This is a genomic window from Bacillus sp. FSL H8-0534, assembly GCF_038005885.1.
GTDB classification, from domain to species: domain Bacteria; phylum Bacillota; class Bacilli; order Bacillales; family Bacillaceae_G; genus Bacillus_A; species Bacillus_A pseudomycoides.
Map to the genome: position 1 here is coordinate 3845540 of NZ_JBBOUC010000001.1, position 57671 is coordinate 3903210.

The following is a 57671-nucleotide window of genomic DNA, read 5'->3' on the forward strand; positions in this document are numbered from 1 at the left end:
CTCAAGTACCTTCTTCTCAAATGCAATATAAAGAAGGAGAGAAAGTAGCGATGTTAAATATCCCAAAAATAAAGAAGAAGTTCTCTATATATTGGGGGGCAAGTGATACCACATTGAAAAAAGGGGTAGGTATGTTTGTTAGTGATATGACAACAGCTCCATCTGAAGGAGGACACACTGTACTGAGTGGACATCGCGATACTGTATTTACAGAGCTAGGAGAGCTTAAAGAAAAAGATAACCTCATTGTGGAATACGATAATAAGATTTATACTTATGAAATTCAAAAAATGTGGATTACACATGCGGATGATCGCACAGTCATAGTAAAGAAAGAAGAACCAACATTAACGCTGACGACGTGCTATCCATTTGATTATATAGGTGATGCACCAGATCGATATATTATTGAAGCGAAATTGATTTCTACTGATTCAAAATGAGAGTATAGTACTCTGTCTTTAGCTATTTAGAATGAGAGAAGGGGGAAGGGAATATGACAAAAACAATTTTAATTGTTGAGGATGAAGATATTTTACGCGAAATATTGAAAGATTATTTTCTAAATGAACAATATAAAGTACTTGAGGCAAGAGATGGGAAAGAAGCTTTATCCTTGTTTGAAGAAGAAGAGGTTCATTTAGTTATTCTTGATATCATGTTACCGGAATTGGATGGTTGGTCTGTTTGCCGAAGAATCCGTAAAACGTCTCAAGTGCCGATTATTATGCTCACGGCACGTGTGGATGAAGACGATACGTTACTTGGATTTGAGTTAGGAGCGGATGATTATGTAACGAAGCCATATAGTCCGCCTATTTTACTAGCGAGGGCAAAGCGATTACTTGAAAGTCGAATACTTACAAGTAAATCTCCAAGTAATGAAGATGATACGCTATCTATTCATGGAATTTGTGTTCATTTCCCATCACGTATCGTTACGATAGAGGGAGTGGACATTAATTTAACACATACAGAGTTTGAGATATTGACCTATTTTATGCAGAATCAATGGATTGTTTTGACAAGAGAGCAATTGATTTCAAGAATTTGGGGATATGAATTTGCTGGTGATGACCGGACAGTGAATAGTCATATCCGTAATTTACGAAATAAATTAGGAGATAAAGCAAAGTACATTACGACTGTTGTTCGGATGGGGTATAAATTTGAGGGGAATGTATGAGAAAAGGGATTGTACTCAAATTATTTATTCTTACAACAGCACTATGCATGTTGATTTTAGCGACGATTTTTATTGGACAAACGATATTTTTCAAACAATATTATGCCAACAGAAAAGTAAATGATATTCAAACAAATATAAGCTCCTTTGAGAGAGAGTATTTGAATAGTGATGGTAACACAGAAGCAATTCAGAAACTGGAACAAGATTTTTATAGAGAAAATAATACATGGATTACAGCATTAGATAGTGATGGAAATTTAAAACATGCGACTGATTTTTATTTAGAAGTAAAGCTGGATCGGCTATCGCAGAAGGAACTTGGAAAAACAAACCTTACAATCCCTCTCTATTATCTTATGGGGATAGAAGAGATTGAAAATGAAAAAATGCCGTATTTTTCAGGGTTGCAAATTTCAGTTTATGGGATGGTTAGAGATTCTACAGTTGTTCCTGCTGTATTAAATTTAAGTAAGGGTATAAATTGGTCCAACAAGCCATTAGATAAGAAAATAAATGAAATAGCTCCTAAGGTGAAAGAGGAAAAGAAAAGTGCTGCTCAAGTTCCTAGTACTGGTTTTGGGGGAACTGTTACAAAAGTGCAACTACCTGATAGTAAAGGGATAGTGAATCCACTTTATAAAAACACTTTGTTCTTGGAGAGTATAAAAGAATTTCAAGCGGACTTACTGTTAAATGAAAATAAAGATAACAATGATGCCTTAAGAATAAATGACTATGAAAAAAATGATATAAAATATAAATTATTAATCAAACCGATAAAGGAAAAGGATGGCTCTTTAACATATATATTCGCGATGGCGTCCTTGCAGCCCGTAGATGAAGCAGTGCAAATGGTAAAGGATTATTATGTATATATTATTGCATTTGTGCTAGTACTTACCTTGTTGGCATCTTTTTATTACTCAAAACAAATTGCAAAACCGCTATTACGAATTAATGATACAACGAAAAAAATTGCACATTTAGATTTTTCGGAAAGAATCCCAATTACTTCAAAAGATGAGATTGGCGATTTATCTAACAACATTAATATATTATCAAATACATTGCACACACATATTGAACAATTAGAACAAGATATTGAAAAAGAAAGAAAGCTAGAAAATACGAGAAAAGAATTTATTTCAGGTGTCTCACATGAATTGAAAACACCACTAAGTATTATGAAAAGCTGTATTTCGATTCTAAAAGATGGGGTAGCCGAACATAAGAAAGAATATTATTTTCAGGCAATGGAAAAAGAAGTGGATAAGATGGATATGTTAATTTTGGACATGCTGGAGTTAGCTAAATTTGAATCTGGCACGTATAAAATGCAGATGGATACTTTTCATATTGATGAGGTCATTGAGCATATATGTGGACAACTATCATTAGAAATAGAGAAGAAACAACTTCATATTCACAAACACATATCTCCAGCTCAAGTTGTTGCAAATCAACATCGCATTGAGCAAGTAATTGTCAATTTCATTACGAATGCAATCCGTTATACACCTGAAAAAGAGGATATTATTATTTCTACAATAGATGAGCTAAATCAAATAAAGATTTGTATAGAAAATAAAGGCACTCATATTGAAGAAGAACAATTAGATAAAATATGGGACCGTTTTTACCGTATAGATACAGCTCGTCAACGTTCAAACGGTGGAACGGGACTCGGACTTGCTATTTCCAAAAATATTTTGGAACTTCATGGCGTAGAGTATGGTGTAAATAATACAGCAGATGGTGTGTTGTTTTACTTCTATTTAAATAAAAAAGTGTAGTAGGATTTGTCTAAATACACAGAATGAAAAAGGTCTTTCTCAGTAGAGAAAGGCCTTTTGGTTTTTATCCCGTATTAACGGGCAGTAAGACCCCCACCTTCACTTCGTTTAGAGGAGGGGATCTTCTCGGTTAAAATGATAAAAAATAAGACTGCCATTTAGGCACTCTTATTTTTAAAATTTATATTATGCGCACCAATACTTTTAAATAAGCGTGGTGAAGTTGAAAACAGGAGTAGTAGTAATACTGTGCATAATGCAAATGAACCGAGCATTGTACTACCATTCACGATCAATGAATAAAGAACAGCTGACTGTCCTGGTGGTGCGTACTTCCCAAAGAAGATAACACCAGCAATAAAGTGACAGAAATAACGGGCAAAGCTACCAACAAATGTAGCAAGGATAATATAAAAAAGCGCCTTTTTCCCTTGCCCGCTTTTTGATGAAGGTTTATCTTTGCGGCTACCAATGTCGGATTGTACGTTAGATGTATGTTGGTTGTTCGCAAGTGCCTTTTGAATTGGACGATAGAATAAACCAGCAAAACCGATAAAAGCAAATGCAACGAAGTACTCAATAAACGCTTGAACTGGCGTTAAAATGTAAACATCGCCGACTACAATTTGTAGTAGACCCCAAATGAGTCCTCCTAAGAAAGCAGTTTTAAAGCCCCAGCGGTAAGCGATAATAAAAATAGGAATCATTGCAAATGAAACAGAACCGCCTGTTGGAAGTTTAATTGATAGTGGTAAAATGTCGATGATCAAGGCGAAGGCTGCAAGGATTGCAGATTCAATCATCGCTTGTAAATTGGTGTTACGCATGTTGTTAATCCCCCTAAATCCAAGTTGCACAAAAAAGAATACTTATCATAGGGAGATATGAAATACGTAAGTAGAAAAAGAATGAGGTATTTCAAGTTCAACGTTTGCACAATTCCTACGTTAGCATTAACTAACAGGTTCTAAGGGTCGGAACGAAGTGTTCCCTCTCAGCAGCAAAGCTCCCCCTGTGATAACGAGATTCTTTATTTGTTAGGTTTATTGTAATTGAAATGGATGAGAATGGCAAATGAATATATAAATACAAATTGAAACGGCATAAAAACCTTCTTTCTAGGTGGAAGAGAGGATTCGGCCATGGATAGAAGCGGTCAGACCCTCTTCCTGCTCCACGCCAAGTGAAAGCAAAAGGAGAAAACGAGTGGAGATCTCCTTTTGTTTTCATAGCAGCGACTTATATGCCAGCAAATCAACATGGATATATATAATTCTCCCGAAATGTTAATAAATAGGAAGAAAAAATATATAGTACTTGATTCATAGAATGTGATATAATTTTCTTGAAAATAATTATCATTCTCTTTCGAGGGGGAAGATTATGAGCTTAGTTGATATTAAAATAGGTGAAAAAGTATTAGTTAAAAATTTACAAACGTTAGATAAATTATTAAAGCGGAGATTAGCTGCTTTTGGTCTTTCAGAAGGAAGTGAACTTCGTATGAAACAAAAAGCGATGTTTAAAGGGCCGTGTACATTAGAGTGCCGTGGACAATTAATTAGTATTCGTCATTGTGACGCGAAAATGATAAAGGTGGAATTAGCGTGAATAAGGTTGCATTGCTAGGGAACCCGAATACAGGGAAAACATCATTATTTAATGCGCTGACGGGTTCGTATGAATATGTAGGAAACTGGAGCGGAGTAACAGTAGAAAAGAAGGTTGGTAAGTTAAAGGGGAAGCAAGGGACATTAATTGATTTACCAGGTATATATGATTTAAATCCTGTTTCTCGTGATGAAGGTGTCGTTACAAAGTTTCTACTAACAGAAGAATTTCATCATATGCTAAATATTGTTGACTCTTCTCAATTTGAGCGCAATATGCATTTAACATTGCAACTACTAGAGTTTGGTAAACCAGTTTCTATCGGTTTAAATATGATTGATGTTGCGAAGCAACGCGGAATTGTTATTAATGCGAACAGATTGTCAGAAGTATTAGGAGTAACGGTCGTTCCTGTTGTTGCGAGAAGTGGTAAAGGTTGTGAAGAATTACTGGCTACTCTTCATGAGAACGAGAAGAAAGAGAAAAAGTCTTTCATTCTTTCTTATGGTAAAGAAGTAGATGCAGGTATTGAAGAAATCATGGATCTTTTAACTCAAGCAAATTATGAGCATCCTAGATGGCTTACACTTCAATTTTTAAGTAATAACGAAGTAGTAGAACAAGAAGTTAAAAGATTGCCTGTTTATGAAAAGCTTGTAGCAATTCGTTCTAAATTAGAAGCGAAACTTGATAGTACGCTAGAACAGCATATTTACCGGACACGTGCAGCGTATATTGAAAAGTTAAAAACAAATGTCATTCAGCATGAAAAGGAAGGAAAGATTCCCTTTTCAGAAAAAATTGATAAGTTAATTACACATAAAATTTTAGGACTTCCAATCTTTTTAGCAGTTATGTTTTTTATTTTTCAGGTTACGTTTACGTGGATCGGTACGCCTTTATCAGATATGCTTGATGAATTTCTTGGTGGGCAGTTTACGGATTGGGTAACGGCAGGTTTAACAAACATTGGTGCCTCTGAGTTTATTCAAGCGCTCGTTACAGAGGGGATTATTGCCGGCGTTGGTGCGGTATTAGTATTCGTTCCACAAATTTTTGCATTGTTCTTCTTTATTTCGTTATTAGAAGACTCAGGGTATATGGCCCGCATTGCAGTTGTAATGGACCGTATTATGGAATTCTTTGGTTTAAACGGAAAAGCATTTATTCCTATGATTATCGGTTTTGGTTGTAACGTTCCTGGGATTATGGCAGCGAGAACGATTGAGCAGGAAAAAGAAAGATTACTTACCGTTTTAGTAACACCATTTATGTCTTGTTCAGCGCGTTTACCTGTATATGCATTATTTGCGGGAGTCTTTTTCCCGAATAGTCAAGCGACTGTTGTGTTCTCTTTATACATTGCAGGTATTGTACTTGCTTTACTCGTTACAAAAGTAATGTCTCTTACTGTTTTAAAAGAAGAAAAATCTATTTTCGTTATTGAGCTTCCGCCTTATCGTGTACCACAAGCAAAAACATTGTGGCTTAGTACGTGGGAAAAAGGAAAAGGTTTCGTACGTAAAGCTGGTACATTTATCTTTGGGGGATCTGTTGTTATCTGGTTACTTAACTATGCTGGTCCATCTGGATTTGGCGTAGATATGGGGGATAGTTTCTTAGCAATGATTGGTGGGTTCGTGGCACCAATTTTAGCACCGCTCGGTTTTGGAACGTGGCAAGCAGCGGCATCATTATTAACAGGATTTTTAGCAAAAGAAGTTGTTGTTTCTACAATGGCCATTATTTATGCGGTGAAAGAAGATGTATTAGGAAATGTAATGGGAGCGCACTATACTGCATTATCAGCATATGCGTTTATGTTCTTCATTTTATTATATGTTCCATGTTTGGCGACAGTAGCTGTTATTCGTCGTGAAACAGGATCTGTCAAGTGGACAATTTTCTCTGTTGTTTATCCACTTATAGTGGCTTATGTATTAACATTCGTTATATACCAAGTCGGATCCTTACTCGGATTCTAGAAGGAGATGTATCATAATGATGGTCAATATTGTAATTGGAGCTATCATTTTTGGTTATGCAGGATATACATTATTCAATTTCGTGAAGAGAAGTAAAAAAGGGAAATGCGCAGCATGTTCCTTAAATAAATCATGTCAGTCAAATAGTTGTAGTCCTGATATGGAGCAAGTCGTTAATAAGTAGAAAAAAGCTTTGCGGATTTCGCAAAGCTTTTTTTATCCCGCATTAACGGACAGTAACACTCCCACCTCAAAATTCAGCGAAAGCAAAGAAGTTAGGTGGGAGATGAACTGTCCGTAAAAGCCCGATTGGTGAGGGCTAATAATCAGTGGGGGATGGAGAAAACCCCCACTGACTAAAGTTTCACTTTATGATTTGCTATTTAATTTTCACAAGTTGTGATGCGTCTAACCCGATTCCTACTAATTTTTTCATTTTTCCTGTCTCCTTTTTATATAATAGTAAATACAAATGTATTGTTTTTAAAATTTAGAGAAGCAAAAGTGTTTTTGGTTTTAACCTCGACTTCTGATTTCATTTTATAAGAATAACGCCCTTCTACCTATCGAATTAGCTTACAGTAACATTACAATGATGTAATTTAGTGAAAAGAGTTAAAAATGTGAGAAATGGCAACTAAAAACATAACCTTTTTTGATTAGATGTTATTTGTATTACGAACGTTTTATTTAATAAACTCCGAAATTCCTTTTAACAGGAAAAGAATACTTACTACCCAAGTGATTCCTGATAAGGCTAATTGAAGTGAATTTTCTTCTGATGCCATATTGTAGTTAGAAAAGTTAGGTCCAATTAGGAGGGTTATCAGGAGGAATAAGCTTAAAGAAAGGGTTAAGAAGTGTGCAATAAACCAGATGATATTTTTTTCTTTGTACTTAATGAACCAATATATTAGAAGTATTAAAGAAACAATAACTACAAGATAGGAACCTGTAACTAAATACTCTCTAACCTCTTGTTCCATCGGCATATACATATCACCCATTTCATCTAAGCATCTATATCTATTTTTAGTATGAGTCATTATTATTTTGGATAGTCCTTAGGGTGCTGGGAATTGCTTCGAATTGATTGTATATCAATCAGATGTGCCTTTTTGTTTTGACTTCTTTATTTATAGTGGTTTGAATAATTGATTTTGAGGATATCAAAGGATTTGATATGAGGTCAATGTTGAGAAGGGAATGTCATATTATAGTTTGCATATTCAAGAAATAACATGTAAGGACATTTTAGTTTTGATATAATGTACACATAGGCTTTAAAAATGAATATTCTTACTGTAGAGGAAGAATTTTTAGTTTTCCAGGTATTGAATTTGAAATATGAAGCAGTTTATAGGAGGAGTTTAAATGTCTGTTTTTAAACGATTAAGAGATTTAACGATGTCAAATGTGTATGCATTAATTGAAAAGGCAGAAGATCCAGTTAAGATGACGGATCAATATTTACGCGATATGCAAGAGGATGTACAAGAAGCTGAGAAGAGTGTAGCAGCTCAAATTGCGCTTGAGAAAAAGTTTAAATTATTGTTTGAAGAACAAGAAGCACTTGTAAAGAAACGTGAAGAACAAGCACATATGGCTGTTCAAGCAAATAATATTGATCTTGCGCGCCGTGCTTTAGAAGAAAAACAAAATGCAGAGCAAAAGATGAATGAATACAAAGCGAGCTATGAGCAAAATAAAGCAGCAGCTGATAATCTTCGTGCGAAATTGGAAGAAATGCGCAAACAATTAACTGAACTGAGAAATAAACGTGAAACACTTGTGGCGCGTGTGAACGCAGCGAAAGCACAAAAGAATATTAATCAAGCAATGTCTGGATTTGATGCAAATACAGCAAAAGCTGGTTTAAGCCGTATGGAAGAAAAAGCTCTTCAATTAGAGGCTGAAGCAGAAGCAAGCGGTGAAATTTATAAAAAAGAAAAGTCGTTAGATGATGAATTTGCGGCTTTAAATAAAAACTCAGCTGTGGATGATGAACTAGCACGTATTATGAAACAGTATGAGAAATAATATAAAAATGAAAAACTTTTCTTTTTAGGTTGGAGAGAGGATCCGTCTGTGCATAGGAGCGGTCAGTGCCCTTTTTCGCCCCATGCCGCGTGAAAACAAAAAGAGGAGACCTGTTTTTGTTTTCATAGCCGCGGTTTATGTGTTGGAAAATCAAAATGGATATATAGAAGATAAAGGAACCGACATGTCATGAAAATCAATCATGTCGGTTTTCTATTATTCTCTAGAGGAGGTTTCACCATGACATGGATGAATGTGTTAGCCATGCTTGTATGGACAGGAGCAAGCGCTGTTCTTTTATTTGTACTTATGTGGGTTGATTCTATCTTTACAAAATATAACGATTTGGCAGAAATTAAAAAAGGGAATATTGCTGTGACAACGCGCTTTATTATGAAGTTATTTGCGCAAGGATATATTCTGTCACAGTCGATTACGAAAGCAAATGATTTATGGCAAGCACTGCTTGCATCGGCAGTTTCATTCGTTATTTTGTTAGTTGTAGAAATGTTTATCGAACTCATTTTGAAAAAAGTGGCTGGTTTAGATTTAGAAGGGGGAACGAAACAAGGGAATGTTGCACACGCTTTATTAGCTGGTTCGTTACATGTTGTCGGGGCCCTCATTTTAGCAGCTTGTCTATAACGAGAAAAGGAGGGGATAGATTATGAGTTTATTCAAACGAATTAAAAATATAATGAAAAGTCCGGAGCCCGTTAAGCCAGAAAAAAGCCTATTAACGTTAACGCCTGGTGATATGATCGAAGTTTCATTAGTGATGTACGAAATGATTGGAAAAACAAGTATGCATTCTCGGAATGAAATTATTTTAACATTGCAGGACGGGAAGACCATTCGCTATTTGAAAATTGAAAATCGTGAAAGCACCTATTATAAACTATATGCACCAATTGATGGTCGTTTAGATTCTATAAATGAGATTCCAACAACGATTGAAATGGATGATATCGAGTATCATATGGAAGAGCAATATAACGGACGTGTTGTTGTGATGGGGAAAACGCCATTTGCAATATCTGATGAACAACACGTATGGGAGTTCCAATCTGACAACCGGAAGCTACTTCGCATTGAGTGGCAAGATGGCCGTACAATGATGTATGAGGGAGAATCGATTCTTTCTGCTGATGTACAAATTATAAGGGCAACGTAAGGGGGAGGTAATCATGTCAAACCGATTGTTTACCATGATTAAATCATTCATAATCCCTATCTTTGCCATTGTTACGTTACTTGTAATTGCTGGTTTTGCTTTATCGGGGTGTCAAAATGAAAAATCGATTCAAGATCGTTACCCATTAGAATCAGTTGCAAAAGACGGCAAGCAAGAATCATATGTGTATAGGGCCGCCAATCGATCAGTTCCAGAGGTGGCAAAGGAGCTGATTGATGAAAAGGAACCAAAACAAGCGTCTAAAGAAGATGAAAATCAGATGTTCCTTGTGTATTCTGATAAAATATACAACATTCAGAAAGACAAAGAGAAACCATCGGATACATTAGTTGAGATAAGTAACAAAGAGTTTGTCCGTCAAAATTATCAGCCATCTTTCTTACAAGGTTATATTTTAGCAAGTATATTAGACGATATATTTGATTCGCGTAAATCGTATCATGGCGATTACCGTGGATATACAGATCGGAAAAATCATAAACCGGTTATTCCAGAAAGACCGCCTACAAAAGGAGAGAAGAAGACACCACCGCCTATTACAAAGCAAGGTAAGGGTTCTATTATTAAGAGAAGTGATAAAGTAGATCAAAAGACATCCGTAGGCGATAAAGGAAGCATTACAGATAAAGAGACGAAAACTGTACCACCGTCTACTGAGAATAAAGGAAAGATTATTAAATCACCGGGCGGTTCTAGTGGTTCAGATGTGAAGCCGAAATCTTCGATTAAAAGCCCGCCGAAGAATACGTCTCCCCCTAAAACACGGGTTGGCGGATCTGGGAAGATTACGAAGAGAAGATAAACATAAAAAAGCTCAAGAAGTGAATGAAATGCTTCTTGGGCTTTTTTTCGAGCACTATGATACAAATATAATTATTTATCCCGCTATTCGCAGGCAGTAATACTCCCACCTAGCGTCGGGCTATCGCCCTACACACGCTTGAGGAAGGAGAATTCTTTCGGATAGCGTGTTAAAAGAAGAAGATAGAGGCTTATTGTTTTAAATAATGATTTAGTGAGATTTACGTACTTTTACAATTTTTTTTACCGATAAAAAGGATTTGTCCTCCTATGGCTAAAAGTAATATACCAGCTATTATATAAGGCAAAGTGATAGGTTCTATTCCTTTTTCTAAAAATATTCCGTTTGTCATTGTCCCGATGGAACCGGAAAAATAATTGATAGAGCTAAGTAAGGCAATTGAAATGGTAGCGTGATCTGGACTAATTTCTAAGAGTGTTTTTTGCAGGGTGGCCAGTGCCGCCCACCCTGTACTTCCCCAAAGAATTAAACAGATGGCTAACAATAACGCAGTTTCGTGGAAAACTCCCATACATATAAATGAGAAAAACATGATTCCCATTAAGTACAGTAATATGATTTTTGGTTTCTTATAGAAATCCATAATAAATCCGATAATAAAACTTCCCGCAATTCCACCAATTCCCCACATCCAAATAAATAGGATAGATTTTTGGAATCCATATGCAGTAATGATGGTATCTAAGTATGTATACAAACCTAAACTGCAAAAACTTAATACCATTGTGATAACCATAACGAGTGAAATCTTTTTGTTTTTGAACATACTTAGCCGTTCTTTTAATGTTGGCAAAGGACTAGATTCTATCATAGGGAATTTAGTAAAGAGAGCAAATATCCCGATTGCCCCAATTGTGACGATAAACCACATCGCCATGCGCCATTCATAAATGGAAGCGATATATATACCAAATGGAACGCCAATTACGGTTCCAGCACTCATTCCGAGTAAAACAGTGCTTAAAGCTCTCCCCCTTCTTTTTTCAGAAACTAATGTAACAGCAGCAGATGACGCCAATGGTGAATAAAGACCAGCACCTATGCCAGCTAGGCCTCTAGAAATTAATAGAATAATAAAATGATGAGTCACAGCAGTCAGGAAGTTAGAGACTGTGAAAAGGAATAATGCTGCTAATAATGTATGTTTTGTATTCGTCTTTCTCATACATGTAGCAAATAAAGGTGCCGCAATGGCATAACAAATTGTGAAGATACTTACGGTTTGCCCAGCAGTCCCGATTGAAACATGAAAATCATCGGCGATTTGAGGCAAGATTCCTGCCATTATATAAGCATCTACTCCTAGTGCGAACATCCCAAATGTTAATAAAAAAATCTTATTCAATGTGAGTCCTCCTTTTGATGAAGTGTTCTATTTTTATCGTAACGAGTATAATGAAATTAGTGAAATTCATATTTTACATAGGAGGTATGAACAAAACTCATGACGATAGCTAGATATGAAATTTTTCAAAAGGTAGTAGAGTTAGGGAATTTTACTAGAGCGGCAGAGCAATTAAACATGACACAATCAGCTGTGAGTCATGCTATTGCTAGTTTAGAAAAAGAGTTTGGTCATCCTTTATTACACAGAAATAAGCAGGCTGAAATAAGAAGAACTGAGTTTGCAAATCGTATTTTTCCGCATATTCAAAATGTGCTAAAGAGCGAAGCGGCGATTAAACAAGAAGTGTCTATACAAAATAAGAGATTGGAAGGTACGCTCAAAATCGGGGCATTTACGAGTGCGGCGGCACAAATACTACCGTCTATGTTATTGCAGCTTAAAAAGAGTTACTCAGGTGTTAAAGTTTTATTATTTGAAGGTACATATGGAGAAGTAGCAGAATGGATTGAGAATGGTACAGTGGATATTGGATTTGTATTAGAATCAAATACAAAGAATCAAATAAAATCAATCCCAGTTAGCAAAGATGAAATTGTATTAGGGCTACCGAAAAATCATTCGTTGATGAATCAAAAAGTAGTGGATGTTCAGCAAATTGATGGAATGGATTTTATTATGCCAAAAGGTCCGTATCAGCCATTAGTGATAAAAAATTTAGCTGATTATCAAGTAAGTCCAAACATTATATTAGAAGTACTAAATTGCGAAACGATTGTGAATATGGTCTCGCAAAATATTGGAATTACAATGGGGCCTGAGCTGTTTTTTAAATCACATAAAAACATTGAAATGAAAAAATTAAAACAGAAACAATATCGTCATATTCATTTAGCATGTAAAGAAAGTTCACCGATAATTGATGCTTTTTTAGCATGTAATCAATTATCGATCAGTTCCTAGGACTGTATGGAAATTAAAAAGGCTAGAAGAGGAAACGAAATGAAAGTATAACATGTCCACATATCGGCGATTTTTAAGATATATCGATGGAAACGATTCATATATCGGCGATTTTTACAATATATTGACCATTCGACACAGTGTAATAAAAATATCAGTTTCAAAAAAAGCCATCCTTTCATAAGGATGGCTTTTCCAACATAAATTAACTAAATAAAAAGCTAAGGGCTGATAAGAAAACAGAGAATCCTAAAATAACTCCTACGACCTTAGTATGACGCTTACGACTCATTACAACGATCGCAATGTACTCCCGAATCATCGCATTTGGCCAGTAATAGAAAGCAGTTTTTGAGCCGATTCCTTGGCTGTTTAATCCAGCTTGCTTTGCATATAGTCCAGCACGGAAAAGATGAAAATTGTTCGTTGTAAAGATGCTCTTATACCTATCTTTTAAAGAATCCATAATTTGTTTTGAGAAAAGCATGTTTTGATACGTATTGACGGAACGATTTTCTTGCACTGTATGTTCGATAGGAATGCCTTTTTCAATAGCGTATTTTTGCATAGCCTCAGCTTCAGGAAGATTTTCATCTGGACCTTGTCCACCAGAAAAAATGATTGTAGGCGGAGAAGCGACCGCAGCTTGCTTATGGTAAAAATCAATCGCCTTATTAATTCGGCTTGCTAAAAGTGGTGGCACTTTATCATTGATTAACCCACTGCCAAGAACAATAATGAAATCTTGATTACGTCTTGGTCTATTAAATTGATACAGGAAATAAGCGGTTAAGAAAGTTGATATATGGAAAAAGAAATAGACCATAATGAAAAATATTCCTGTAAAAATGGGCTGGAAGTGAGGAGAGAAAAATCGAGTTGGATCAACTATTAAGGACAGCATAATAAGCAACATGCCCATTCCAGCAATTAAAGTTAAGCAGTTAGATAAACGACGTCCTTCTTTTCTCATTAAAATTCTCGCATTGAGAAATAGTCCAATCATTAAAGCAAATACGCCAAAGGTTAGCATTAAGAAAATGATTATAAATGGTATAATTGCAATAAATCTAAATATCGCATAATTCGAGCTGAAACCTAAATAGAGGAAAAGGATAAGGGATGAACAAAAGAATAAATTAAATAGAAATCCGATTAATAAACTTCGAGGATCTCTTAAATAAAAGAATAGAAAAATAACGAGTAAAATAAGCGTAATACTTCCAAAAAACATCAATTTTGTAAACACCTCATTTTTTTATATGAATAATTTTCTCATTTATTATATATTACATTTCGTAAATAACGTAGTTGAAAAATAATTCATTATAAACATTGTTGTAGAATATCTTTTTCTTTTTTACTGTAAACATGCTATTTTTTTAGGCTCTTTTCATAAACTGAAAATAACATAATGAAGGTGAGTGATACGATGCCTGCTGTTATTGATGGTGTAGTTATTGAAAACTGTAATGGCTCAATTAATTTAGGTGATAAATATAATGTACATCCAATTGAAAACACGAAAGCATATAACGGTTCTGGATCATCTAATGTAGGATTTAGTGTGAGAGCTTTTAATGGGATTAGTGCTACAGATGTGTATGACAATGATGTGAATGATCAAATAATACAATCTACACTATAAGCTTGAAATGAAAAAGACACTCTGTAGCGAGTGCCTTTTTCATTCTAATGATATCCTTTTGCAGAGTCTTTATGAATTTTTTCTTTGAAAATCGTGTAGCTCCATAATTGATATCCGATAACGATTGGTACCATTACCATTGCGACGAAGAACATAATTTTTAAGTTTAGTTCACTGCCTGCTGCTTGGTATAACGTTGTACTATATGCATCGTTAATGCGTGATGGCAACATTCTTGGGAACATGCCTGCAAAGCCAGTTGTCATAAACATAGCAATTGTTAAGCATACAAATGTAAATGCAAAACCAATTTTATGTTTGTAAACCATAATGATTGCTAAGACACTCATTAACATTGCTAGTAACGGAAGAATGAACAGTACAGGATATTCCGTAAAGTTTTGGAATAAGTTTGTACGGTTTGCAGTAGCTACATAGAAAATCGCAAGAATAATCGCAGCTGCCATTGAAAATGGTTTTGCAATTTTATAAGCACGATCTGATACTTCACCAGTTGTTTTAATCATAACCCAAAGTGCACCGGATACGACAAAGATTGCGGTGAAGAAGAGCCCGCCTAAAATACCGTAATGGTTTAATAAGCTGAATAATGTTCCTTCGTAGCCGTCTTTTCCGATTTGCAGACCGTAGTAAAGGTTAGCAAATGTAACACCGAATAAGAAGGCGATAAGAAAGCTACCAATTGCAAACGCCCATTTACAAATGCTTTGCCAAATTGGTGAGTCATCTTTATGCATAAATTCAAGCCCTGCTGCACGAGCAAAAAGGGCAAGTAATACTAAAAATAGTGGTGTATATAAGTAGCTAAACATATTCGCATATGTGATCGGGAAGGCGGCGAAGGTTGCACCGCCTGCTGTAATTAACCATACTTCGTTACCACCCCAGAACGGGCCAATTGCTTCTTGCATTTGATTTCGTTCCTTCCGGTCCTTGGTAACGAACGGGAAAATCATCCCGTTACCAAGTGCATAACCATCAAGAATAAAGTAAACTGTCCAAATTACGCCCCATAAACCGAACCAAATGACTGCAAGCATATCATGAGACATGAGCTGCACCTCCCTGAGTAGGCTCTTCTAATGCTGCAGGTCCTTTTTTTGCGAACTTCAGCATGAGATATACATCGGCAATTAAAAGCAATGTGTAGAACAATACTAAACTAATTAACGAGAACCAAATTTGTGGAACGGAAATTGGTGAGACAGATTCAGCTGTGCGCATCAATTTATATACTGTCCATGGCTGACGACCTGCTTCAGCAACAATCCATCCAGCATTAATCGCAACATATGGAAGTAATACAGACCACATTGTAATTTTTAAGAAACGTTTTGAGTTTTCTAGTTTTCCTTTTCGGTTTAAATAGAAACCAAACCAAGTTAATGCCATGAAGAATACGCCAAGTGCAACCATTAAACGGAAGCTATAGTAAACAAGGTTTACGTTCGGACGATCTTCTTTCGGGATATCTTTCAAACCGACAATTTCTCCATCAAATGAGTTTGTATAGAAGAAGCTGCCGAGTTTTGGAATTGTTAATAATTCAAAGTTCTTCTCATTCTTCACATCGGGAATTTGGATGATTGAGAAGCCTTGACCTTTACCAGTTTCCCAAACTGCTTCCATTGCAGCCCCTTTTGCAGGTTGCATTTTTGCAGCGAAAGCGCCGGATTGGTGACCGATGAAAGGTGTTGCAGTTGCCGCAAATAATCCTAAAACTAAACCAAATTTAAATGATTTTTTAAAGAACTCCACATCGTTTTTACGTAATAAATGATAGGCACTGATTGCCATAACGAAGAAAGAACCAACAATATAACAGCCAACAACTGTATGGAAGAACATATGCCATGCATATGGATTTGTAACAAGTGCCCAGAAATCATTTAACTCAGCGCGGCCATTACGCACCACGTAGCCAACAGGGTTTTGCATAAAGCCGTTTGCTGTAATAATCCAAAGCGCGGAAATATTTGTTCCAAGTGCAACCATCCACATACAAAAAGCACGGAACTTTGGTGAGATTTTATCTTTACCGAATAACCAAATTCCCATGAAAGTAGATTCTAAGAAGAAAGCAACAAGTGCTTCGATTGCGAGTGGTGATCCGAAAATATCCCCCATATATTTTGAGTACTCAGACCAGTTTGTCCCAAATTGGAACTCCATCGTAATACCGGTTATAATCCCCATTACGAAGTTAATCGTAAATAGCTTACCCCAGAAATTCGCCATTTTTCGATAAGTGGGATTTAATGTACGTGCATATTGTGTTTCCATACACGCTACTAAAATAACAAGTCCGATTGTCAAAGGTACAAACAAAAAGTGATAAAAAATAGTAATTGCAAATTGAAAACGACTCAGTAACAGAACGTCGGACATAATAAAGATTCACTCCTTTTTAACATTATCTACATTTAGTTTATAGTGGAAACGTGAGTAAAGTATGGGAGAGTTGTTACAGAGCTGTGTGTATATTATGAAGAAATTATGTCGGTTGTCTGAAAAATTATATATTTGCAATAAAGTAATATCCTTTTGGTATTTTTTTGATTTTGGTACACTTAGTATGTAGTTTAAATGAAAGAAAAGAGGGGCTATTTACTATGAAGTCATTAGAAGAGATTTTGCAGTATAATGAAAAATTCGTTGAAGAGAAAAAATATGAAGAGTATGAGGCAGGAAAATTCCCGAATAAAAAAATGGTAATCATTTCTTGTATGGATACACGTCTCGTTGAATTATTACCAAAAGCAATGAATATGCGTAATGGTGATGTGAAAATTATTAAAGTAGCGGGTGCTGTTATTTCCCATCCATTTGGAAGTATTATGCGTAGTATTTTAGTTGCTGTATATGAGCTTGGCGCAGATGAAGTATGTGTTGTTGGTCACCATGATTGTGGTATGGCAAAAATACAGGCGAGCAGCACAATTGAAAAAATGAGAGAGCGCGGCGTGACAGAAGAGAAATTAGATACACTTCGTTATTCTGGAATCGATTTAGAGAGATTCTTACAAGGATTCTCTAGCGTAGAAGAAAGTGTAGAACATAGCGTTTCTGTACTTCGTAACCATCCATTACTTCCAGCAGAAGTGCCTGTCCACGGTCTTGTTATTCATCCTGATACAGGAAAATTAGATCTTGTTGTGAATGGCTACGAAGCTTAATTTCTTTTTTCTTTTTTGTCCGGGACGGGGTCAAATCCTCCTGGATGAAAAGGGTGACATTTTAAAATACGTTTTAGTGTGAGCCAAAAACCTTTGAAAGCACCGTGTTTTTGAAACGCCTCTAATCCATAATGGGAGCATGTTGGATAAAAGCGACATGTAGGTGGTGTCATCGGAGAAATAAATTTTTGATAAAAGCGTATGATTCCGATAAAAATCTGTTTCATAACGGTCTCCTTTCCAGCATATTCTTCTAGTATTATAGCACGGGCTATACATAATACTTTACTAATTTGAATTTCCGTTATATCATATTGGATATAACGGAATTAAAATTAAAGCGGGAGAGATGTTTTATGCCATCAGTAGAAAGCTTTGAATTAGATCATACGATTGTAAAGGCACCTTATGTAAGACATTGTGGTGTTCATAAAGTAGGTAGTGACGGTATTGTTAATAAATTCGATATTCGTTTTTGCCAACCGAATAAACAAGCGATGAAGCCAGATGTTATTCATACGTTAGAACATTTATTAGCGTTTAATTTACGTAAATATATTGATCGTTATCCGCATTTTGACATTATCGATATTTCACCAATGGGTTGCCAAACAGGATATTATCTTGTTGTAAGCGGGACACCAACTGTTCGTGAAGTCATTGATTTATTAGAACTTACATTAAAAGATGCGGTTCAAATTACAGAAATTCCAGCTGCAAACGAAACGCAGTGTGGTCAAGCGAAGCTTCATGATTTAGAAGGAGCAAAACGCTTAATGAATTTCTGGTTAAGCCAAGATAAAGATGATCTTGAGAAAGTATTTGGTTAATAGATGAAAAAGCTGCCTGTGAAAAGGCAGCTTTTTATAGTTTAAAGAACATCTTAGAGGAGTTAATAAATAAAAATTTAGAGGGTTTTCTGCGCGATTAAACCAATTATGAGGGCTTGAATCATCATATTTAACTTTTACTGTCAAATCAAATTAAGAAAATATACTTTGTTTTCACTTTAATCGAATAAAAATAAGCCTCTTTAATCACTCCAGCATCATTAATAAAATTAGATAATGGATTAGCAGTTAAATGATCGTTTTTCTGAAAAACAGAGAGCGTGGTTTTTAGTTAGATTTTCTTTCGTGGTCTCCTATGTATATTTTTCAGTCCAGTTTAAAATATGAAGTAAAAAGGTGTAGTATTTTTTACTAAAATATATAGTGATATGACAATGTTTTTCACTAAAAATATTTTGACTTTTTTGAATTTTTTTAGTAAAAAGATAATATGACTTTATTTTTTAGTGGAATGAACTCGAAGTTAGGAAGGAAAACAACTCGTGCGAAGATGGGGGATAGTGGGCATTATAGATTTCATAGTTTAATGGACAGTAAACCAGATTTAGAAGCCGAGTTGTGTATGGGATAAAGGAAATTCAGTATAAAGTGAAACTTTAATCATTGGGGAGGTTCTTCATCCCCCACTGATTATTAGCCCTCACCAATCGGGCTTTTACGGGTAGTTGATTCCCGACTTAACTTCTTTGCTCTTGCTGAAATTTGAGGTGGGGGTCTTACTGCCCGTTAATGCGGGATAAATAGCATGAGGAGGATCTTAGATGATACATAACCAGTTAATGGAGAGTTTTAAGAAAATATTTCACCAAGAGGAGTATCGTACTTTCTTTGCTCCTGGTCGGATTAATTTGATTGGAGAACATACTGATTATAACGGAGGAAATGTGTTTCCATGTGCCATTACTTTCGGCACTTATGCGTTAGCAAGTAAACGAGATGATGCGTTAATATGTGCCTATTCATTGAACTTCCCCGAAAAGGGTGTTATTTCATTTTCTTTACAAGAATTAGATTATAAGCAAGAACATGATTGGGCGAATTATCCAAAAGGTATGATTCGTTATCTCATAGAAGCTGGATATAGCATTGATTCAGGAATTAACATTATGTTTTATGGAAATATTCCAAATGGTGCGGGATTGTCATCATCTGCCTCTATTGAGCTTGTAACAGGAGTAACGATGGAAGGATTATTCCAATTTGAATTAGATCGTATAGAATTAGTTAAAATTGGTAAAAAGGTGGAGAATTATTTTATCGGTGTAAATAGTGGTATTATGGATCAATTTGCTATTGGGATGGGAAAAGCAAGATATGGGATGTTGTTGAATTGTCAAACACTGAATTTTACGTATGCGCCATTGCAGTTGGATAACTACAATATCATTATTATGAATACGAACAAGCGTCGAGAGCTTACTGCTTCTAAGTATAATGAGAGAAGAATGGAATGTGAACAGGCACTTGCAAAATTGCAAGAGGTAATTGATATAAGCTCCTTAGGAGAACTAACTGAAAAAATGTTTGAACAATATAAGCATGTAATTAAGGAAGATAGCTTAAGAAAACGGGCTAAACATGTTGTGTATGAAAACTGTCGAACATTGCAATCTGTAAAAGAGTTAAAAGAAAATAATATAAAAGAATTTGGAAGATTGATGAATGAATCTCATTGTTCTTTACGTGATGATTATGAAGTGACAGGACGAGAACTAGATACATTGGTTGAATCAGCTTGGAAACAAGAAGGGGTTATAGGAGCACGTATGACAGGTGCAGGGTTTGGTGGCTGTGCGATTGTGATCGTTGAGAAAGAATATACGGATCAATTTATTTGTAACGTTGGACAAAAATATAGAGACACCATCGGTTACGAAGCGACATTTTATGTTGCCGAGATTGGGGATGGGGCAAGAGAATTACAAAAAGAGGCCATGCAATAAATGGCATATTACATTAGTTCCTGTGCTTGTATAGCAATTAATAGAGCAAACTTCAATGTAGTAGTTACAGCTAATGTATAACGATTTTATTTCTCTTTATAGATGTTTAGGATGGGTATGAAAATAATCCGAATGGATATAACGATTCAGCGGAGGGAAAGTATCATGAATGTTTATCAAGTCATTGAGCAACTTATAAAACGGGCATGTTCACTTCGGTTTATCGAAAGAGAAGATGGAATTTATATAAGAAATCAAATTCTTCACCTTCTTCATTTAGAGCGTTTTGAAATGCAAGAAAGTAAAGCGGAAGAAAAAGAAATAACAGATTTACTAGAAGATTTAGTTCAGTATGCCAGTGAACAAGGAATTATTGATGGTCATTCTCACAATAGAGAAATATTAGCGAATCAAATTATGAACTGCTTCATGTCAAAACCATCGACTATTAATCAATGTTTCTATCAACATTATGAGTGCCATCCAGAATATGCAACTAATTATTTTTATGAATTAAGTCAAATAAGCAACTATATTCAAACGAAGCGTGTTCAAAAAAATATTACTTATAAAGCTAATACAGAGTATGGAGAATTGGACATTACCATCAATTTATCTAAACCGGAAAAAGATCCAAAGGAAATTGAAAACGAAAACGTAATACAAAATACGGATTATCCGAAATGTTTGCTTTGTATTGAAAATGAAGGATATGTGGGCAGAATTGGCCATCCAGCACGCTCTAACCATAGAATGATTCGAACGGAATTATTAGGAGAGCGATGGTACTTACAATATTCTCCTTATGTGTACTATAACGAACATTGCATTGTGCTAGCAGAAACGCATCGGAATATGGAAATAAATTGCCAAGCTTTCGGAAGATTACTTTCTTTTGTGAAACGGTTCCCTCATTATTTTATTGGCTCCAATGCTGATTTACCTATTGTAGGCGGGTCTATTTTATCACATGATCATTATCAAGGTGGTAAATATGAATTTGCGATGGCAAAAGCAGCAGATGATTATGCATTTAAATTGGATAGATTCCCAGGGGTTCAATGTTCAGTAGTGAAATGGCCCATGTCTGTTATTCGCTTAAAAGGTAAGGATTCGAATTTATTAGTAAATGTGGCAGATTACATTTTGGGGAAATGGAAGCAATATAGCGATTCATCTGTTCATATTTATGCACATACAGACGGTGTGCCACATAATACGATTACGCCTATTGCTCGCAAGCGAAATGAACAGTATGAGTTGGACCTCGTATTACGAAATAATCGTACAAGTGAGAAGTATCCCTTTGGTATCTTTCATCCGCATCAGGATGTACAACATATTAAGAAGGAAAACGTCGGTTTAATTGAAGTGATGGGATTAGCTGTACTTCCAGCAAGGCTGAAATTAGAACTACAAGAGGTAGAACGATATATATTGTATAAAGACAATTGTGTAGCGGAATATCACAAACGATGGGCAGAACAACTGAGAGAGCGGTATAAAAAGGAAGCGAATGAAGAGGATATTCACCATATTGTTCAAAAAGAGTTAGCGGCTAAATTTTTAAGGGCATTAGAAGATGCTGGGGTTTTCAAACGAAACGATGAAGGAATAGCTGCATTTAAACGTTTTATACAAAGTTTAGAGGAGCGGAAGATAGGGATATGAAAGCCTTTCAAAATGTATTTGGTAAAGTAAATGGAGAAGATGTGTACGCTTATACATTAAAAAATGACAATGATATAGAAGTTACGTGTTTAAATTACGGTTGTGTGATTACAAAAATCATTACTCCTGATAGGAAAGGAAATTATGAAAATATCGTTTTAGGTTTTGAAGAATTAGAAAACTATGAGAGATATTCTCCATACTTTGGAGCAGTTGTAGGAAGAGTGGCTGGTAGAATCAAAGGTGCTCAATTTGAGTTGGATGGCAACACATATACGCTAGTAAAAAACGATCAAGACAATCACCTTCATGGTGGTTTAAAAGGATTTAGTTATATCGTTTGGGATGCTAAAATAATAGGAAATGAGAAGGAAAATGGAATTGAATTTACTTATACTAGCCCTAACGGAGAAGAAGGATATCCAGGAACTGTACATGTAAAAGTGATCTATACATTAAATAACGCGAATGAATTTTTGATTCGTTATGAAGCGCAGTCAGATAAAACGACCATATTAAACGTAACAAATCATACGTATTTTAACTTAAGTGGTAATTTAAAACGGGATGTCTTACAGCATACTTTAAAAATGAGTAGTGATCAATTTCTAGAATTAAACGAGCAATTATTACCAACGGGTGAAATATTGGATGTAATAGATACGCCCTTCGATTTCCGAGCAGGAAGGCAAATAAAAGAGGGAGTATATTCTCGCTATTATCAAAATGAATTAGTAGGAAAAGGATATGATCATCCTTTTCTTTTGAATAGCAACTGCGACCAGGAAATCATATTATGGGATGAAGAAAGTGGTCGCAAATTAGTTGTGGAAACAGATGAAGTTGGGGTAGTTTTGTACACAGGAAACCAATTACCAGGTGATTTTGAAATATGTGGGGTACAATCCAAAAAGTATTTAGGGCTTTGTCTAGAAACGCAAGGATTGCCTGATGCCATTCATCATCCGAATTTCCCTTCTTATATTTTAAATAAAAATCAATTATTCTCCTCCTCAACGAAATATACGTTTCGGATTGAATAATTGAGAAGAGCAGGTGAATCAGGTATGGCAACGATTAAAGATATAGCAGAGAAGGCAGGCGTATCCATTGCTACTGTTTCTCGGGTGTTAAATAATGATCCATTGCTTTCTGTCAGTGATGGAACGAAGAAGAGGATATTTGAGGCAGCAGAGGAGTTTTCTTATAAGAAGCGTACAAAGCGTAAAAAAGAATTGCCGAAAATTACTTTGGTTCATTGGTATACAGAAGAAGAAGAGCTTAACGATTTATATTATATGTCCATTCGTTTAGGAATAGAAAAAAGATGTGAACAGCAAGGTTTGAAAATTGTAAAACTTTTTCATAGCCAAATGGAAGAGTTGATGCAAGAAAACATTCAAGGCATGATTGCAATAGGGAAATTTAGTGAACGAGAAATAGGTTTATTTGAAACGATAACAAAAAACATTGTATTTGTAGATTATTCTCCAAATGAAGATATTTTTGATGCGGTTGTGGTAGATTTTGAAAAGGTAACCATGAAGGTGATTGATCATTTAATAGAAAAGGAACATCAAAAGATTGGATACATAGGAGGACGGGAAACATTTAAAGATCAGACTTCTGAAATTGAAGATCCAAGGGAACGTGCCTTTATAAAATATATAAAGGAAAAAGAATTATTTTGTGAAAAGTATATATACACGGGTCAGTTTTCAGTAAACGATGGTTATTTATTAATGAAGCAGGCGATAGAAGAGCAGCAGGATCAGTTACCGACGGCTTTTTTTGTTGGAAATGATGCTATGGCAATCGGATGTTTGCGGGCATTACATGAATGTGAGATTCCTGTTCCAGAAAGAGTAAATATAATTGGTGTAAATGATCTCAGTATTTCTCAGTATCTTTCTCCTGCGCTCAGTACAGTGAAAGTATATACGGGGCTTATGGGAGAAACAGCAGTAGATTTATTAATGGAAAGATTTTCAGGACGGAATGTAGCTAAAAAGGTAATTTTGTCAACGAAATTAAACATTAGGAAAAGTAGTTTTTAGTAAATGAATAAATGAAAAAAGAAACTCCTGCTTATTGAAACAGGAGTTTCTTTTTATGGGGGTATATTAATGGGTTAGTGTGTGGTGTAATATGGGTTTAAAAGGATTATATTCAAGATTATAGGGGATGATTGAGTGAACGATGCAAAAATTCAAATCAAAAAAACCAAGAGAAAAGTAGCATTGGTATTATTTATTGCGCTAGTAATGATCATTGGCTTCGGATATTGGAAGTTTTTTAGTTTGCAAGGCGTTCCGAAAGGAGAATTGATTCGAACTGTGAAATCTCCAGATGGAAAACATGCTATAAAAACTTATTTTCATAACGCCGGATCATTAAGTGCAGATGCTGTTAGAGGAGAATTAGTTAACCTTAGTTCCAATTCTGCCAAAAATGTATATTGGAACTATCCAGATACAGATCCACACATTGAATGGATAGATAAAGATAGAGTTAGAATTGGAGATCGAGCGTTAGATATTTCAAAGAAAGAAACTTATGATTGGCGTGAGGATGATAAGCATATAAAAGAATATCCAAAACAGTTTGTTCAATAAATGGGATAGAACTACTTTGATCAAATAAAGCACAAGAGTAACGAAAAGGGCTATCTTTTCTACATTAAGTGGGAAGATGGCTTTTAGCTTTTCATCGTAAAAGTATAGAAATTACAATGAAGAAGATAAAACCAGAAACCAAAAAAGAAGCAATCCCTAATGTTTTTCTCCGCGCTTTCATTTCAGAAATGCCCATGATAATGAACATACATGCGAGTGAGAGCTGCATGTAAGGGAGTACATCAGTTTTGGTAAAATGGTAATAGCCTAAAAGAACAAGTGTCAGTAGTAGGAAGAAAATACGTAATCCAGTCAGCATTTCATTCTCTCCTTTGAAAATTTATATTAGCGGAGCAATTCTGATATAGCGATGAATAAAACGATAGCTCCAACTAGAAAACACATTGTTCCGCTTACTTTCTTTTGTTCACGTAATTCCTCGATGCTCATAGTGAAAGACATTAAACCTAAAGCAATGAACATATACAGTATAATGCCTCTGTTATCTGTGATAAAACTATAGATAGACAAAGCGAGTGCAATGAGTGCAAATGTAATTCGAGCGATTTTTAGCATATTAATCCCTCCGTAAGAAAATAGTCGTTACATAATATACTTTACTGCGAGAACAGCCCACACAAAAATTCCTGCTACCATACAGGTCAAACCTGTGCTTGGGTCTTTCTTTTGTATTTGTTCAATCGCGATTATGAACATTAAGGCTCCTACGAAAAATTGTGAGAGTGTAAGAAATGAATCATTCTGTGTAAATAGACTGTATAAGGATACGATAATGACAATGAAAGCAGTTAAGAGGCGGAGTATACGAAGCATATTATTGATTCTCCTTTTTATTTGTTAGATAAGGATTATCCTCTGGTTTATCAACCGAATGTTTATATGAATAACCTTTATTAATTGTCAGCACAGAGAGAACCAACACGAGAATGACAATAATGACGCCGATGATTAGTATTTTTAACATCCAGTTCCCCTCCTTTTCTTAATTTTACCATTAAATGAAACTTCGTTTTACATAATTTTGTAATTGTTGAAAACAATAGAAAGTAAAAGGGTGAAAGAAGGGTGTTATATGGATAATAAGAAAACTTACTATATATCAGTAGGAAATGGTCAGATTTCGCAGGTGAAAACGGCAGATACATATAGCTTTGAAATCCAGGCGAATGATGAGGAAATTACCCAGCTTCGGGAATACTTCGATCAAGCGTATCGTGAAGATCTTGGCTCTTTTGTACGTTCGCACGTTCCGTATGTTGAGTATCATCATGATTCGAATAATGACCGGTATGATGAACAACTGCAGAAAGCCTATAAGATGATTTATGATTTAGGGAATCATGAAACGAAAGAATTAGTCGCGCAAATGGGAATAATCAATGGATTGTAGTTGGATAACATTATGCATATGAATGAGAATTGTGCTACAATTTGTGGTAGGAAAAACTTGTAACCATCTATAGGGGAGTAATGGCATGTACAAATTTAAAGATTATTACCACAACACTGTACAATTATCGTTTGAACGTTACCCATTTTCTCCTGAGCCAAAGCATGTTTGGGTTGTATGCCGGTACGGGGATCAATGGTTATTAACGCATCATTTGCGCCGCGGTCTTGAATTTCCAGGTGGCAAGGTGGAGCTGGGGGAAACACCGGAAGAAGCGGCAGTTCGAGAGGTTCATGAAGAAACCGGTGGTATTGTTTCTGATTTAACTTACTTAGGACAATACAAAGTATCTGGAAAAGACAAAATAATCATTAAAAACATTTATTTCGCAACAATTAGTGCAGTAGAAGAACATACGCACTATGAAGAGACAAAAGGGTCTGTTCTATTAAAAGAAATCCCGGATAACATTAAAACTGACAGGAAATTTAGCTTTATTATGCGTGACGATGTATTAGCGCGTACGATGAAACATATAGAAGAACTCGGCTGTTTTACGAAGTAAAGGGGCCGGGTTCTTTTTGTTATTAAAATTATATTTGTTCCTTCGGTATATATTCCGGCAGAGTGCTTGTAATGTAGTGCTACCGATATATATTCATGGAAAAACTTATATGGAGTGTTAAAAAAGATAGAAACAAACTCACGATATGTATCATAGAGTAAATTTATATAAGAGGAAGACAAAATAGCTATTTCATAAAAATAAATTAATTTTTTTCTGGCTCCCCTGTAAAATGCTTCACTCGTTCGAATCCTATAATAAAAAAATGATTTAAGGAACATTAACATAAAAAGAAGGTTTGTGCGTATGAGTATACACCGTACATATATGCAATAAAAACACACAGAGTTATAACTAATACTATTACATGCAATCAAAAACTCACTGGATTAACTGAATAATATATTGTCTTAATATTATTCAGTTAACAAAAACTTAAAAAGGAAAATTTATCTTTTTAATTGCATTTAGAATGTTGATATTATAACATTAGAGTTAAATTGAATTATGAAAATTAGTGTATAGTAACACCTAATCCTAGTGGATTTTGAGAACTTGACTTATGGCAATCTCCAAACTAAAAGGCCCTATGTAGTCATATCGCGCTACATAGGGCCTTTTAGTTTGGGGGCTGCTTTTTTTTGATTTAATATGTTTATAGAAATCAAATGTTGAGTTTTTAATTATCTTGCTAGAATTAGATCTTTATATTTTTAAATCAAGTGGATAAGGAAAGGTGAACTACACATGTTGAAGAAAACTGCAGTAGCTGTTTTAACATTAGGCTATGTGCTTAGCCCAATGCAAGCTTTGGCTGAAACAGAGAATGAACAGCTACCTTTGGAACAAAAAATTAGTACTGAGCAACAAAAACAATCTAAACAGGGCAATCAATTACTACCCGAGCAAAAGAAGCAAGAACAAGAAATTAGTACTGAGCAACAAGAACAATCTAAACAGGGCAATCAATTACTACCTGAGCAAAAGAAGCAAGAACAAGAAATTAGTACTGAGCAACAAGAACAATCTAAACAGCAAGATCAGCTATTACCTGAGCAAAAACAGCAAGAACAAAAGACAATACAGCAAGATATAACAAAGCAGCCTGGAACAGCAGGTGTAAAAAGTGAGCAACCACTAGGTACTAGTGAAATAGAAACGAATCAACCTACTGTTAAAACAGTACAGGCAGCACCTAAAACACAAGTAGGTTGGGTGAATAGAGATAATAAGTGGTATTATATTCAGCCAGATGGAAAACAGAAAACGGGTTGGCTGCAAGAAGGAACTACTTGGTACTATTTGCAACAAGATGGGGCAATGAAAACAGGCTGGTTGAAAGAAGGGACAACCTGGTATTACTTGCAAAGCAATGGAGCAATGAAAACGGGCTGGTTACAGGAAGGGACAACCTGGTATTACCTGCAAAGTAGTGGAGCAATGAAAACGGGCTGGTTGCAGGAAGGAACTACTTGGTATTATTTAGAAAGCAATGGAGCAATGAAAATAGGCTGGCTACAGCTTGGAGATAAAAAATATTATTTAGAAAGCAATGGAGCAATGAAAATAGGCTGGTTGCAGCTTGGTGATAAAAAATATTACTTCGAAAGCGATGGAGTAATGAAAACAGGTTGGCTGCAGCTTGGGGATAAAAAATATTATTTAGAAAGCAGCGGAGCAGCGAAAACAGGTTGGCAGTCAATTAATGGAGCATGGTACTACTTCAACGGAAGTGGAGCAATGCAAACAGGCTGGCAGTCAATTAATGGAGCATGGTACTACTTCAACGGAAGTGGAGCAATGCAAACAAATTGGCAGTCAATTAATGGAGCATGGTACTACTTCAACGGAAGTGGAGCAATGCAAACAAATTGGCAGTCAATTAATGGAGCATGGTACTACTTCAACGGAAGCGGAGCAATGCAAACAGATTGGCAGTCAATTAATGGAGCATGGTACTACTTCAACGGAAGCGGAGCAATGCAAACGGGCTGGTTGCAGGAAGGAACAACCTGGTATTACCTGCAAAATAGTGGAGCAATGCAAACGGGCTGGTTGCAGGAAGGAACAACTTGGTACTATCTGCAAAGCAACGGAGCGATGAAAACAGGTTGGCTACAGGAAGGAACAACTTGGTACTACCTGCAAGGCAATGGGGCAATGAAAATCGGATGGTTAGATGAGAATGGTAAAGTATACTATTTTGATACAAATGGTGTTTGGATTGACAATCCAATCATATTTGGTAAAACAATTATAGTTGATCCAGGACATGGTGGATATGATTCAGGGACATTATATGAAAATATATATGAAAAAACGATTGCCCTGCAAGTAGGTTTGAAGTTAAAGAGTTTATTAGCTCAGAGTGGTTCAAATGTTGTGATGACACGAGCAACAGATATCTTTATTCCATTAGGAGATCGTGTTCGTATTTCAAATGAAAACAAAGCAGATATTTTTGTTAGTGTGCATGTAAATTCAGCTGATGCGACTGCAGCAGAAGGAATTGAAACGTTATATAATTCTGAACACCCAAAAAGTAAACAAGCACTTACTTTAGCAAATGCTGTACAGAATGCTTTAATTAAAAATACAGGTGCTAAAAATAGATTTGTAAAAGATCGACCAGAACTTCGTGTGTTAAAGGCAGATAATAGTGCACCACCTATATTAGTAGAAACAGGATTTTTATCAAATCCTAATGAAAGAGTAAAATTGACTTCTGACAAATATCAAAATGTACTGGCACAATCTGTGTTTGAAGGAGTTCTAAAATATTTTTCTAATTAGAGGTAGCGTAACATTGCTAGTAAGCTAGGAAAAAGAAATACACTCTTAAAATGAAAAAACGCTATTCTTTCTCTAGAATTATAGGTGGTCTGACCCCATTTGGTGAGACAAAGAAAAAACACCTAGACAACATGTTTCCTATAAGCTATAGGTGACATGTTATCTAATTTTCTCTGAATCCGTTCATTATTATAGTAGTGGATGTATTCATCCACAGTTTGTATTATACTAGCATTATTCGATTGTTTTATATTTTGCGCATAGAATCCTTCGGATTTCAAGTGAGAATGAAAGGATTCTATGAGGGCATTATCATGGCAGTTTCCTGTACGAGACATGCTTGTGATAATGCCTTTTTCTTTGGCATATGTTTGAAATTGTTTTGATGTATACACTTTTCCTTGATCCGAATGTAAAATCGTATCAATCACATTTCGCTTTCTTAAAGCTTCTTTTAGAGTATCTAATACAAGAGAAACATCCTGTGTCTCACCTATTTTATAACTTATAATTTCATTGTTAAACCCATCTATAATAGATGAAAAATAAAGAGTCTTATTGCCGAACATCAAATACGTGATATCCGTGAACCATTTTTCATTAGGCTTGGTAGCTTTAAATCTTCGTTGTATTCTATTTTTAGCTACCACTGGTTCATGACCGAGTACAAATGTCTTTTTCTTTTTTCTAACCCGAGATAATACGTTGTATTTTCTCATGATACGTAATACTTTTTTATGATTGATTACGATGTTAAATTGATTACGTAGACAAGCTGTAACCCGACGATATCCATACCGATATTTATGATGTTGACATATTTCTATTACGGTTTTTTCTTCATGATTAGTTACTGTTTTCTCCTGCTTTTTCCAACGATAATAAGTAGCACGTGAAATATCAAATATGGAACACAGTTCTGCAATTGTAAAAATTGATTGCCATTCCTTTATCATTTTCATTATTTCTTCTTTTCCTCCCACCTCCTTAAAATTTCTTGGCACTTTTCCAGCAATATAATCTTTGCCTTTAAATAACGTATTTCTAATTCTTTTTGTTCAAGTTCTGTTAACTTTTTTAAGCCTTTTCCATGTACAGATTGTCTTCCAATAGATTGTTCAAACCGATAGGTTTCGCCTTCACGATACCATTTCATCCAAGTTTTAATTTGAGCCACATGTTTAATTCCTAAGGCATCCATAATTTCTTTATTTTTGAATCCTTGGTGTTTCATTTCAACTACTTTCCACTTTATTTCGGCGGGATAATGCGTCTTTTTCCCCATACGAAAAACACCTCCATTAAAATCATAACTGATACTTACGATTTAGAGAGGTGTTTTTTATCGTCTCATTCTCAGGGTTCACTCCAATAGGAAAGGATGGCGTTTTTGTATCTGATGAATTACAACTTTAGCTTTATACTAACGTGAAAAGTGAATTCTTTAAGGGTGACGACTTATTTATCCAAGTTTTACGAATGAAAGTACCTCAAGTAAATTTTCAACTACACGAGAATGTTCAAACTCTCCCCAAAATGAATCTTTCTTCCAAACTGCAGGAATCCCGGCGTTTTCAGCACCGGTTACATCGTTTTCCGGATGATCTCCAACATAGATACATTCTTCTGATCGGACGTTTAATTGTTTGAGGGCACGCTCAAAGATAGCTGGATGTGGCTTCTTAATACCTTCTGCTTCCGAAATGAGAATGGTATTTGTATAAGTATGTAAGTTCAAAGCGCGAATATTGTTCATTTGAAATTCGGTTATGCCGTTTGTAATAATCCCCACTTTAATATTCTTGTTTTGTAATTGCTGAAGTAATTCATGCATATTTGGAAAAGGAATGCAGTGGTTTGCGAATTCTGTTACGTAATCATGCAAGAGTTGTTCGGCTGTCACACTTGTAATTGCATATTCTTTAAGCAGGGTAGCGTATACTTTATTTTTCCAAGTATAGCCGTTATTGTCTAGCTGAATGAAACGAGAACAGTATTCTGATTTAATAATGCTGGTAAAATGATGAGCATAACGATCATATTGTTCATGAATAAAATGTTTTAAAGATTGATGCCGATCTAACAATGTTCCATCTAAATCAAATAGCACAGCACGAATCATAATAATCCCCCTTAAAATGAAAAAACTTCCTAGAAATAATTATCGCATATTTCTAAAAAAATGCATGGCATAAAACTTTTTGACGTGGAAGAAGGGACCAGAATTTCCAAATAGAATAGGTGTAAAAGAGATATTGTCACAAAATTAAAACAATTATAACGCGCATGTTGAAGATGCAATGAATTCATTCTCAAGGAGGTAGAGCGTATGAAAACCATTCTTGCTATTGCTGGTCTCATCTGGGTAATGTCTCATGGTGTTCCGATTTTCGAAGGAGAACAAATCCGTAATGCATTAAATCAATATTTTGATGAGTATCATATTGTAGATCGGAAAGATAATATTGTAACAGTGCGTGTGAAGGATTGCTTTCATACGGTCATGATTCAAGGAAACACTGTAATGAACGATACAAAAGTATGTGATCAGAAATAAAAAAGCTATGATTTCTTAAAAATAATGGTATAAAAAAGAAAGAGCTGACCCAAGTATTTTGTTTTGAGTCAGCTTCTTTTTTTCTTACCTATTAATAGTTTCTCGAATCCTTCAACAAACACATACATAAGAGTAGCAAGTGCACATGTCAGTAATACACTCAGCAGTACAAGCGTAAAGTTAAATACTTGGAATCCGTAGCTAATTAAATAACCGAGTCCTTGTTTGGAAACAAGAAGTTCACCGAAAATAACACCAACCCATGATAATCCAACGTTTACTTTTAAAGTTGAAATGATAGCTGGAAAGGAAGACGGTAAAATAACTTGTTTATAGCATTGCCATTTATTTGCGCCGAATGTATCCATTACTTTTATATAATTAGAATCAACTTCTTGAAATGCACTGTAAATAACAAGAATGGTGATAATGATGGAAATAATAACGCCCATTGCGATCGAAGAGGAGATGTTTGGGCCGAAAATAACGATAATAATCGGGCCAAGTGCTACTTTTGGCATTGCATTTAACACAACAAGGTATGGGTCTAATACGCGAGCTATAAGCGGTATCCACCAAAGAACGGTTGCGATAATTGTTCCGAGAACTGTACCGAGAATAAAACCAATACCTGTCTCAAGCAGTGTCGTCCATATGTGAATCCAAAGTGATCCGTCTCCCCATTTACTTACAAATAACTCCCAAATACTTGAAGGTGAGCTAAAGAGTAAAGGATCGATCCACTCCTGTTTACTGGAGATTTCCCATAATGTAAAGAAGAGAATGAGAAGTGAAAATTGTAAAGAGGCAGCTGTCCAAGTACGCTGACGCTCTTTTTTTCGAAACTGTTTGTGTAATTGTTTTATATTATCCAAGGCGCTCCAGCTCCTTCCATATGTCTTGAAAGAGGGCTGGAAAATCAGGGTGGTACCTTGCTTGTAACGGTGGTAGGGAGCGAATGCTTTTTGGTACTGAAAATATTTTTGCGATTTTCCCAGGGTTTGCTTGAAGCAAGTAAATACGATCACTCATTGCGATTGCTTCTTCAATGTCATGCGTGACGAGAAGAGATGTTTTCTTATATTTGTGTAATAAAGAAAATACGAGCTCCTCTAATTTTAATTTCGTTTGATAATCAAGAGCTGAAAATGGTTCATCAAGCAACAGGATTTTTGGATTTGTTGCAAGTGTACGAACGAGTGCTGCCCGTTGGCGCATGCCACCGGATAGTTCCCGAGGGGATTGCTTTTCTACGCCTTGCAAGCCGACTTGCTTTAAAAGTTGTAAGGTATGTTCTTTCGTTTCCTCTCCATATGTTTTTGTAATGTGCAGCCCAAGCATTATATTTTCTTCAATTGTTTTCCAGGGAAACAAGTAATCTTGTTGGAGCATATATCCCATTGAAGAAGTTGATTTTGTCACTGGCTCATCTTCTACAAAGACAATACCTTCAATTGGTTTTAATAGTCCTGCAATAATAGAAAGAAGCGTTGTTTTTCCACAGCCGCTTGGGCCAAGAAAGGAAATAAATTCCCCTTCTTCTACGTGTAAGTTAATATCTTCGAGGACGAGCCGGGCATTTTCTTTTGCAAAAAAGCAGTGGGAAACATTAGATATTTGTAAGAAACTCATTGTATTCGCCTCTATTTCTTAATAACGCTTTCGGCAATTTTTGTATCGACGAGCGCCTCATGTGGAACTTCTTTTTGTAATTCTCCAGCTTCTTTCATAATTTTTTGTAGTTGTTTCCATTCTTCCACGTCTAATAATGGATTTGTCGCATACGAATGTTGCTTTTTGTAGCGCTCGATTACTTTGACCGTAATATCTTTTGAAGTATCTTTAAAAAGTGGTGTAACAGCCTCGGCAATTTCTTCTGGACTATGCGTATCAACCCATTGCTGTGCTTTATATAATGCACGTGTGAATTTCTCCGCTGCTGCTTTGTCTTTCTTTAAAAAGCTTTCTTTTGCCATAAATGTTGTGTATGGAACAGTTCCAGATTCAGTACCAAAAGAAGCAACGATATAGCCCTTTCCTTCTTTTTCAAAAATACTCGCTGTTGGTTCAAACAACTGGACAAATTCGCCTGTACCAGACGCGAAGGCATTAGCGATATTAGCAAACTCAACATTTTGAATTAAATTTGTATCTTTGTGTGGATCAATGCCATTTTTCTTCAAAACGTATTCCCCAACCATTTGCGGCATACCACCTTTACGTTGACCAAGGAAAGTAACGCCCTTCACATCGTTCCAATTAAAGGAGTCTAATTTTTTGCGAGAAACTAAAAATGTACCATCAGTTTGCGTGAGCTGAGCAAAGTTAATAACCGGGTCTTTTGCTCCTTGCTGGTGAACATAAATGGATGTTTCAGAGCCGACAAGTGCAATGTCAATTCCACCAGATAACAGCGCAGTCATTGTTTTATCGCCACCAGCTGTCGTTTGTAGGTCGATATCTAATCCTTCTTCTTTAAAGAATCCTTTTTCAATCCCAACATATAACGGTGCGTAGAAGAGGGAATGTGTAACTTCACCAATGCGAATCTTTTGCACTTGTTGCTTCGTATCGTCTTTTTTACTACAAGCCACAAACGTAAAAACAGTAAGTACAAGTATACAAAAAACAGCTATAAATTTTTTCAAAATGTGACACCTCCTAGAAATGAATCTACTGCCATAATATGTAGGTAAGTGCCTAGATGTGAGTGGATGTAGAAGGAATTTTTTGGATGATAAAGAAGTACAAATATAAGGGGTGATAAAATGAAATATGAATATGATGATAGCATGCATTTACATCTTGATTATTTTGGAGATGAATTTGATGTGGAATCGATTGCTTATAAAAGAAAACATGAAGATGTGTGGGATGTATTTTTTAACTTTGCTTTTTATGGGATTCCGCTAGTACAGGTACAGGAAGATGAATTTATGGATGACTATTCCGGGTATCGCGTTTTTTCTGTACATGCAAATGACTTAAGCTGGGAATTTGGAAGTGCTAAGTTTGAAGAATGGCTTTTGGAACATCGTATATTAGAGAAATCAGTGCAGAAATAGAGTGATTGACTTTCTCGTTTTGTTACTTATAGTTGTAGCAGGATTTATGATATTACAGCTTCTTGTTTATCGATTTGCAAAGAAGAATGTCTATAAATATAAGGGAATGAAACTTATGCATATTTGGTTGGATATGCATGTAAAGAAAGGGTCTAAATTAGATTTTGGTGATTATACATTTATATTAATTGTATGCATCATATGGGAAATTTGGCTACTTCCTTTCATAAGGTAAAATCTTATAAAATCATCCAAACTGCTTCTAATAGTAGAAGTAAATATCCTATCATTTTTCCCCTTAATAGAAGGACCACATGCTGCATCAAATCTTAATTTTGGTTTAATTAGTTTGCTCATGTTCACCTCAATTTTCAAAAGACATACGTTTGTAACATAGAAATGCTACAACATTATTTAAATCGTATCTTTTTATGAAGATGAATTTAGAGGTGGACACATGAAAGCGAATTTAGAACACGCCAAAACAAATAGAATGAATTTGAACGAAGAAATACCTTCTTTGGAACAAGCCAAAGAAGGTACTTCCTTATTGCGGTTTAGAAGAATATGTATCATTTCCCTCATACTATTCATTCTTCCAATAACAATTTATGTATATGCTTTTCATTTGGAAACAAAATCATTTTCAGTTACATGGAACGATATTGAAAATCCAAATATTCCAGAAGGTTTTCATGGTGTGAAAATCTTACAGTTTTCAGATACACATTTCGGACCAAACTTTCCTCATAAACAGCAGCAAATATTAGTGGATAAAATCAATAAGCTAAAGCCTGACATTGTGGTTTTTACAGGTGATTTAATTGATAAATTTGGAGAATATGTTGTGGAAAGAGAGTACTCACAAACGATTTTGAAACAAATTCGCGCTCCTCTTGGAAAATATGCTGTGTTTGGCAATCATGATCGAGGAGGTGGCGGGGGACACTTATACGAACAGTATATGGAGAAGGCTGGCTTTACTGTTTTGAATAATGAAATGAAGAGGATTAAAGTTGCCAATGGTGATTACATTACCATTTCTGGTCTAGATGATTTTTTACTTGGAAAACCAAAAGTTAAACCTACTCTTCAGCACCTTCGAACAGAGGATTTTAATCTCCTGCTATTACATGAACCAGATGCTGTTGATCAAATATCTGAATATCCAGTGGACCTTCAACTATCTGGTCATAGTCATGGTGGACAAGTACAGCTTCCGTTCATAGGTTCTATCATTACTACTTCACTAGCAAATAAATATGTAGAAGGACTTTATTCATTGGAAGGAAAGAGTAAGCCATTACAGTTGTATGTGAATCGTGGTATTGGTACTACTAGAATGCCGGTACGGTTTTTAAGTAAGCCGGAACTTTCTGTTTTTTCATTAAAGAGAACAAGCAGTTATGAGAAAAGATAGCGTGTTTATTGTTTGCGAAGTTATTAAAAAACAAACAATTGGATGTAACTGAGTGGAAATTCGATAAATTACGACAAAGCTATACCCTTGTATCTGTTATCTTAAATAAGTTCGTTATTTTAACAAACACGGAGACGCATGTATACGGTATTAAAGTACGATTACAAGATGGGAAAGTTGGTAGAGTTCAGAGTATCGGTTAATAAGAAAGGAGGTTATCCTAAAAATAGAATTTTTAGGATAACCTCCTTTTTTACATGAAAGTTCATAAATGAGACTATTTCATGTTAATACATAACATGGTAAAATTTTAGTTACTGTGCATGCAATCATAAAAATTGAGTGTGTTTGTTAATAGGTTTTGTAATATTTTGATTCGGTTCATATTTTTTAGAGGTAATACATATTGATAGAGTTTTATATTGTAAATATTCACGTAATTTTAGAGAAATACGGGGGTGACTGGCGGATGCCCGAACCATTAAAGAAAAGTAGTCGCTATATGGTTGGATTGGACAGTCTAAGGGGCCTAGCTATACTAGGCGTCATTTTATATCATATTAATTTTAATTGGATGCCTGGAGGATTCCTAGGTGTTACTGTATTTTTTGTACTTTCGGGTTATTTAATTACAGATATTCTAGCTATAGAATGGAAGAGAAATAAGAGGATTGACTTGAAGAAATTCTGGCTCAGTAGGGCAAGGAGATTACTTCCTGGAATGCTTGTCATGCTTGTAATTGTTTTAGCATGGATTACAATTTTTCATAGTTCTTTGCTAGGAAAGATGCGTGGGGATTCGCTAGCAGCTTTATTATATTTCAGTAACTGGTGGTATATTTATCATAAATTATCGTACTTTGATAGTTTTAGCCAACTTTCTCCACTGAATCATTTTTGGTCGTTAGCTGTTGAAGAACAGTTCTATGTAATTTGGCCATTTATTATTAGCCTGGCGTTTCGTTACATAAAAAAGAAATCACATATCATTTTATTCATTGTTTTAGGGGCAGCTGCTTCTGCATTGGCAATGGCATTTCTGTATGAACCAGGAGCTGATCCAAGCAGAATTTATTACGGTACTGATACAAGGGCCTTTTCCTTATTGATTGGAGCGGCACTTGCCTTAATTTGGCCAAGCAGTAGGCTTGCAAATAAAATTATTCCACAAGCACGTCTCATTCTTGACGTAGTTGGAGGAATGGCTCTTATTATTATCCTCGTTATGTTTTGGAAGACAAATCAATATGATCCGTTTCTATATCGCGGAGGAATGGTCATTTTATCAATTGCTACTGCCTTATTAGTGGCGAACCTTGCTCACCCAGCTAGCCGAATTGCTCAATTTTTAAGGTTTAGACCACTGCGTTGGATGGGAGTACGATCGTATGGGATATATCTTTGGCATTATCCGATTATCACGTTAACGACTCCGAAGGTAAGTGCTGGAGAGTTTTCGCTTACAAGAGCAATTCTTCAATTTTTACTTATTATAGTAGCTGCACAAATTTCATGGAAGTTTATTGAAAATCCAATCCGACAAGGGGCATTGAAGAATATTCGCTCTAGGAATTGGGGAATGAAAAACTTAGCATTAAGTGGTAAGCTAGCCTTAGTATGTGCACTATTCGTTTCTACGATCGCTGTTTTTGGATTATCAACAGCTAGTAAAGCGAAGGATAATCCTCAAAAAGATAAGGTGGAAGCAGTACAAACGGAACAAAAAGAAAAACCGAAACATCCAGTGGCAGTTAGGGAAAAACCAGCTGATGAGCCACCTCGAAATAAAGAACAACAAGAAGCTACTGCGCAGCCTAAAGGTCCTCAAACAGTTACAGCTGTAGGTGATTCTATTATGATTGACGTCGCCCCGTATTTGAAAAATTCATTTCCTAATATTAGGATTGATGCAAAAATTGGTCGCCAACTGTCTAAAGCAATTCCTGTGGTGGAACAGCTAAAGAATGAGGGGAATTTAGGGAATCATGTCATTATTGGATTAGGTACAAATGGTGCCTTTACAAAAGAGCAACTCGTATCATTAATAAAAGTGATTGGGAATGAACGTAAAATTATATTCATCAATACGAGGGTACCACGTCCGTGGGAATCATTAGTGAATGAGAAATTAAAAGAAGTCGCATCTGAGTACCAAAATGTGACGTTAGTCGATTGGTATTCAGCAAGTGCTGATAATAAGGCGTATTTTGAGCCGGATGGCGTACATTTAACGAAAACAGGTGCAGAAGCATATGCTGCGCTTGTAGCAAAAGCGGTGAATCAATAATTTGATTTGCATCACACTTTGACATAACTTCAAAGTGTGATGCAATAGATTGATTGAAATCAAAAAAGAACTTGTAGATACGCTACAAGTTCTTTTTGACTTATATTTAATAACGGGGTAGGCTCAAACACAAAGAACGGGGAGTTCTCTTTACAGTTAACCTGACAAGTTCAGTATATAACAAATAATAGCGTTTTTTAGTACATATTATTGAAAATTATGTGACTTATCAAATTGATAAGTCGGGGTAAACTTTTCTACATTATTTGATATTATTTTGGTCAAACACTATTGTCGTTTATTATAATAATGAGTGTTAGTAATAATATAGCGAAAGTATATAGCTTTTGAGGAAGTGTTAAAGTGAAAGAAAACTTTATCTCATTTCAAGAAGAAAAGAAAAATGCTCGACTCTTTTTATGGGTATTGAATATTGTATGGGTTATATATGAAACAGTTTATTCTGTTATGCTAGGAGATTCTGAAACACTAATAAGATTAGATGTTCAAGTTCCAAAGTTTTTGTATGGAGCCTGCATAATAGCATGTAGTATGTATATGATGAAAAGGGAACAGGCATATCGTGTTAAGTATATATATTTAATAGCTTATATGTGTTCAGAAATTTTAAACTTATATTGGTATGCACTTCACAATAAAGTAGCATTTGATGATGGGCATACAATTGAATTTGTTTTTATTTTATTTGTGCCAATCTTTATGAGTAAACGGTATTTGCTTTGGTTATTTTTGGTTATTATGGGGAAATACAGTGTACTTTTGGTCCTAGGGAAAAAAGCGGCATTTATGCCGTTGGTTATGTATAGCCTCTTATTATTTGTAACGTATCTCCTATTGAATCGATTTTTACAGTACCTTTCTACTGTAAACAACGTGATGATAGAAAAGCGAGAGTCTGAAAAGCTCGTAGTTATTGGAAAAATGGCAGCATCTGTTGGACATGAAATTAAAAATCCACTTTCATCGTTAAGGGGATTTACGCAATTGCAGAAAGAGAAATATGTAGATGATAAAGTGTATGAACATATGATTGATGAAATTGAGCATATAAACAATATGATAAGTGAGCTTATGGTAATGGCAACTTGTAAACCTTCTACCTACAGTAGTTATTTAATAGAAGGTATTGTATCAAATGCGTTGAAAGAAATGAGTGCAGAAATCAACAGGAAACAGCTGTATCTCATTTATGATGTTGCACCTGATCAAATAAAAATAGATTGTGATCATCGTAAATTAAAAGGAGTATTTCTATACATAATAAAGAACGCAATTGAAGCGATGGAACATGGCGGAACACTTCAAATACATATAAACAAAAGAAATGAAGATGGTGTAATAGTAAGTATTGTAGATAATGGGTGCGGTGTGCAGGAAGAGAATTTACAGCGTATAACAGAAGCCTTTTATACGACAAAGAAAAATGGCATCGGTTTAGGGCTTACTGTTGCTTGCAAGATTATTGAAGAACATGATGGGAAAATACACATTACGAGTAAAAGAAACGTAGGAACGAAAGTAGACATTATTTTACCTATATAAGAAAATTGAAAAACCGACATAAAACCTTTCTTTTTAGGTGAGAGAGAGCATCCGGCCATGGATAGAAGCGGTCAGATCCTTTTCCAGCCCCATGCCAAGTGAAAACAAAGAGAGAACACGAGTGCAGGTCACCTTTTGTTTTTCATAGCAGCTTATATGTGAAAAATCAAAAAGGAGTTATCCCGCAAAAGCTCGACGGGTGATGGAAGTTTCACTTTATATAAATACAAATTGAAAAATCGACAGAAAACCTAATTTATGTTAAAAATCAAAATGGGTTTATAGAGAAGGCAAGATTCGCGAAGTATGTGTATTGTGAATAGAGGAGTTACTACATGGACAGTGTTTATAAATTAACAAGGGAAGAGATTCGAACGTTAAAGCTGTTTTTAAGTTTATTCTTTACAACTTTTTTTATTTATGATGTTGCATATTATTATATTATGCCTAAGCTAGAAGGGGGAGGAGATGGGGGTCCAATTCTAGAAATGGGTTTAGGGATATGGTTGTATATTCTCATGGTTATATTGGTGTTTGTGGGAATATATGTGGCGAAGCGACAGAATCCATATGCTGTGAAATATATTATTTTCATAGGATATAATATATTAGATTTCATTCATAATTTTATCATTTACTATGGAACAGATTTAGAGTTTGATGCAGGGAATATAGTGGAAGGGTTTTTCTTTCTTTTTGCACCATTATTTGTAAATAAACGCTATTTTTGGTTAGTAACCGGAGGGACAATAATAAAGTATGTTTTAATGGGATTCATTGTGAATTCTTTTATTGTTCTCATTCCTATTGTTCTTTGTAGCTTGTTTTCCATTATAGGATGGATTATTTTATTGAGATTCCAATCTTATATACACACAATTGAAATGACACATAAGGAATTGCAACAATCGGAGAAGATGGCTGTAATTGGAAGGGTGGCAACAGTTATCGGTTTTAAAATGCGTAATCCATTGATGCTGTTGAACGGTTTTGTTAGAGGACAAAAAGAAAAGTATCCTGAGGATAAAGCCTATTGTGATATTATGGAGCAAGAAATCGAAAGAATCGATACAATTGCCACCGAACTGGTGGAGCTTGGAAATTCTAAGCCAATGGAATGCGGGAATCATAATATAAAAGACATTCTTTCATACGTGGTAAGAATTATGGGACAGCCTGCTTCGGAACGAGGAATTAAAATACATACCATTTATAAAGGTGAGTTACCAAGTATAATATGTAATGAAAAACGTTTAAAACAAGTGTTTTTAAATTTAATAAAAAATGCGATTGAATCTATGCAAGATGGTGGAATAATTATCATTGAGGTTACATTAAAAGATGCAATGATCATTCGAATCAAGGATGAGGGATGTGGCATACCGAAAGACAAAATGCCTAAACTGAGCGAAGCTTTTTATACAACGAAAGATGATGGAACTGGTTTAGGATTAATGGTTACATATAAGATTATTGAAGAACATCAAGGCAAGATACAGTTTGAGAGTGAAGTTGGAGTAGGGACTACAGTTGAAATTACGTTGCCAATTCACTGATGAATGGGAAAGAGAGGGAAGCAGATCCTCTCTTTTTATTTAAAATGATCGTTACATATACCTTATTAGATTTATTATCTATTCCTGATAACTAAAAGATCCGCAGTATTAGCGAATCTTTTTTAATCTCGTAGACCAAATCCAATTACTTTCTTTGTTTTCATATCAACAAATGCATCTACATTTCCAAGTTTGTAAGAACGATCAGATGGGAATGAAATACGATAAACCTCTTTTCCTATATAAGAGGAATCTTTGACCGAAGATATTCCGGCTTGCAATGTTTCAGTTGTAATTGTAGCATGCTTCCAGCCATCACTTAGTTCTTCTTTCGTATGTTCAGATAATTGATCCCACACTGTTTTTCTTAATTCGTCTTCAGGGTTATTTTTACATGCACCTAATAAAAAACAGGTAAGAAAGAGAAATATGAAAAAAATTTTTCGAATGCGCATTTAATACCACCATTTCTTTTGCGGAAGTAAAACAACATCCACATCAAAGTTTTCTATAAACCAATCACGCATTAATGTTTTCTTCACTAAGTATTCAGAAGCAGAGTGTGACACACTGATAAGTGACATATTCGTTTCTTTCACATATTCCATAATTAATGAATACTTATGTTTGCCGTATTCGTTATCAATATGGCAATGAATTTCACCTGTAATATACGCCTCAGCGCCCTTTTCTTCTGCTTCTTTAAGAAGATCTATTTTATCACCGCATCCAGCGATAATTGCAATTTTTGTGATAAATTCATGTCGTTTGCCTTCAAAGTCTATATATGGAATGTGAAAGAGTTCTTTTAGTTGGTTTTCGAGTTTTCTTGTTGTTGTTTCAGGAATTTTGCAAATGAGTCCACATGGTATATCTTTACCATCATAAGCAAAACCATCTACTATATCGGCCTCTAGAGCTTTTGCAATCGCAATGCTTGTTCCGTATGTTTGATGATGATCCATTGGAACATGGCATGTATAAATAGAAAGGTCTTTATCTTTGATTTCTTGTAAATAGTGAGCTGGAATCGGTAAAAAGCCTCGTCCGGATTTTCCAAGAGGATCACCGCATTCCATCACAAGAGGATGATGCATAAAAAGTAAATCACCTGGTTTCGATTGTAAGATGAACTTTTCAAGAACATCATCTGTTGGGAAGACTGCTAAAAAGACGCTATTTACAGTTGCAGCCCCTTTTATCATAAGTCCGTTAAAGGTATTTACAAAGTCTGTTTCAAAAAAATGTTGCCAAGGAAAATCAATTAGATCGTATACAGCTGGAATAAAGCGGCTGAAGGCACCGTCTTTTCCATATTTTTTAATTTGAAATAAATGATCAAGTGCTTGTTGTATTTCTTGTAAAGCTGCCATAATTCATCCTCCTTTATCACATACATTTTATATTAGTCTTAATTTTCTGTATACAATAAATGGATAGAATTCATAAAAAGAATGGTACAATATAAGAATTATGTACTGAGGTAGGAGGGACAATATATGTACGTTACTGTAACAGATGCAGCATATAAAAAGATTATGGATACGATTCCAAGTGAAGCGAAGTTTATAAAATTATTTTATGATAATGAAGGATGCGGCTGTGTGATGAGTGGAATTATTGATTTGGTGGCTGTATCAGAGAAAGATGAACGTGATGTAGATATTGATTCAAATAAACTACAGTTTATTGCGGATCGCACAAAGCTTGTTTTTATGGATGATAAATTGACTGTTGATTTACATGAATCAGGTGGATATTTTCAATTGAAGAGTCCGAATCAGTTTTATAATCCGAATATGAAACTCCATATTCGAGTATAACTTATGAAAAAAGGAGCAAACTGTACGCTCCTTTTTCTTATGAAATTCTTCAGTTTATAAAATGTACATTTAATTAAATTTTCTGTATAATCATCTGTGCGGAGGGGATTACGCATGAGAAGATGGGGGATTGAATTATTACTTTTAAATGTTGTTATCATTTGGGGGATAAATTATACGATCGGGAAATACGGACTTGAGGAGTTTTCAGCAGTTGAGTTTACTGCGCTCCGTATGATAGCAGCAGCACCGCTACTATTATTGCTTACATTTTATATTGAAAAGTCATTGTATATGGAAAGAAGAGATATACTAAGGCTCGTTGTTGTGAGTATTGTTGGTATCATATTGTATCAAACATTATTTATGGAAACCATCAAATATACATCCGCTACGAACGCTTCCTTACTTATTTCTATTTCACCTATTTTTACAACGATGTTTGCAATCTTTCTTAAGCAAGAGAAGTTTTCTCAGCGAAAATTAGTTGGTTCTATCATAGCGTGCAGCGGTGCAGCGCTTGTGTTATTAGCTGGACATTCGCTTGTTGGGTCTTTTTACGGAAATGGAATTGGACTGATTACATCAATGTGCTGGGGGCTATATCCAGTGTTAGCAGGACCACTTATTAAAAAATATTCAGCGCTTCGTGTGACTGCATGGTCAGCAGTTGTTGGAGCGATTCCTCTTGTTATACTAAGCGGATGGCATATTTTTTCGATGCCGTTTCAAATTGAACAAGGAATGACATGGTTTGCACTATTATATTCTATTTTCTTTGTAACGGTATTCGGTTTAGTTATGTGGTATATTGGTGTTCAAAAAATTGGAGCTTCTCATACGATGGTATATATGTATATTACACCGCTTGTTGCGGTTGTATTTGCAGCGGTATGGGCGAAGGAACAGATTTCATTACAACAAATAATTGGCGGGTGTGTTATTTTTCTCGGTTTATGGTTTGTGAAATCCGAAAAACCTGGGACGCAGCCTGTCGCGTCAGAACATATATCAAAATAGGAAAACAGATCAGTCATGATCTGCTTTCCTATTTTTTTATTTTGGGTAGAAATATGAGGAACAAAATGGCAGTAATAAGTGGGATTAAGTTGAGAAAAGGTATGCGGAACAGTGCAATGAGAATAATTCCGGAGAGAAGAACACTGAGGACAGCATAGAAGATACTATGTTTTTTTGTGTACCAATATAATGAGAGTCCTATAAGTGCAGGGATAATGAGGTGAATGAGAGCCATTAAAAAATAAATCATTATACGCCCCCTTTTTTGTGTACTTATTTTACTACATGCATGTAAATTGAAAAACTGACGTAAAACCTTTCTTTTTAGGTGGGAGAGAGAATCCTGCTATGCGTAGTAGCGGTCAGAGTCCTTTCCTGCCCCATGTCAAGTTAGAACAGAGAGGAAAAGAGTGCAGGTAACTTTTGGTGCTTCGTGGCAGCGATTTTATATGTTGGAAAATGAAAGCGGATATATATACATCATATCCATATTCTTATAGATTGATATCACTTTTTTATAAATCTATGAAAAAATGTTTGCAAAAACGTCACAAAATGATCCTACTTCCAAGCTAGAAATCTTGTATAATATTATTTCTGAAAAATATTTTAACAACATAAGTGTAGTGGTTATGTTGTTTTTCTTTGAATGTAACAGATAAAGTGAAACTTTAATCAGTGGGGGACTTCCTGCCCGTTAAGGCGGGATAAAGTCTGATGATATGTAAATAAGATGATAATGATAAAGGAGAATTGCATGATTGGTATGTCACTAAGGTCATTTAAAATCCAAATGTATTATTTGCTGGGCGCGATGCTATTAGGCTGGGCGATGACACCTTTTTCTGCTCACTTTTTAGGTGTGGGGATTGGTTTACTCGTTAGTATGTATTGTGTTTGGATTTTAGGAAGACGTATTGAAAAGCTTGGAGATAGTATTGTAAAAAAGAGTAAGGCACCAACACTTGGTATGATTAATCGCTTTGCAGCAGCGATACTTGGTGCGATTATTATGTATGAGATTGAACACCATATGGTCATGTGGGCATTTGCTGTTGGAATTATGGGTGGTTATTTTTTAATCGTTATTAATTTAGGGTATTACAGTATGAAGGATGCGAAGAAATAAATACAAAAACCTTTTCTTTTAGGTAGAAGAGAGGCTCCGTCCATGGATAGAAGCGGTCAGTGCCTTTTTTCGCCCCATGTCGCGTGAAAACAAAAGGAGAAAGTGAGTGGAGAATCTGTTTTTGTTTTCGAAGCCGCGATTTATATGTTGGGAAATCAAAATATATATAGAAAGAAGCTTACGTTTTTATCGTAAGCTTCTTTTTTATTGTAAGTATGTGTAACCTATTAAGCCGCATGGGTTTTGTCGGTGAGTACGCGCACTTTTTAGGCTACAACATACTTATTCATATGAGTAAAGGGGTATTCAAACAGTAAAGGTTAAATTAAGCGATTGGACCGCCTAATTTGATCATGTTTTCAGAAACGTTCTCGAACTTCTTGAAGTTTTCTTTGAATTTACCTGCAAGTTCGATTGCTTTTGCTTTGTAAGCAGATTTATCAGCCCATGTTTGTTCAGGCATTAATACTTCATCAGGTACACCTGGTACATGAAGTGGTACTTCAAGACCGAAGATGTCATGTTTCACTGTTTCAGCGTTATCAAGCTCGCCGTTTAATGCGGCTTGCACCATTGCACGAGTGTAACCTAAGTTCATACGTTTTCCAACGCCGTATTCGCCACCAGTCCAGCCAGTGTTTACTAGGAATACTTTTGCATCATGTTTCTCGATCTTCTCACCAAGCATTTCAGCATAGCGAGATGCATCAAGTGGTAAGAATGGAGAACCGAAGCAAGTTGAGAATGTCGCTTGCGGAGATGTTACGCCGCGCTCTGTTCCAGCTAGTTTGCTAGTGTAACCGCTTAAGAAATGGTACATAGCTTGCTCTTTATTTAATTTACTGATTGGAGGTAATACCCCAGATGCATCAGCAGTTAAGAAAATAATTGTATTTGGATGTCCAGCAACACTTGGTACGACGATATTATCAATCGCATCAATTGGGTATGCAGCACGTGTATTTTCTGTTAATGTAGTATCATTGTAATCTGCAACGCGTGTTTGATCATCAATTACAACGTTCTCAAGTACAGATCCGAATGTAATGGCATCAAAAATTTGCGGCTCTTTTTCATGAGAAAGGTTAATACATTTTGCGTAGCAACCGCCTTCAATATTGAATACACCGTTATCAGACCAACCGTGCTCATCATCACCAATTAATTTACGGTGTGGGTCAGCAGATAATGTTGTTTTACCTGTTCCAGATAAACCGAAGAATAAAGCGACATCGCCTTCTTCACCTACATTTGCAGAGCAGTGCATAGATAAAATATCTTGTTCTGGAAGTAAGAAGTTCATAATAGAGAAGATTGATTTTTTCATTTCTCCAGCGTATTCCGTACCACCGATTAATACGATGCGTTTTTCAAATGAAACCATGATGAATGCTTCAGAGTTTGTACCGTCGATCTCTGGATCTGCTTTAAAGCTTGGTGCAGAAACAATTGTGAACTCAGCTTCATGATTTGTTAATTCTTCTTCAGTTGGACGAATAAATAATTGATGTACAAATAAATTGTGCCATGCATATTCGTTAACAACTTGTAATGGAAGACGATAGTTACGATCAGCACCAGCGAATCCTTTAAATACGAATAATTCTTCTTTTTCCTTTAAGTATTCTAATACTTTTGTATATAATTTATTAAAATGTTCTTCAGAAATCGGTTGATTTACAGGTCCCCAAGCAATCTTATCGGCAACCGACGCTTCTTTCACAATAAATTTATCTTTAGGAGAACGTCCTGTATATTTTCCTGTAGAAGCAGAGACGGCACCAGTAGAAGTTAATTTTCCTTCATTTCTCATTAGTACTTTTTCCACTAATTGTGGAACGCTTAATTGAACCTGTGCATTGCTTCCGTTCAGTAATTCGTGTAATCCAATTTGGACATTCACAGTACTCATATTTATATACCATCCTTTTCATTTTAATGAAATATTTCTCGTAATCCCCATCAAGAGTATAACACAATCATATAAATAATGTATACTATTTATTTATTTTTGTTTGTGCGAATGTATTATTTTCCTATTTATATTTCGTCCAACAAATAATGCGAAAAACTTGTAGGAATATGTGAATATTAATTGACAAATGAATATCATTTCTTTAGTATAGGTTGGGACGGATACTCTCTTATCCCGAGCTGGCGGAGGGACAGGCCCGATGAAGCCCAGCAACCTCACTTGTAACGGTAATAAACAAGTGAATAGGTGCTAAAACCTGTGCGAGGCGAACGGTCTCGAACGATAAGAGCGAAGGGCAAAAAGCAGTATGCAAGTAGCAAATCAAACCTTTCCTCTATATAGGAAAGGTTTTTCTTTATACTTGTGTGGGAGAATAAATGAATGTCGCAGTTTGTGGCAAATTAAGGATGAGTTCCGTACAATATATACGATTACTGTAGGGAGGTTTACCACATGACAAAACAACGTCATCTGTTCACATCTGAGTCTGTAACTGAAGGACATCCAGATAAAATTTGTGACCAAATTTCTGATTCAATTTTAGACGCGATCTTAGCAAAAGACGCAAATGCACGTGTAGCTTGTGAAACAACAGTAACAACTGGTTTAGTATTGGTAGCGGGGGAAATTACGACTTCTACTTATGTAGATATTCCAAAAATCGTTCGTGAAACAATTCAAGGTATCGGTTACACTCGTGCAAAATACGGATTCGATGCAGAAACTTGTGCAGTTTTAACATCTATCGATGAGCAATCTGCTGACATCGCTATGGGTGTTGACCAAGCGTTAGAAGCACGTGAAGGTCAAATGACTGACGCTGAGATTGAGGCAATTGGTGCAGGGGACCAAGGTTTAATGTTTGGTTTCGCATGTAATGAAACAAAAGAATTAATGCCACTTCCAATCTCACTTGCTCACAAATTAGCTCGTCGTTTAACGGAAGTTCGTAAAGATGAAACATTAGAATATTTACGTCCAGACGGTAAAACGCAAGTTACAGTTGAGTATGATGAAAATGGTAAACCAGTACGCATCGATACAATTGTAATTTCTACACAGCATCATCCAGAAGCTACATGGGAACAAATCGATCGCGACTTAAAAGAGCACGTAATCAAAGCTGTAGTACCAGCAGAATTAATGGATGAGGAAACGAAATTCTTCATTAACCCAACGGGGCGCTTCGTAATCGGTGGACCACAAGGGGATGCTGGTTTAACAGGACGCAAAATTATCGTTGATACTTACGGCGGATACGCTCGTCACGGCGGCGGTGCATTCTCTGGTAAAGATGCAACAAAAGTTGACCGTTCTGCAGCATACGCAGCTCGTTATGTTGCGAAAAACATCGTAGCAGCTGGTCTTGCTGAAAAAGCAGAAGTACAACTTGCATACGCAATCGGCGTGGCACAACCAGTATCAATTTCAGTTGATACATTCGGCACTGGTAAAGTATCTGAAGAAGTACTAGTAGAACTAGTTCGTAACAACTTCGATCTTCGCCCAGCTGGTATCATCAAAATGTTAGACTTACGTCGCCCGATTTACAAACAAACAGCAGCTTACGGCCACTTCGGACGTACTGATGTAGAGCTTTCATGGGAACGTACAGACAAAGCAGCAACTTTAAAAGAGCAAGCTGGTCTATAATATAAGAAGAAAAAAGCTTTGCGCGAAGGCGCGAAGCTTTTTTTTTTAGGCATGTTAACACACATTTGGGTAAAGTTAATCTTGAACTTTATTCAAATGTATATTGGCTAATTTGATTGCACATAATTGTGGAATCAAATTTAGGAAGTTAACTACTGTCAATAATTGGATGGGTGTTAGTGGTTTAAAATATCCCCCAAAATATTCATCACTTGTTACATGGATAAAATAATATGAGATTATTGCAGATAATATATTGCCTATTATAAAAGTGGCTGTAGTATTCAAGCATTTACAACAAAAAGCAAGTAGTGAGGTTACAAGCAGCATAATGAAATAACCAATCATAGAACGATCAGTGAAATCTTTATACATGGAAAAATATACGAACGGAAAGCAGTATACACAGATGATTAGTATAGTAAGGATTACTTTTTTATTTATTTACCACCTTAAAAAGTAGTTGTTTTACATTCTTCACTGATGGAAATTTCACATTACTTGTAGTTGTTCTGCAGCAAGGCAAACATTTCAATATCATGCCATTTCCCATTTCGGAATACAGCTTCTTTACAGGTACCTTCATGTTGAAAGCCGAGCTTTTTATAGAGAGAAATGGCTTTATCATTAAATGAAAATACACGTAAGGATACACGATGTAAGTTCAATTCTAAAAAGGCATAATTTAATAACACTGTTAAGGCTTCTTTCCCGTATCCTTGTCCCCAGCAATTCTTTTTACCGATATCAATAATACATTCCGCATTCCGATTGTGTGGATCGATGTTAATTAAAGAAGTGAGACCAATAGGAAGATGACTATCTTTTTGTTCAATGATATAACTTTTAGAAGTGGGAGAGTGGATGATTTGTTTGCAAAACGCTTCTGTTTCTTGAACGGAATGGACATCAAGATTAAGGATAGTGGTATTCATAACTTCTATATCGTTCCGCCAAAGATGATAGATGGGAATATCGTCTTCTGAAAACTTTCGTAAGCGAATTCGATTTGATTCGAACAATTCGGTATACCTCCTATTTCACCTCATTATTTTGTTTCGTGAATACTCCAACACACGAACCACAATATACTTCTCCATCAAGCTCAATATATTTTTTCATATTCGTCATCCCGCTTGGAGGGAACGGCATATGAATCCATGCTTTTTCATATGTTTGAATCTCTTTTCCGCATGATCTGCAAATTGTAGTTTTTTTGCGAAACAATGGTCATCATCCTTTCTTTTGACGCGCTTTTCCAGCACAAAATGCACTGCATAGTAAAAAGAGTGTCGCAAATCCCCAGCCGCCAATTGCTGAATATGGAACAGCATCCTTTAATGCCATCCCAGCACTGATGGAAGCGACAAATAGAAGGATAAATACCGTTGTGAGTTTTTGATAAAGTTCCATGAATGAACCTCCTAATTATGAAAATTTATTTAGTATGTATCTGGTTATTTCGTGCGATTCCTAATCCATTGAAATAAAATAAAGCAAGAGGAACCACGGTTCTCGATAATAACGAATAGAGTCGTCTAGCATGAATACGTATCATTTTAGAAAATTGATATCTAATCTATAGGTAATGAATTGGAAGGGAATTAGGATTATAAGAAAAGGAATTCATGGGACAGGTTGTTTAAGATTATAAAGAGATATAGATAAACTCCCTTTTTATGGTTATATATACTTATATTGTATCATGATGTTTCGGTTATGTAATAGATAATTGTGGATATGTGATGTATTTCATATGTAATAAAGTTTCTATACGATATGATAAAATTATGAGTAGTTCATAAGAAGGGGCGAATAAAAATGAGCGTAATAGAACATAAACAACAAGCACCCACAGAGGTTCGTTGTAAAATTATTACAATCTCTGATACACGTACAGAAGAGACGGATAAGAGTGGTAAGTTGTTAAAAGAATTATTATTAGAAGCGGGCCATATAGTAACCGCTTATAAAATTGTAAAAGATGATAAAGAAAGTATTAGGCAAGCTGTATTAAGTGGATATCATCAAGAAGATGTTGATGTTGTCTTAACAAATGGAGGAACTGGTATTACAAAGCGTGATGTTACGATTGAGGCGGTTTCGGCATTATTAGATAAAGAAATTGTTGGATTTGGTGAATTGTTTCGGATGATTAGTTATTTAGAAGATATCGGCAGCGCTGCAATGCTAAGTAGAGCAATTGGCGGAACAATTGGAAGAAAAGTTGTCTTTTCGATGCCAGGTTCTAGCGGGGCAGTTCGCCTTGCGATGAATAAATTAATTTTACCAGAGTTAGGACACATTACATTTGAGTTGCATCGTCAATGAAAAAGCTCGCTGGGATTGTATTAGCTGGTGGTATGTCGAGACGATTTGGTGAGCCGAAAGCATTGGCAAGCTGGCAAGGACATACTTTTATCGAACAGATTGTTCAAATGGTGCGGGATACTATACAAGATGTAGTTGTGATTAGTCATCCTGATATAAAAGAAAGAATTGTTACCTTAGTAGACGTTCCTGTTATAGAAGATATTCCTCCCTATAAAGGAGATGGACCGCTTGCTGGAATTGTATCGGGGATGGAGCATATAGAGACGGAGTGGTATATCGTTTCGCCTTGTGATGCACCGAACCTTTCAAATGAGTGGATTACAGCATTAATAGGACAAATAAGTGGTGAATATGAGGCAATTGTTCCGGTTATTGATGGAAGAAAGCAGCCGTTATTAGCAGCGTATCATTATCGTGTAAAAGAAAAAATATGCGTATTACTAAATGAAGAAAAACGAAGTATGGGACAACTTTTATCACAGTGCAACGTAAAATATGTGATGGAAGAGGAATGGAATGTAGCGAAAGAATTATTTGTGAATGTAAATACAAAAGAGGAATATGCGCGGTTACTGAATGAGAAAAAGAACAAAAAGGTATGACGTTATAGAGTCATACCTTTTTGCTCTTTATGAATACGATGGATGAGTTCATTGTTATATGTTTTGAGGTCAATTTTTTTATTACGCAAGTAGTTCGGTATTATTTTGGTGAAGCACCTCTTCATATTGCATGTATAAACCATGAAAAATTTCATCCCAGCTTTGTGTAGTGGCGTAGAATCTAGCGGCTATGCCCATCTGTTTACGCATTTCTTCGTTATTTAATAACTGATAAATAGATGATAAAAATGAGTTCGAATTTTTGGGCTCGCAAAGAAAACCTGTTTTTCCATCTGTAATAATATTTTTTACCCCGCCAGAATTCGCACCAACGACTGGTGTACCACATGCGAGCGATTCAAGAACGACATTGCCAAACGTTTCTGTGGCCGATGGAAATACCATGAGATCGGAGCATGCATAAGCTTCTGCTAAATTTTCTTCTTGTAAATATCCCGTAAACGTAACGTTTGCTGGTAAAGTTTCACGTAATTCTTCAGCAAGGGGACCATCTCCTGCAATGAGCCAATGAATATTATCTTTTCGCTCTTTTATTGTTGTGTGAATCAGTGTACGCAGTGTTTCGATATCTTTTTCAGGGGCAATGCGTCCGATATAGGAAAGAATGTATGGAGCAGTAATATTATATTTTTTTCGGAATAGGTCTTTATTGTAAGACTGATGGAAGAGGGAACAATCTACGCCGCGCCCCCATATATATAAATTTCGAAATCCCTTTTGAGTTAATTGCTGTAATGTTTCAGGAGAAGGGACAAAGTTTTTTTGCATACTACTGTGAAACCACTTTAAATAATTCCATAACATATTGGAGAAAAATTCAATTTTATAATATTGCAAGTAGGAATCAAAGTCAGTGTGATAAGAACCGACAAGAGGGATATTTAATTTTTTCGCGTAATACATGCCGCATAGCCCCATGTTAAAAGGAGTAGCGACATGAATGATATCCGGCTGAAAGTTAAGAAGTTCCCGCTTAATACGCGGAGTTGGAAAAGCGAATCGACATTCTGGATACAGTATTTTTAGCGGAATACTTCTCATTTTATTCACATTGGCTACGAAATCATCTTCTGCTGTATGTTGCGGTGCGAATACGGAGTAAGCAATATTTTGTTTTTGAAAATAAAGGGTCAAACGATCTAGTGTGTTTGCCACGCCATTTACTTGCGGTGTAAATGTATCAGTAAATATGGCGACTCTCATCCAATCTCTCCTTTACATGAAAAATGGAATGAATTGATAAAAAGAGATGATGCCAGAACATGTGCCAAGGCACATACCTACAAATACATCTGATGGATAATGAAGCCCGAGATAGATGCGGGAAATTCCTACAATAATTGCTAATAGAAGTAAAACGACTAATAAGTTTGGATCATAACAAATAAATGGAACAACTACCGAAAAAATAGCTGTTGTATGACCTGACGGAAAAGAATGATCTTTTAATGGATGCGATGGATATTTTGCATCTTGAATTGTTAAATAAGGCCGTTTGCGTGGATACCACCTTTTTAATATTTGCACAGGAATATGACTAATTGTTAATGAAAGAGCTGCTGTAATTGCTGCATCGTGCAGAGGACCCTGTGAAAATATAAGAAAGCATAACGTGAGCGAGATGGAAAAGATTGCACCACCGATATGTGTAATGGTACGGAAAAAGATATTTAATGTTTTTTGATCAAAGTAACGGTTAATTCCTTTGAAAATGTAACATTCTATTTTATATAAGGAGCTGCCGGATTTAGCTTTCATGAAATCTCTCCCCCTCATTTACATATATATTGAGATTATATCTTCTATTTTAATAAGACTTTATTGAGGGAATAATAAGATTTTGTAAAGAAAACGTTAGAGTTTTAACGAAAAAAGCTGCCATCGTGGTGGCAGCAAGTAGAGACTATTTTTGCAGTGACTTATAGTACTGTCCTTTTTCAACATATTGTTTGCGAATGCGTTCCATATCTTTGTGATCTTTATCTGTTAATTCGCGAATGACTTTTGCCGGACGACCGAAAGCCAGTGTATTAGGTGGAATTTTCTTTCCTTGTGAAACTAAACTACCAGCACCGATGAATGCACCTTCACCAATTTCAGCACCGTCTAAAATAATAGATCCCATCCCGATTAAAGAGTCTTTTTTTAAGGTACAGCTATGTAAAATAACTTGATGTCCAACTGTTACATCATCTTCTAAAAGAAGAGGGTACTGTGGACTTTGATGAAGTGTACATTGATCTTGTACATTTACGCGGTCTCCAATTATTACCTTAGACACATCACCACGAATGACTGTATTAAACCAAATGCTTGATTCTTCACCAATTGTGACATTGCCTGTAATCGTAACATAGTCAGCGATAAAAGCACTACTCGCAATTTTTGGATTTTTATCTTTATAAGGATATATCATGTAAAGCCTTCCTTTCCTAGAAACTAGTTTTAGTGTATCAAATTAAGGAAAAGAGTGAAATGGAGGAGTTTCGTATGTGGAATTATGAAGCGGAAGCAGCCAAAGCGGTAATCGTGATGGTGCACGGTGCGATGGAATATCACGGACGTTATGAGGCGCTAGCAGAAATGTGGAATCATTTCGGGTATCATGTTGTCATGGGAGACCTTCCAGCTCATGGAACAACTTCAAGAAATAGAGGACATATTGACTCATTTGATGAATACATAGAAGAAATAAAATTATGGGTGAAAGAAGCAAGAAAGTATCGGCTACCTATTTTTTTATTTGGACATAGTATGGGCGGTCTTATTGTCATTCGAATGATGGAAGAAACGAAGAGAGACGATATAGATGGAATTATATTAAGCTCGCCATGCTTAGGTGTATTAGCTGTACCTGCTGCTCCGCTTCGAGCTGTTTCAAAGGTGTTAAATATTCTCACGCCAAAACTTCAATTTCCCACCAAACTTACAGTAAACATGTCAACGAGAAATAAAGAAGTTCGCGATGCGATGGAAAATGATTCATTGTTCTTGCGCAAGGTATCGGTTCGTTGGTATAGTGAATTGATAAAATCTATTGAGATTGCTCATGACAAAATAGATGAGTTTCCAGACGTTCCGCTCTTGCTAATGCAGGCATGTGAGGATAAAATTGTAGATAAAACACGTGTCCGTAAATGGTTTGATAACTTAAATATTAGTGATAAGGCATATAAAGAATGGTCAAATTGTTACCATGAGCTATTAAATGAGTATGAGCAAGATGAGATTTTGAACTATATCAAGTCATTTACTGAAATACATGTAAATAACATAATAGAAACAAATAAATAATTATTTGTACATTTAATAGAGGAGATGAAGGAAGAAGTGAACGTACCGAGTAATCCCATAACGCTCATGGCGAAAGTATACCGTGATGTGTTTCCGGTTGTACACCATGAGCTAGCGATGTGGAAAGAGCGTGCCTACCATATTCCAAATGACGAACTTCATAGTCAAGCGATTGCAAGTATTGAGCATAAAACATTTCATTGTGAAGGCGGTGGTATTTTAGCGCTGCTCGCAAATGAACAACGCGAGGAATGTATTCGTTTTATTGTGGCGTATCAGACGATTAGTGATTACTTAGATAATTTATGTGATCGTAGTACATCGCTTGATCCGAATGATTTTGCTGCACTGCATGAATCAATGCTGACTGCATTAACACCAGAGAGTGAAGGAAGCAATTACTATCGTTATCGAGATGATCAAGATGATGGTGGTTATTTAGATGAGCTTGTTGCAACATGCCAAGATGTTTTAAAGAAAACGAAGCACTATGATAAAATCGCTCCGATTCTTCACGAACTTGCTTGTTATTATTGTGATTTACAAATTCATAAGCATGTGAAACTAGAAGAAAGAGAACCGCGCTTACAAACATGGTTTGAGGCTCATAAGGAAAATGTACCGCCAATGAGCTGGTTTGAATTTTCGGCATGTGCAGGATCAACACTTGGAATCTTTTGTCTCGTGGCGTATGCGTTTCATGATGAATTACTTGATGAAGATATTGCAAAGATTAAGCAAGGTTATTTCCCGTACGTACAAGGGCTTCATATTTTGCTTGATTACTTTATTGATCAAGAAGAAGACCGACTTGGCGGGGACTTAAATTTCTGTAGTTATTATGAAAATGAACAAGTCGTATTAGAGCGAATGAAGCATTTTGTGGAAGAAGCAGAAAGAAATATTGGTGGCTTACCACATGCGAAGTTTCATCGCCTTATTAGCCGCGGTCTCCTTGGGATTTATTTATCTGATCAAAAGGTATCAGAGCAAAAGAATATGCAGCAAATGGCACGGCGCATCGTGAAATATGGTGGATTCACTTCACGATTCTTCTATTGGAACGGGAAGATGTACCGAAAGAAAATGGCGCAGTGATAGAAATAGAAAAAGATGTGCATTTGGTGCACGTCTTTTTCTATTTTGATTATTGGTGATGTTCTTTTTTTAATTCGTGAGAGAAAGAAAAAATTGGTCATAAATAAAAAGCATTTGTACAAGATGAATTGTACAAATGCTTTTTTCTATACTTTTTTTACCCGTATTTTAGAGAATAGATATAGTAAAAACTCAACTACAAAAATAATAAGAACAGATAAACCGAATAAAGGCATGACAATTCCTAATAAAATCATAATAAGTATAAAGGCAAATATGCTTTTTTTATCCTTTTGTTTTGATGGTGCTCCCACCTTACCTTGTGGCTTTCTTGCTAGCCACATTTTAACACCGAAATAAATGAGGAATAGTAAGGACAAGGTTGTAAGTAAGCATAGTATTTTGTTTGGCCATCCAAATAAATGTCCTTCATGAAGGGGGATACCATAAGAAAACCACTGTGCAAATAAGCCATAATCACGATAGTCAATTTTTGAAATGAGAGTGCCGCTATATTGATCAAAATAAGCAGTAATCTCTTCATTTGGTGATACGTGCATTCCTGTAATACCAGAACCGCTAGATTTTGAAATAGTGAATACTCCTTTTGGCTCATTTGGTAATGAAATGACATAT

General features: G+C 35.7%; 64 protein-coding genes, 1 pseudogene and 2 riboswitches (2 of these 67 running past the window's edge). Of the genes and pseudogenes, 38 read left to right on the forward strand and 27 right to left on the reverse strand.

The genetic code is table 11. From position 1 onward, the window contains the following. The 3 genes in view from MHH71_RS19480 to MHH71_RS19490 are tightly spaced (at most 53 nt apart) and all read left to right on the forward strand, a layout consistent with a single transcriptional unit that may run on beyond the window. On the forward strand, positions 1–443 hold the 3' portion of the coding sequence (locus MHH71_RS19480; protein WP_033799180.1) for a class D sortase. Its footprint begins 178 nt before the window's first position; the window shows 443 of its 621 coding nt (coding positions 179–621); its start codon lies off the left edge, out of view; its stop codon occupies positions 441–443. A gap of 53 nt (positions 444–496) precedes the next feature. Continuing rightward, a complete protein-coding gene (locus MHH71_RS19485; RefSeq protein ID WP_006096337.1) occupies positions 497–1186 on the forward strand; it encodes a response regulator transcription factor in 690 nt (229 codons plus the stop codon). Beyond that, positions 1183–2982, forward strand: a complete 1800-nt coding sequence (locus tag MHH71_RS19490) for a sensor histidine kinase (protein ID WP_033799181.1) — start codon at positions 1183–1185, stop codon at positions 2980–2982. Before MHH71_RS19485 ends, MHH71_RS19490 begins: the two co-directional genes overlap by 4 nt. A gap of 158 nt (positions 2983–3140) precedes the next feature. Here the strand turns inward: MHH71_RS19490 and thiT are convergent, their stop codons facing one another. Further along, a complete protein-coding gene (gene thiT / locus MHH71_RS19495) occupies positions 3141–3809 on the reverse strand; it encodes an energy-coupled thiamine transporter ThiT (RefSeq protein WP_033799182.1) in 669 nt (222 codons plus the stop codon). 94 nt (positions 3810–3903) lie between these two features. Beyond that, positions 3904–4005, reverse strand: a riboswitch (TPP riboswitch). A gap of 360 nt (positions 4006–4365) precedes the next feature. On the opposite strand from thiT, the gene MHH71_RS19500 reads away from it, so the two are divergent. Genes MHH71_RS19500 through MHH71_RS19510 form a run of 3 tightly spaced genes read left to right on the forward strand, consistent with a single transcriptional unit; the run spans position 4366 to position 6762 of the window. Next, positions 4366–4593, forward strand: a complete 228-nt coding sequence (locus tag MHH71_RS19500) for a FeoA family protein (protein WP_003208854.1) — start codon at positions 4366–4368, stop codon at positions 4591–4593. Beyond that, a complete protein-coding gene (feoB, locus tag MHH71_RS19505) occupies positions 4590–6578 on the forward strand; it encodes a ferrous iron transport protein B (protein WP_033799183.1) in 1989 nt (662 codons plus the stop codon). The genes MHH71_RS19500 and feoB overlap by 4 nt, the downstream gene beginning before the upstream one ends. A gap of 16 nt (positions 6579–6594) precedes the next feature. Then, on the forward strand, positions 6595–6762 hold the full coding sequence (locus MHH71_RS19510; RefSeq protein WP_003201403.1) for a FeoB-associated Cys-rich membrane protein: 168 nt from the start codon (positions 6595–6597) through the stop codon (positions 6760–6762). Positions 6763–7264: 502 nt separating this feature from the next. Here MHH71_RS19510 and MHH71_RS19515 read toward each other — a convergent pair. Continuing rightward, positions 7265–7570, reverse strand: a complete 306-nt coding sequence (locus tag MHH71_RS19515; protein ID WP_018764617.1) for a hypothetical protein — start codon at positions 7568–7570, stop codon at positions 7265–7267. Positions 7571–7952: 382 nt separating this feature from the next. Here MHH71_RS19515 and MHH71_RS19520 point away from each other — a divergent pair, with 382 nt between their 5' ends. From MHH71_RS19520 to MHH71_RS19535, 4 genes are all read left to right on the forward strand, one after another. Next, complete coding sequence (locus MHH71_RS19520; protein WP_003201365.1) at positions 7953–8618, forward strand: PspA/IM30 family protein; 666 nt, start codon at positions 7953–7955, stop codon at positions 8616–8618. 240 nt (positions 8619–8858) lie between these two features. Beyond that, positions 8859–9263: a DUF350 domain-containing protein gene (locus MHH71_RS19525; RefSeq protein ID WP_003201367.1), complete on the forward strand. Its 405-nt coding sequence runs from the start codon at positions 8859–8861 to the stop codon at positions 9261–9263. A gap of 22 nt (positions 9264–9285) precedes the next feature. Beyond that, on the forward strand, positions 9286–9792 hold the full coding sequence (locus tag MHH71_RS19530; protein WP_006096342.1) for a DUF4178 domain-containing protein: 507 nt from the start codon (positions 9286–9288) through the stop codon (positions 9790–9792). 13 nt (positions 9793–9805) lie between these two features. Further along, the gene (locus tag MHH71_RS19535) at positions 9806–10615 is read left to right on the forward strand and encodes a DUF4247 domain-containing protein (protein ID WP_033799184.1); all 810 of its coding nucleotides are present in this window, start codon (positions 9806–9808) and stop codon (positions 10613–10615) included. Positions 10616–10835: 220 nt separating this feature from the next. Here MHH71_RS19535 and MHH71_RS19540 read toward each other — a convergent pair whose 3' ends face one another. Then, entirely contained in the window at positions 10836–11981 is a 1146-nt protein-coding gene (locus MHH71_RS19540) for an MFS transporter (protein WP_033799185.1), read from the reverse strand. A 99-nt stretch (positions 11982–12080) separates the two neighbouring features. On the opposite strand from MHH71_RS19540, the gene MHH71_RS19545 reads away from it, so the two are divergent. Further along, the gene (locus MHH71_RS19545; RefSeq protein ID WP_006096345.1) at positions 12081–12944 is read left to right on the forward strand and encodes a LysR family transcriptional regulator; all 864 of its coding nucleotides are present in this window, start codon (positions 12081–12083) and stop codon (positions 12942–12944) included. A 205-nt stretch (positions 12945–13149) separates the two neighbouring features. On the opposite strand, the gene MHH71_RS19550 is transcribed toward MHH71_RS19545, so the two are convergent. Then, positions 13150–14178: a YdcF family protein gene (locus tag MHH71_RS19550; RefSeq protein ID WP_006096346.1), complete on the reverse strand. Its 1029-nt coding sequence runs from the start codon at positions 14176–14178 to the stop codon at positions 13150–13152. 180 nt (positions 14179–14358) lie between these two features. On the opposite strand from MHH71_RS19550, the gene MHH71_RS19555 reads away from it, so the two are divergent. Then, positions 14359–14592: a spore germination protein gene (locus tag MHH71_RS19555; protein ID WP_006096347.1), complete on the forward strand. Its 234-nt coding sequence runs from the start codon at positions 14359–14361 to the stop codon at positions 14590–14592. 44 nt (positions 14593–14636) lie between these two features. Here the strand turns inward: MHH71_RS19555 and cydB are convergent, their stop codons facing one another. Both cydB and cydA read right to left on the reverse strand, forming a co-directional pair. Beyond that, on the reverse strand, positions 14637–15665 hold the full coding sequence (cydB, locus tag MHH71_RS19560; RefSeq protein ID WP_033799187.1) for a cytochrome d ubiquinol oxidase subunit II: 1029 nt from the start codon (positions 15663–15665) through the stop codon (positions 14637–14639). Then, a complete protein-coding gene (cydA, locus tag MHH71_RS19565; protein WP_033799188.1) occupies positions 15655–17001 on the reverse strand; it encodes a cytochrome ubiquinol oxidase subunit I in 1347 nt (448 codons plus the stop codon). The genes cydB and cydA overlap by 11 nt, the downstream gene beginning before the upstream one ends. Before the next feature lie 224 nt (positions 17002–17225). On the opposite strand from cydA, the gene MHH71_RS19570 reads away from it, so the two are divergent. Next, positions 17226–17789, forward strand: a complete 564-nt coding sequence (locus tag MHH71_RS19570; RefSeq protein ID WP_003201390.1) for a beta-class carbonic anhydrase — start codon at positions 17226–17228, stop codon at positions 17787–17789. On the opposite strand, the gene yidD is transcribed toward MHH71_RS19570, so the two are convergent. After that, positions 17786–18016 (reverse strand): membrane protein insertion efficiency factor YidD, encoded by a 231-nt coding sequence (gene yidD / locus MHH71_RS19575; protein ID WP_018764610.1) that lies wholly within the window; start codon positions 18014–18016, stop codon positions 17786–17788. The genes MHH71_RS19570 and yidD overlap by 4 nt on opposite strands. 129 nt (positions 18017–18145) lie before the next feature. On the opposite strand from yidD, the gene luxS reads away from it, so the two are divergent. The 6 genes from luxS (at position 18146) to MHH71_RS19605 (ending at position 24869) form a co-directional block, all read left to right on the forward strand. Next, a complete protein-coding gene (gene luxS / locus MHH71_RS19580; protein WP_003201393.1) occupies positions 18146–18619 on the forward strand; it encodes an S-ribosylhomocysteine lyase LuxS in 474 nt (157 codons plus the stop codon). 782 nt (positions 18620–19401) lie between these two features. Further along, positions 19402–20583, forward strand: a complete 1182-nt coding sequence (locus tag MHH71_RS19585; RefSeq protein WP_006096351.1) for a galactokinase — start codon at positions 19402–19404, stop codon at positions 20581–20583. A 165-nt stretch (positions 20584–20748) separates the two neighbouring features. After that, positions 20749–22254, forward strand: a complete 1506-nt coding sequence (gene galT, locus MHH71_RS19590) for a UDP-glucose--hexose-1-phosphate uridylyltransferase (RefSeq protein ID WP_087944638.1) — start codon at positions 20749–20751, stop codon at positions 22252–22254. Further along, entirely contained in the window at positions 22251–23297 is a 1047-nt protein-coding gene (locus MHH71_RS19595; RefSeq protein ID WP_033799190.1) for an aldose epimerase family protein, read from the forward strand. The genes galT and MHH71_RS19595 overlap by 4 nt, the downstream gene beginning before the upstream one ends. A 24-nt stretch (positions 23298–23321) precedes the next feature. Continuing rightward, positions 23322–24311, forward strand: coding sequence for a LacI family DNA-binding transcriptional regulator (locus MHH71_RS19600; protein ID WP_003208869.1), 990 nt, complete (start codon positions 23322–23324; stop codon positions 24309–24311). Between the two features lie 135 nt (positions 24312–24446). Further along, positions 24447–24869 (forward strand): DUF5412 domain-containing protein, encoded by a 423-nt coding sequence (locus MHH71_RS19605; RefSeq protein ID WP_006096355.1) that lies wholly within the window; start codon positions 24447–24449, stop codon positions 24867–24869. Between the two features lie 91 nt (positions 24870–24960). On the opposite strand, the gene MHH71_RS19610 is transcribed toward MHH71_RS19605, so the two are convergent. Genes MHH71_RS19610 through ytzI form a run of 4 tightly spaced genes read right to left on the reverse strand, consistent with a single transcriptional unit; the run spans position 24961 to position 25854 of the window. Then, positions 24961–25188 carry a DUF3953 domain-containing protein gene (locus tag MHH71_RS19610; RefSeq protein WP_018764604.1) on the reverse strand — a complete coding sequence of 76 codons (228 nt, stop codon included), beginning with the start codon at positions 25186–25188 and terminating at the stop codon, positions 24961–24963. 26 nt (positions 25189–25214) lie between these two features. Further along, positions 25215–25445 (reverse strand): DUF3953 domain-containing protein, encoded by a 231-nt coding sequence (locus tag MHH71_RS19615; protein WP_018764603.1) that lies wholly within the window; start codon positions 25443–25445, stop codon positions 25215–25217. Between the two features lie 27 nt (positions 25446–25472). Continuing rightward, a complete protein-coding gene (locus MHH71_RS19620; RefSeq protein WP_029427341.1) occupies positions 25473–25703 on the reverse strand; it encodes a DUF3953 domain-containing protein in 231 nt (76 codons plus the stop codon). A 1-nt stretch (position 25704) separates the two neighbouring features. Beyond that, complete coding sequence (gene ytzI, locus MHH71_RS19625; RefSeq protein ID WP_018782064.1) at positions 25705–25854, reverse strand: YtzI protein; 150 nt, start codon at positions 25852–25854, stop codon at positions 25705–25707. A gap of 108 nt (positions 25855–25962) precedes the next feature. Here ytzI and MHH71_RS19630 point away from each other — a divergent pair, with 108 nt between their 5' ends. The 3 genes from MHH71_RS19630 (at position 25963) to MHH71_RS19640 (ending at position 29638) form a co-directional block, all read left to right on the forward strand. After that, on the forward strand, positions 25963–26280 hold the full coding sequence (locus tag MHH71_RS19630) for a hypothetical protein (protein WP_018764600.1): 318 nt from the start codon (positions 25963–25965) through the stop codon (positions 26278–26280). 85 nt (positions 26281–26365) lie between these two features. Continuing rightward, a complete protein-coding gene (mutTA, locus tag MHH71_RS19635) occupies positions 26366–26845 on the forward strand; it encodes an antimutator 8-oxo-(dGTP/GTP)ase (RefSeq protein WP_003202680.1) in 480 nt (159 codons plus the stop codon). 747 nt (positions 26846–27592) lie between these two features. Beyond that, the gene (locus tag MHH71_RS19640) at positions 27593–29638 is read left to right on the forward strand and encodes an N-acetylmuramoyl-L-alanine amidase (RefSeq protein ID WP_078211773.1); all 2046 of its coding nucleotides are present in this window, start codon (positions 27593–27595) and stop codon (positions 29636–29638) included. Positions 29639–29760: 122 nt separating this feature from the next. On the opposite strand, the gene MHH71_RS19645 is transcribed toward MHH71_RS19640, so the two are convergent. Together MHH71_RS19645 and MHH71_RS19650 are read right to left on the reverse strand one after the other, a co-directional pair. Then, a protein-coding gene (locus MHH71_RS19645; RefSeq protein ID WP_098125495.1) for an IS3 family transposase occupies positions 29761–30923 on the reverse strand; the annotation gives its coding sequence in 2 pieces (ribosomal slippage) (positions 29761–30656 and positions 30656–30923; 1164 coding nt in all). 177 nt (positions 30924–31100) lie between these two features. Beyond that, the gene (locus MHH71_RS19650) at positions 31101–31760 is read right to left on the reverse strand and encodes an HAD family hydrolase (RefSeq protein WP_006096296.1); all 660 of its coding nucleotides are present in this window, start codon (positions 31758–31760) and stop codon (positions 31101–31103) included. 207 nt (positions 31761–31967) lie between these two features. On the opposite strand from MHH71_RS19650, the gene MHH71_RS19655 reads away from it, so the two are divergent. Next, entirely contained in the window at positions 31968–32195 is a 228-nt protein-coding gene (locus MHH71_RS19655; protein WP_006096295.1) for a hypothetical protein, read from the forward strand. A 68-nt stretch (positions 32196–32263) separates the two neighbouring features. Here the strand turns inward: MHH71_RS19655 and MHH71_RS19660 are convergent, their stop codons facing one another. Genes MHH71_RS19660 through MHH71_RS19670 form a run of 3 tightly spaced genes read right to left on the reverse strand, consistent with a single transcriptional unit; the run spans position 32264 to position 34843 of the window. Next, positions 32264–33070 (reverse strand): ABC transporter permease, encoded by an 807-nt coding sequence (locus tag MHH71_RS19660; protein WP_033796489.1) that lies wholly within the window; start codon positions 33068–33070, stop codon positions 32264–32266. Continuing rightward, the gene (locus tag MHH71_RS19665) at positions 33063–33827 is read right to left on the reverse strand and encodes an ABC transporter ATP-binding protein (protein ID WP_006096294.1); all 765 of its coding nucleotides are present in this window, start codon (positions 33825–33827) and stop codon (positions 33063–33065) included. Before MHH71_RS19665 ends, MHH71_RS19660 begins: the two co-directional genes overlap by 8 nt. 11 nt (positions 33828–33838) lie before the next feature. After that, complete coding sequence (locus MHH71_RS19670) at positions 33839–34843, reverse strand: ABC transporter substrate-binding protein (RefSeq protein ID WP_018764595.1); 1005 nt, start codon at positions 34841–34843, stop codon at positions 33839–33841. Positions 34844–34963: 120 nt separating this feature from the next. On the opposite strand from MHH71_RS19670, the gene MHH71_RS19675 reads away from it, so the two are divergent. The 7 genes and pseudogenes from MHH71_RS19675 to MHH71_RS19705 all read left to right on the forward strand — a co-directional run bounded on the left by MHH71_RS19675 (position 34964) and on the right by MHH71_RS19705 (position 42086). Next, a complete protein-coding gene (locus MHH71_RS19675; RefSeq protein ID WP_006096292.1) occupies positions 34964–35260 on the forward strand; it encodes a DUF3986 family protein in 297 nt (98 codons plus the stop codon). A gap of 1 nt (position 35261) precedes the next feature. Then, on the forward strand, positions 35262–35495 hold the full coding sequence (locus MHH71_RS19680) for a hypothetical protein (RefSeq protein ID WP_006096291.1): 234 nt from the start codon (positions 35262–35264) through the stop codon (positions 35493–35495). 222 nt (positions 35496–35717) lie between these two features. Then, the gene (locus tag MHH71_RS19685) at positions 35718–36680 is read left to right on the forward strand and encodes a metallophosphoesterase (protein WP_006096290.1); all 963 of its coding nucleotides are present in this window, start codon (positions 35718–35720) and stop codon (positions 36678–36680) included. A gap of 116 nt (positions 36681–36796) precedes the next feature. Beyond that, positions 36797–36883: pseudogene (locus tag MHH71_RS30660) on the forward strand (DUF2196 domain-containing protein); the annotation flags it as partial. A 266-nt stretch (positions 36884–37149) separates the two neighbouring features. Continuing rightward, the gene (locus MHH71_RS19695; protein WP_006096288.1) at positions 37150–38967 is read left to right on the forward strand and encodes an acyltransferase family protein; all 1818 of its coding nucleotides are present in this window, start codon (positions 37150–37152) and stop codon (positions 38965–38967) included. A 363-nt stretch (positions 38968–39330) separates the two neighbouring features. Next, entirely contained in the window at positions 39331–40530 is a 1200-nt protein-coding gene (locus MHH71_RS19700) for an ATP-binding protein (protein ID WP_006096287.1), read from the forward strand. 335 nt (positions 40531–40865) lie between these two features. Then, positions 40866–42086 carry an ATP-binding protein gene (locus MHH71_RS19705; protein WP_003201289.1) on the forward strand — a complete coding sequence of 407 codons (1221 nt, stop codon included), beginning with the start codon at positions 40866–40868 and terminating at the stop codon, positions 42084–42086. Positions 42087–42208: 122 nt separating this feature from the next. Here the strand turns inward: MHH71_RS19705 and MHH71_RS19710 are convergent, their stop codons facing one another. Together MHH71_RS19710 and MHH71_RS19715 are read right to left on the reverse strand one after the other, a co-directional pair. Continuing rightward, positions 42209–42541 (reverse strand): hypothetical protein, encoded by a 333-nt coding sequence (locus tag MHH71_RS19710; protein ID WP_006096286.1) that lies wholly within the window; start codon positions 42539–42541, stop codon positions 42209–42211. Further along, positions 42542–43459 carry a Nif3-like dinuclear metal center hexameric protein gene (locus MHH71_RS19715; protein ID WP_006096285.1) on the reverse strand — a complete coding sequence of 306 codons (918 nt, stop codon included), beginning with the start codon at positions 43457–43459 and terminating at the stop codon, positions 42542–42544. Positions 43460–43585: 126 nt separating this feature from the next. On the opposite strand from MHH71_RS19715, the gene MHH71_RS19720 reads away from it, so the two are divergent. Both MHH71_RS19720 and MHH71_RS19725 read left to right on the forward strand, forming a co-directional pair. Further along, positions 43586–43909 (forward strand): iron-sulfur cluster biosynthesis family protein, encoded by a 324-nt coding sequence (locus MHH71_RS19720; protein ID WP_006096284.1) that lies wholly within the window; start codon positions 43586–43588, stop codon positions 43907–43909. A 114-nt stretch (positions 43910–44023) separates the two neighbouring features. After that, positions 44024–44929, forward strand: coding sequence for a DMT family transporter (locus MHH71_RS19725; RefSeq protein WP_006096283.1), 906 nt, complete (start codon positions 44024–44026; stop codon positions 44927–44929). A gap of 28 nt (positions 44930–44957) precedes the next feature. On the opposite strand, the gene MHH71_RS19730 is transcribed toward MHH71_RS19725, so the two are convergent. Further along, positions 44958–45179 carry a hypothetical protein gene (locus MHH71_RS19730; RefSeq protein WP_018782076.1) on the reverse strand — a complete coding sequence of 74 codons (222 nt, stop codon included), beginning with the start codon at positions 45177–45179 and terminating at the stop codon, positions 44958–44960. A gap of 507 nt (positions 45180–45686) precedes the next feature. Here MHH71_RS19730 and MHH71_RS19735 point away from each other — a divergent pair. After that, complete coding sequence (locus MHH71_RS19735; protein WP_006096282.1) at positions 45687–46058, forward strand: ATP synthase subunit I; 372 nt, start codon at positions 45687–45689, stop codon at positions 46056–46058. Between the two features lie 325 nt (positions 46059–46383). Here MHH71_RS19735 and pckA read toward each other — a convergent pair whose 3' ends face one another. Beyond that, positions 46384–47970, reverse strand: a complete 1587-nt coding sequence (gene pckA, locus MHH71_RS19740) for a phosphoenolpyruvate carboxykinase (ATP) (protein WP_018764584.1) — start codon at positions 47968–47970, stop codon at positions 46384–46386. A 229-nt stretch (positions 47971–48199) separates the two neighbouring features. Beyond that, positions 48200–48322: riboswitch (SAM riboswitch) on the forward strand. Positions 48323–48486: 164 nt separating this feature from the next. Here pckA and metK point away from each other — a divergent pair. Next, on the forward strand, positions 48487–49686 hold the full coding sequence (gene metK / locus MHH71_RS19745) for a methionine adenosyltransferase (RefSeq protein ID WP_003201301.1): 1200 nt from the start codon (positions 48487–48489) through the stop codon (positions 49684–49686). 497 nt (positions 49687–50183) lie between these two features. Here metK and MHH71_RS19750 read toward each other — a convergent pair whose 3' ends face one another. Genes MHH71_RS19750 through MHH71_RS19760 form a run of 3 tightly spaced genes read right to left on the reverse strand, consistent with a single transcriptional unit; the run spans position 50184 to position 51099 of the window. After that, on the reverse strand, positions 50184–50708 hold the full coding sequence (locus MHH71_RS19750; protein WP_003201303.1) for a GNAT family N-acetyltransferase: 525 nt from the start codon (positions 50706–50708) through the stop codon (positions 50184–50186). Positions 50709–50721: 13 nt separating this feature from the next. Next, positions 50722–50913, reverse strand: a complete 192-nt coding sequence (locus MHH71_RS19755; protein WP_033799170.1) for a hypothetical protein — start codon at positions 50911–50913, stop codon at positions 50722–50724. Positions 50914–50919: 6 nt separating this feature from the next. Further along, positions 50920–51099 (reverse strand): hypothetical protein, encoded by a 180-nt coding sequence (locus MHH71_RS19760; protein ID WP_003208786.1) that lies wholly within the window; start codon positions 51097–51099, stop codon positions 50920–50922. A 408-nt stretch (positions 51100–51507) separates the two neighbouring features. On the opposite strand from MHH71_RS19760, the gene MHH71_RS19765 reads away from it, so the two are divergent. Further along, the gene (locus MHH71_RS19765; RefSeq protein ID WP_006096280.1) at positions 51508–52017 is read left to right on the forward strand and encodes a MogA/MoaB family molybdenum cofactor biosynthesis protein; all 510 of its coding nucleotides are present in this window, start codon (positions 51508–51510) and stop codon (positions 52015–52017) included. Then, the gene (locus tag MHH71_RS19770; protein ID WP_033799169.1) at positions 52014–52622 is read left to right on the forward strand and encodes a molybdenum cofactor guanylyltransferase; all 609 of its coding nucleotides are present in this window, start codon (positions 52014–52016) and stop codon (positions 52620–52622) included. Before MHH71_RS19765 ends, MHH71_RS19770 begins: the two co-directional genes overlap by 4 nt. Before the next feature lie 81 nt (positions 52623–52703). Here the strand turns inward: MHH71_RS19770 and MHH71_RS19775 are convergent, their stop codons facing one another. The 3 genes from MHH71_RS19775 to MHH71_RS19785 all read right to left on the reverse strand — a co-directional run bounded on the left by MHH71_RS19775 (position 52704) and on the right by MHH71_RS19785 (position 55059). Then, a complete protein-coding gene (locus MHH71_RS19775) occupies positions 52704–53846 on the reverse strand; it encodes a glycosyltransferase family 4 protein (RefSeq protein ID WP_006096278.1) in 1143 nt (380 codons plus the stop codon). 12 nt (positions 53847–53858) lie between these two features. Next, on the reverse strand, positions 53859–54401 hold the full coding sequence (locus tag MHH71_RS19780; RefSeq protein WP_003201315.1) for a phosphatase PAP2 family protein: 543 nt from the start codon (positions 54399–54401) through the stop codon (positions 53859–53861). A 145-nt stretch (positions 54402–54546) separates the two neighbouring features. Further along, positions 54547–55059 (reverse strand): gamma carbonic anhydrase, encoded by a 513-nt coding sequence (locus MHH71_RS19785; RefSeq protein ID WP_006096277.1) that lies wholly within the window; start codon positions 55057–55059, stop codon positions 54547–54549. 74 nt (positions 55060–55133) lie between these two features. On the opposite strand from MHH71_RS19785, the gene MHH71_RS19790 reads away from it, so the two are divergent. Further along, positions 55134–55937, forward strand: a complete 804-nt coding sequence (locus MHH71_RS19790; RefSeq protein WP_018764577.1) for an alpha/beta hydrolase — start codon at positions 55134–55136, stop codon at positions 55935–55937. A gap of 36 nt (positions 55938–55973) precedes the next feature. Then, positions 55974–57035 (forward strand): tetraprenyl-beta-curcumene synthase family protein, encoded by a 1062-nt coding sequence (locus tag MHH71_RS19795; protein ID WP_018764576.1) that lies wholly within the window; start codon positions 55974–55976, stop codon positions 57033–57035. Positions 57036–57181: 146 nt separating this feature from the next. Here the strand turns inward: MHH71_RS19795 and MHH71_RS19800 are convergent, their stop codons facing one another. After that, a protein-coding gene (locus MHH71_RS19800) for a PepSY-associated TM helix domain-containing protein (RefSeq protein WP_003208782.1) crosses the window boundary here: on the reverse strand, positions 57182–57671 show its final stretch. The gene runs 821 nt beyond the window's last position; the window shows 490 of its 1311 coding nt (coding positions 822–1311); its start codon lies beyond the right edge, outside the window; its stop codon occupies positions 57182–57184.

Bases quoted from the DNA above. Each gene is read 5' to 3' on its own strand.
- MHH71_RS19725 (WP_006096283.1), top strand. From the start codon at position 44,024: ATGAGAAGATGGGGGATTGAATTATTACTTTTAAATGTTGTTATCATT.
- MHH71_RS19570 (WP_003201390.1), top strand. From the start codon at position 17,226: ATGAAGTCATTAGAAGAGATTTTGCAGTATAATGAAAAATTCGTTGAA.
- MHH71_RS19720 (WP_006096284.1), top strand. From the start codon at position 43,586: ATGTACGTTACTGTAACAGATGCAGCATATAAAAAGATTATGGATACG.
- MHH71_RS19675 (WP_006096292.1), top strand. From the start codon at position 34,964: ATGAAATATGAATATGATGATAGCATGCATTTACATCTTGATTATTTT.
- MHH71_RS19515 (WP_018764617.1), bottom strand. From the start codon at position 7,570: ATGCCGATGGAACAAGAGGTTAGAGAGTATTTAGTTACAGGTTCCTAT.
- MHH71_RS19705 (WP_003201289.1), top strand. From the start codon at position 40,866: ATGGACAGTGTTTATAAATTAACAAGGGAAGAGATTCGAACGTTAAAG.
- MHH71_RS19710 (WP_006096286.1), bottom strand. From the start codon at position 42,541: ATGCGCATTCGAAAAATTTTTTTCATATTTCTCTTTCTTACCTGTTTT.
- MHH71_RS19730 (WP_018782076.1), bottom strand. From the start codon at position 45,179: ATGATTTATTTTTTAATGGCTCTCATTCACCTCATTATCCCTGCACTT.
- MHH71_RS19790 (WP_018764577.1), top strand. From the start codon at position 55,134: ATGTGGAATTATGAAGCGGAAGCAGCCAAAGCGGTAATCGTGATGGTG.
- MHH71_RS19765 (WP_006096280.1), top strand. From the start codon at position 51,508: ATGAGCGTAATAGAACATAAACAACAAGCACCCACAGAGGTTCGTTGT.
- MHH71_RS19630 (WP_018764600.1), top strand. From the start codon at position 25,963: ATGGATAATAAGAAAACTTACTATATATCAGTAGGAAATGGTCAGATT.
- MHH71_RS19535 (WP_033799184.1), top strand. From the start codon at position 9,806: ATGTCAAACCGATTGTTTACCATGATTAAATCATTCATAATCCCTATC.
- MHH71_RS19500 (WP_003208854.1), top strand. From the start codon at position 4,366: ATGAGCTTAGTTGATATTAAAATAGGTGAAAAAGTATTAGTTAAAAAT.
- MHH71_RS19665 (WP_006096294.1), bottom strand. From the start codon at position 33,827: ATGAGTTTCTTACAAATATCTAATGTTTCCCACTGCTTTTTTGCAAAA.
- MHH71_RS19715 (WP_006096285.1), bottom strand. From the start codon at position 43,459: ATGGCAGCTTTACAAGAAATACAACAAGCACTTGATCATTTATTTCAA.
- MHH71_RS19530 (WP_006096342.1), top strand. From the start codon at position 9,286: ATGAGTTTATTCAAACGAATTAAAAATATAATGAAAAGTCCGGAGCCC.
- pckA (WP_018764584.1), bottom strand. From the start codon at position 47,970: ATGAGTACTGTGAATGTCCAAATTGGATTACACGAATTACTGAACGGA.
- MHH71_RS19760 (WP_003208786.1), bottom strand. From the start codon at position 51,099: ATGGAACTTTATCAAAAACTCACAACGGTATTTATCCTTCTATTTGTC.
- MHH71_RS19550 (WP_006096346.1), bottom strand. From the start codon at position 14,178: ATGTTTTTTGGAAGTATTACGCTTATTTTACTCGTTATTTTTCTATTC.
- MHH71_RS19735 (WP_006096282.1), top strand. From the start codon at position 45,687: ATGATTGGTATGTCACTAAGGTCATTTAAAATCCAAATGTATTATTTG.
- galT (WP_087944638.1), top strand. From the start codon at position 20,749: ATGAATGTTTATCAAGTCATTGAGCAACTTATAAAACGGGCATGTTCA.
- MHH71_RS19585 (WP_006096351.1), top strand. From the start codon at position 19,402: ATGATACATAACCAGTTAATGGAGAGTTTTAAGAAAATATTTCACCAA.
- metK (WP_003201301.1), top strand. From the start codon at position 48,487: ATGACAAAACAACGTCATCTGTTCACATCTGAGTCTGTAACTGAAGGA.
- MHH71_RS19650 (WP_006096296.1), bottom strand. From the start codon at position 31,760: ATGATTCGTGCTGTGCTATTTGATTTAGATGGAACATTGTTAGATCGG.
- MHH71_RS19615 (WP_018764603.1), bottom strand. From the start codon at position 25,445: ATGCTAAAAATCGCTCGAATTACATTTGCACTCATTGCACTCGCTTTG.
- MHH71_RS19695 (WP_006096288.1), top strand. From the start codon at position 37,150: ATGCCCGAACCATTAAAGAAAAGTAGTCGCTATATGGTTGGATTGGAC.
- MHH71_RS19655 (WP_006096295.1), top strand. From the start codon at position 31,968: ATGAAAACCATTCTTGCTATTGCTGGTCTCATCTGGGTAATGTCTCAT.
- MHH71_RS19525 (WP_003201367.1), top strand. From the start codon at position 8,859: ATGACATGGATGAATGTGTTAGCCATGCTTGTATGGACAGGAGCAAGC.
- MHH71_RS19785 (WP_006096277.1), bottom strand. From the start codon at position 55,059: ATGATATATCCTTATAAAGATAAAAATCCAAAAATTGCGAGTAGTGCT.
- MHH71_RS19545 (WP_006096345.1), top strand. From the start codon at position 12,081: ATGACGATAGCTAGATATGAAATTTTTCAAAAGGTAGTAGAGTTAGGG.
- MHH71_RS19640 (WP_078211773.1), top strand. From the start codon at position 27,593: ATGTTGAAGAAAACTGCAGTAGCTGTTTTAACATTAGGCTATGTGCTT.
- thiT (WP_033799182.1), bottom strand. From the start codon at position 3,809: ATGCGTAACACCAATTTACAAGCGATGATTGAATCTGCAATCCTTGCA.
- MHH71_RS19600 (WP_003208869.1), top strand. From the start codon at position 23,322: ATGGCAACGATTAAAGATATAGCAGAGAAGGCAGGCGTATCCATTGCT.
- yidD (WP_018764610.1), bottom strand. From the start codon at position 18,016: ATGAAACAGATTTTTATCGGAATCATACGCTTTTATCAAAAATTTATT.
- mutTA (WP_003202680.1), top strand. From the start codon at position 26,366: ATGTACAAATTTAAAGATTATTACCACAACACTGTACAATTATCGTTT.
- ytzI (WP_018782064.1), bottom strand. From the start codon at position 25,854: ATGTTAAAAATACTAATCATCGGCGTCATTATTGTCATTCTCGTGTTG.
- MHH71_RS19685 (WP_006096290.1), top strand. From the start codon at position 35,718: ATGAAAGCGAATTTAGAACACGCCAAAACAAATAGAATGAATTTGAAC.
- MHH71_RS19485 (WP_006096337.1), top strand. From the start codon at position 497: ATGACAAAAACAATTTTAATTGTTGAGGATGAAGATATTTTACGCGAA.
- MHH71_RS19620 (WP_029427341.1), bottom strand. From the start codon at position 25,703: ATGCTTCGTATACTCCGCCTCTTAACTGCTTTCATTGTCATTATCGTA.
- MHH71_RS19780 (WP_003201315.1), bottom strand. From the start codon at position 54,401: ATGAAAGCTAAATCCGGCAGCTCCTTATATAAAATAGAATGTTACATT.
- MHH71_RS19555 (WP_006096347.1), top strand. From the start codon at position 14,359: ATGAAGGTGAGTGATACGATGCCTGCTGTTATTGATGGTGTAGTTATT.
- cydA (WP_033799188.1), bottom strand. From the start codon at position 17,001: ATGTCCGACGTTCTGTTACTGAGTCGTTTTCAATTTGCAATTACTATT.
- luxS (WP_003201393.1), top strand. From the start codon at position 18,146: ATGCCATCAGTAGAAAGCTTTGAATTAGATCATACGATTGTAAAGGCA.
- cydB (WP_033799187.1), bottom strand. From the start codon at position 15,665: ATGTCTCATGATATGCTTGCAGTCATTTGGTTCGGTTTATGGGGCGTA.
- MHH71_RS19520 (WP_003201365.1), top strand. From the start codon at position 7,953: ATGTCTGTTTTTAAACGATTAAGAGATTTAACGATGTCAAATGTGTAT.
- MHH71_RS19490 (WP_033799181.1), top strand. From the start codon at position 1,183: ATGAGAAAAGGGATTGTACTCAAATTATTTATTCTTACAACAGCACTA.
- MHH71_RS19595 (WP_033799190.1), top strand. From the start codon at position 22,251: ATGAAAGCCTTTCAAAATGTATTTGGTAAAGTAAATGGAGAAGATGTG.
- MHH71_RS19610 (WP_018764604.1), bottom strand. From the start codon at position 25,188: ATGCTGACTGGATTACGTATTTTCTTCCTACTACTGACACTTGTTCTT.
- MHH71_RS19510 (WP_003201403.1), top strand. From the start codon at position 6,595: ATGATGGTCAATATTGTAATTGGAGCTATCATTTTTGGTTATGCAGGA.
- MHH71_RS19770 (WP_033799169.1), top strand. From the start codon at position 52,014: ATGAAAAAGCTCGCTGGGATTGTATTAGCTGGTGGTATGTCGAGACGA.
- MHH71_RS19775 (WP_006096278.1), bottom strand. From the start codon at position 53,846: ATGAGAGTCGCCATATTTACTGATACATTTACACCGCAAGTAAATGGC.